At 49.3% G+C, this 57,671-nt stretch carries 45 protein-coding genes and 1 pseudogene; 23 read left to right on the forward strand and 23 right to left on the reverse strand.

Annotation, left to right across the window (positions count from 1 at the left end; translation table 11 throughout):
• The 6 genes from MUG06_RS21790 to MUG06_RS21815 all read left to right on the forward strand — a co-directional run.
• Positions 1–517: substrate-binding domain-containing protein (locus MUG06_RS21790; RefSeq protein WP_243080019.1), on the forward strand; the 517-nt coding region annotated here is incomplete at its 5' end.
• Positions 518–574: 57 nt separating this feature from the next.
• Complete coding sequence (locus MUG06_RS21795) at positions 575–2,101, forward strand: xylose ABC transporter ATP-binding protein (RefSeq protein ID WP_215845073.1); 1,527 nt, start codon at positions 575–577, stop codon at positions 2,099–2,101.
• A complete protein-coding gene (gene xylH / locus MUG06_RS21800) occupies positions 2,094–3,269 on the forward strand; it encodes a xylose ABC transporter permease XylH (RefSeq protein WP_215845074.1) in 1,176 nt (391 codons plus the stop codon). The genes MUG06_RS21795 and xylH overlap by 8 nt, the downstream gene beginning before the upstream one ends.
• Before the next feature lie 83 nt (positions 3,270–3,352).
• Complete coding sequence (gene xylR, locus MUG06_RS21805) at positions 3,353–4,531, forward strand: D-xylose utilization transcriptional activator XylR (RefSeq protein ID WP_215845198.1); 1,179 nt, start codon at positions 3,353–3,355, stop codon at positions 4,529–4,531.
• 451 nt (positions 4,532–4,982) lie between these two features.
• Positions 4,983–6,665 carry a methyl-accepting chemotaxis protein gene (locus MUG06_RS21810; RefSeq protein WP_243080020.1) on the forward strand — a complete coding sequence of 561 codons (1,683 nt, stop codon included), beginning with the start codon at positions 4,983–4,985 and terminating at the stop codon, positions 6,663–6,665.
• Positions 6,666–7,261: 596 nt separating this feature from the next.
• Positions 7,262–8,305 carry a substrate-binding domain-containing protein gene (locus tag MUG06_RS21815; RefSeq protein ID WP_243080021.1) on the forward strand — a complete coding sequence of 348 codons (1,044 nt, stop codon included), beginning with the start codon at positions 7,262–7,264 and terminating at the stop codon, positions 8,303–8,305.
• Here the strand turns inward: MUG06_RS21815 and MUG06_RS21820 are convergent.
• Genes MUG06_RS21820 through MUG06_RS21830 form a run of 3 tightly spaced genes read right to left on the reverse strand, consistent with a single transcriptional unit; the run spans position 8,298 to position 11,988 of the window.
• The gene (locus MUG06_RS21820; RefSeq protein WP_243080022.1) at positions 8,298–9,182 is read right to left on the reverse strand and encodes an NAD(P)-dependent oxidoreductase; all 885 of its coding nucleotides are present in this window, start codon (positions 9,180–9,182) and stop codon (positions 8,298–8,300) included. The two genes, MUG06_RS21815 and MUG06_RS21820, sit on opposite strands and share 8 nt — an antisense overlap.
• 57 nt (positions 9,183–9,239) lie before the next feature.
• Positions 9,240–10,595 carry a Gfo/Idh/MocA family oxidoreductase gene (locus tag MUG06_RS21825; RefSeq protein WP_243080023.1) on the reverse strand — a complete coding sequence of 452 codons (1,356 nt, stop codon included), beginning with the start codon at positions 10,593–10,595 and terminating at the stop codon, positions 9,240–9,242.
• Positions 10,596–10,629: 34 nt separating this feature from the next.
• Complete coding sequence (locus tag MUG06_RS21830) at positions 10,630–11,988, reverse strand: MFS transporter (protein WP_243080024.1); 1,359 nt, start codon at positions 11,986–11,988, stop codon at positions 10,630–10,632.
• A 432-nt stretch (positions 11,989–12,420) separates the two neighbouring features.
• Here MUG06_RS21830 and uxuA point away from each other — a divergent pair, with 432 nt between their 5' ends.
• From uxuA to MUG06_RS21875, 9 genes are all read left to right on the forward strand, one after another.
• Positions 12,421–13,485 carry a mannonate dehydratase gene (gene uxuA / locus MUG06_RS21835; protein WP_243080025.1) on the forward strand — a complete coding sequence of 355 codons (1,065 nt, stop codon included), beginning with the start codon at positions 12,421–12,423 and terminating at the stop codon, positions 13,483–13,485.
• Between the two features lie 78 nt (positions 13,486–13,563).
• The gene (gene gntP / locus MUG06_RS21840; RefSeq protein ID WP_279234077.1) at positions 13,564–14,895 is read left to right on the forward strand and encodes a gluconate permease GntP; all 1,332 of its coding nucleotides are present in this window, start codon (positions 13,564–13,566) and stop codon (positions 14,893–14,895) included.
• Positions 14,896–15,425: 530 nt separating this feature from the next.
• Positions 15,426–16,208: an SDR family oxidoreductase gene (locus MUG06_RS21845; protein ID WP_243080026.1), complete on the forward strand. Its 783-nt coding sequence runs from the start codon at positions 15,426–15,428 to the stop codon at positions 16,206–16,208.
• A gap of 17 nt (positions 16,209–16,225) precedes the next feature.
• Positions 16,226–16,603, forward strand: a complete 378-nt coding sequence (locus tag MUG06_RS21850) for a nuclear transport factor 2 family protein (RefSeq protein ID WP_243080027.1) — start codon at positions 16,226–16,228, stop codon at positions 16,601–16,603.
• A 29-nt stretch (positions 16,604–16,632) separates the two neighbouring features.
• Entirely contained in the window at positions 16,633–17,490 is an 858-nt protein-coding gene (locus MUG06_RS21855) for a fumarylacetoacetate hydrolase family protein (RefSeq protein ID WP_243080028.1), read from the forward strand.
• Between the two features lie 15 nt (positions 17,491–17,505).
• Entirely contained in the window at positions 17,506–18,732 is a 1,227-nt protein-coding gene (locus MUG06_RS21860; protein ID WP_243080029.1) for a DUF3500 domain-containing protein, read from the forward strand.
• 163 nt (positions 18,733–18,895) lie between these two features.
• On the forward strand, positions 18,896–20,227 hold the full coding sequence (locus MUG06_RS21865; RefSeq protein ID WP_243080030.1) for a hypothetical protein: 1,332 nt from the start codon (positions 18,896–18,898) through the stop codon (positions 20,225–20,227).
• Between the two features lie 25 nt (positions 20,228–20,252).
• On the forward strand, positions 20,253–20,639 hold the full coding sequence (locus MUG06_RS21870) for a RidA family protein (RefSeq protein WP_215845100.1): 387 nt from the start codon (positions 20,253–20,255) through the stop codon (positions 20,637–20,639).
• A 206-nt stretch (positions 20,640–20,845) separates the two neighbouring features.
• On the forward strand, positions 20,846–21,703 hold the full coding sequence (locus MUG06_RS21875) for a DUF2218 domain-containing protein (protein WP_215845101.1): 858 nt from the start codon (positions 20,846–20,848) through the stop codon (positions 21,701–21,703).
• A gap of 51 nt (positions 21,704–21,754) precedes the next feature.
• Here MUG06_RS21875 and hpaI read toward each other — a convergent pair whose 3' ends face one another.
• The 15 genes from hpaI to galB all read right to left on the reverse strand — a co-directional run bounded on the left by hpaI (position 21,755) and on the right by galB (position 39,485).
• The gene (hpaI, locus tag MUG06_RS21880) at positions 21,755–22,534 is read right to left on the reverse strand and encodes a 4-hydroxy-2-oxoheptanedioate aldolase (RefSeq protein WP_243080031.1); all 780 of its coding nucleotides are present in this window, start codon (positions 22,532–22,534) and stop codon (positions 21,755–21,757) included.
• Between the two features lie 7 nt (positions 22,535–22,541).
• Complete coding sequence (hpaH, locus tag MUG06_RS21885) at positions 22,542–23,345, reverse strand: 2-oxo-hept-4-ene-1,7-dioate hydratase (protein WP_243080032.1); 804 nt, start codon at positions 23,343–23,345, stop codon at positions 22,542–22,544.
• A 3-nt stretch (positions 23,346–23,348) separates the two neighbouring features.
• Positions 23,349–24,224, reverse strand: a complete 876-nt coding sequence (locus tag MUG06_RS21890) for a fumarylacetoacetate hydrolase family protein (protein WP_243080033.1) — start codon at positions 24,222–24,224, stop codon at positions 23,349–23,351.
• A gap of 130 nt (positions 24,225–24,354) precedes the next feature.
• The gene (locus tag MUG06_RS21895) at positions 24,355–25,401 is read right to left on the reverse strand and encodes an amidohydrolase family protein (RefSeq protein WP_243080034.1); all 1,047 of its coding nucleotides are present in this window, start codon (positions 25,399–25,401) and stop codon (positions 24,355–24,357) included.
• Between the two features lie 38 nt (positions 25,402–25,439).
• Positions 25,440–26,726 (reverse strand): FAD-dependent monooxygenase, encoded by a 1,287-nt coding sequence (locus MUG06_RS21900; protein ID WP_243080035.1) that lies wholly within the window; start codon positions 26,724–26,726, stop codon positions 25,440–25,442.
• A 48-nt stretch (positions 26,727–26,774) separates the two neighbouring features.
• On the reverse strand, positions 26,775–28,010 hold the full coding sequence (locus MUG06_RS21905) for an MFS transporter (RefSeq protein WP_215845105.1): 1,236 nt from the start codon (positions 28,008–28,010) through the stop codon (positions 26,775–26,777).
• A gap of 99 nt (positions 28,011–28,109) precedes the next feature.
• Positions 28,110–29,129, reverse strand: a complete 1,020-nt coding sequence (gene hpaD / locus MUG06_RS21910) for a 3,4-dihydroxyphenylacetate 2,3-dioxygenase (protein ID WP_243080036.1) — start codon at positions 29,127–29,129, stop codon at positions 28,110–28,112.
• A gap of 350 nt (positions 29,130–29,479) precedes the next feature.
• Positions 29,480–30,217 (reverse strand): PadR family transcriptional regulator, encoded by a 738-nt coding sequence (locus MUG06_RS21915; protein ID WP_243080037.1) that lies wholly within the window; start codon positions 30,215–30,217, stop codon positions 29,480–29,482.
• Between the two features lie 576 nt (positions 30,218–30,793).
• The gene (locus tag MUG06_RS21920) at positions 30,794–31,774 is read right to left on the reverse strand and encodes a VOC family protein (RefSeq protein WP_243080038.1); all 981 of its coding nucleotides are present in this window, start codon (positions 31,772–31,774) and stop codon (positions 30,794–30,796) included.
• 414 nt (positions 31,775–32,188) lie between these two features.
• A complete protein-coding gene (locus tag MUG06_RS21925) occupies positions 32,189–33,421 on the reverse strand; it encodes an MFS transporter (protein ID WP_243080039.1) in 1,233 nt (410 codons plus the stop codon).
• 462 nt (positions 33,422–33,883) lie between these two features.
• Positions 33,884–35,629 carry a tannase/feruloyl esterase family alpha/beta hydrolase gene (locus MUG06_RS21930; protein ID WP_243080040.1) on the reverse strand — a complete coding sequence of 582 codons (1,746 nt, stop codon included), beginning with the start codon at positions 35,627–35,629 and terminating at the stop codon, positions 33,884–33,886.
• 435 nt (positions 35,630–36,064) lie between these two features.
• A complete protein-coding gene (locus MUG06_RS21935; RefSeq protein WP_243080041.1) occupies positions 36,065–36,937 on the reverse strand; it encodes a DUF1932 domain-containing protein in 873 nt (290 codons plus the stop codon).
• 9 nt (positions 36,938–36,946) lie between these two features.
• Entirely contained in the window at positions 36,947–38,029 is a 1,083-nt protein-coding gene (locus MUG06_RS21940; protein WP_243080042.1) for a 4-oxalomesaconate tautomerase, read from the reverse strand.
• A gap of 2 nt (positions 38,030–38,031) precedes the next feature.
• On the reverse strand, positions 38,032–38,748 hold the full coding sequence (locus MUG06_RS21945; RefSeq protein ID WP_243080043.1) for a 4-carboxy-4-hydroxy-2-oxoadipate aldolase/oxaloacetate decarboxylase: 717 nt from the start codon (positions 38,746–38,748) through the stop codon (positions 38,032–38,034).
• Positions 38,745–39,485: a 4-oxalmesaconate hydratase gene (gene galB, locus MUG06_RS21950; protein ID WP_243080044.1), complete on the reverse strand. Its 741-nt coding sequence runs from the start codon at positions 39,483–39,485 to the stop codon at positions 38,745–38,747. Before galB ends, MUG06_RS21945 begins: the two co-directional genes overlap by 4 nt.
• 127 nt (positions 39,486–39,612) lie before the next feature.
• Here galB and MUG06_RS21955 point away from each other — a divergent pair, with 127 nt between their 5' ends.
• From MUG06_RS21955 to MUG06_RS21985, 7 genes and pseudogenes are all read left to right on the forward strand, one after another.
• Positions 39,613–40,839, forward strand: coding sequence for a LysR substrate-binding domain-containing protein (locus MUG06_RS21955; protein WP_243080045.1), 1,227 nt, complete (start codon positions 39,613–39,615; stop codon positions 40,837–40,839).
• 240 nt (positions 40,840–41,079) lie between these two features.
• The gene (locus MUG06_RS21960; RefSeq protein ID WP_215845114.1) at positions 41,080–42,459 is read left to right on the forward strand and encodes an aromatic acid/H+ symport family MFS transporter; all 1,380 of its coding nucleotides are present in this window, start codon (positions 41,080–41,082) and stop codon (positions 42,457–42,459) included.
• Between the two features lie 178 nt (positions 42,460–42,637).
• On the forward strand, positions 42,638–44,269 hold the full coding sequence (gene pckA / locus MUG06_RS21965) for a phosphoenolpyruvate carboxykinase (ATP) (RefSeq protein ID WP_243080046.1): 1,632 nt from the start codon (positions 42,638–42,640) through the stop codon (positions 44,267–44,269).
• A gap of 1,066 nt (positions 44,270–45,335) precedes the next feature.
• Positions 45,336–45,500, forward strand: a pseudogene (locus MUG06_RS21970) (transcriptional regulator); the annotation flags it as partial.
• Positions 45,501–46,060: 560 nt separating this feature from the next.
• A complete protein-coding gene (locus tag MUG06_RS21975) occupies positions 46,061–47,521 on the forward strand; it encodes a sugar porter family MFS transporter (protein WP_215845120.1) in 1,461 nt (486 codons plus the stop codon).
• A 136-nt stretch (positions 47,522–47,657) separates the two neighbouring features.
• Positions 47,658–48,479, forward strand: a complete 822-nt coding sequence (locus MUG06_RS21980) for a TIM barrel protein (protein ID WP_279234078.1) — start codon at positions 47,658–47,660, stop codon at positions 48,477–48,479.
• Positions 48,480–48,509: 30 nt separating this feature from the next.
• Positions 48,510–49,520 (forward strand): Gfo/Idh/MocA family oxidoreductase, encoded by a 1,011-nt coding sequence (locus MUG06_RS21985; protein ID WP_243080047.1) that lies wholly within the window; start codon positions 48,510–48,512, stop codon positions 49,518–49,520.
• A 202-nt stretch (positions 49,521–49,722) separates the two neighbouring features.
• Here the strand turns inward: MUG06_RS21985 and MUG06_RS21990 are convergent, their stop codons facing one another.
• From MUG06_RS21990 to MUG06_RS22000, 3 genes are read right to left on the reverse strand one after another with little or no spacing between them, the layout of a single operon-like run.
• Complete coding sequence (locus MUG06_RS21990) at positions 49,723–51,033, reverse strand: c-type cytochrome (protein WP_243080048.1); 1,311 nt, start codon at positions 51,031–51,033, stop codon at positions 49,723–49,725.
• A 1-nt stretch (position 51,034) separates the two neighbouring features.
• Complete coding sequence (locus MUG06_RS21995; protein WP_243080049.1) at positions 51,035–52,807, reverse strand: GMC family oxidoreductase; 1,773 nt, start codon at positions 52,805–52,807, stop codon at positions 51,035–51,037.
• Between the two features lie 38 nt (positions 52,808–52,845).
• The gene (locus MUG06_RS22000) at positions 52,846–53,565 is read right to left on the reverse strand and encodes a gluconate 2-dehydrogenase subunit 3 family protein (RefSeq protein ID WP_243080050.1); all 720 of its coding nucleotides are present in this window, start codon (positions 53,563–53,565) and stop codon (positions 52,846–52,848) included.
• 400 nt (positions 53,566–53,965) lie between these two features.
• Between MUG06_RS22000 and MUG06_RS22005 the strand changes: the two genes are divergently transcribed.
• A complete protein-coding gene (locus tag MUG06_RS22005) occupies positions 53,966–54,985 on the forward strand; it encodes a LacI family DNA-binding transcriptional regulator (protein ID WP_243080051.1) in 1,020 nt (339 codons plus the stop codon).
• A 324-nt stretch (positions 54,986–55,309) separates the two neighbouring features.
• On the opposite strand, the gene MUG06_RS22010 is transcribed toward MUG06_RS22005, so the two are convergent.
• Positions 55,310–56,290 carry a ParB/RepB/Spo0J family partition protein gene (locus MUG06_RS22010; protein WP_243080052.1) on the reverse strand — a complete coding sequence of 327 codons (981 nt, stop codon included), beginning with the start codon at positions 56,288–56,290 and terminating at the stop codon, positions 55,310–55,312.
• A complete protein-coding gene (locus MUG06_RS22015) occupies positions 56,287–57,495 on the reverse strand; it encodes an AAA family ATPase (protein WP_243080053.1) in 1,209 nt (402 codons plus the stop codon). Before MUG06_RS22015 ends, MUG06_RS22010 begins: the two co-directional genes overlap by 4 nt.
• Positions 57,496–57,671: the final 176 nt, after the last annotated feature.

Below are 57,671 nucleotides of genomic sequence, written 5' to 3' on the forward strand. Positions count from 1 at the left end.
TAACGCACGTCTGTTCCGTGATGGGCAAATGAAGGTGCTGAAACCACTGATTGATAGCAAAAAAATCAAGGTTGTGGGTGATCAATGGGTTGATGCCTGGCTGCCAGAAAACGCGTTGAAAATCATGGAAAATGCCCTGACCGCCAACGGCAATAAAATAGATGCTGTGGTCGCTTCAAATGACGCCACCGCAGGCGGTGCAATACAGGCACTAAGCGCGCAAGGGCTGGCCGGTAAAGTCGCGATTTCTGGTCAGGATGCCGATCTCGCCGCCATCAAGCGTATTAATAACGGCACGCAAACCATGACGGTTTATAAACCGATCAGCAAACTCGCTGATAATGCGGCGAATATCGCTGTGGAGTTGGGAGAAGGGAAACAACCAAAGTCCAATGCAACGCTGAACAACGGCACCAAAGAGGTTCCTGCCTGGCTACTTGAGCCAATTGCCGTTGATAAAGCCAATATTGAAAGCACGGTGGTCGCAGACGGCTTCCATAAAAAGAGCGAGCTCTGATCCTGTTAACCGCCGTAAACACGGCGGATTTTCCTCAGGGCAGCCTGGAGAGATGTCATGACCAAACTGCTTGAAATGAAAAACATCACCAAACTTTTCGGCGCTGTGAAGGCCGTTGATAACATTTCGCTGACGCTGGAGCCAGGCGAAGTGATTTCGCTATGTGGTGAAAATGGCTCTGGCAAATCAACCTTAATGAAGGTGCTGTGTGGCCTTTATCCCGCCGGTGAATATCAGGGTCATATCTTTTTTGCCGGCGAAGAACTGCGCGCGACTAATATCCGCGACACCGAACGCAAAGGCATTGTCATCATTCATCAGGAGTTGGCGTTGGTGCGGCAGATGACGGTAATGGAGAACATCTTTCTCGGCAGCGAACTGACACAACGCGGCGTTTTAGATGTAGACAGCATGACGCTGCGCTGCCAGACCCTGTTGCAACAGGTGCGGCTCAACGTTTCGCCAGAGACACGCGTGGGTGAACTGGGGCTGGGTCAGCAACAGTTAGTTGAGATAGCCCGGGCGCTAAACAAGCAGGTTCGACTGCTGATTCTGGATGAACCTACCTCTTCGTTAACCGAACAGGAAACGGAGGTTCTGCTGGATATTATCCGTAATCTGCGCAATCACGGTATCGCCTGCGTCTACATCTCGCACAAGCTCAACGAAGTAAAGGATATCTCTGACACCATCTGCGTGATCCGTGACGGGCAGCATATTGGCACACGCCGCGCAGATGCGATGAGTGAGGATGACATCATTACCATGATGGTAGGCCGCGAGTTGACCTCGCTTTATCCCGTCGAACCGCACCCGGTCGGCGACGAGATCTTACGGGTAGAGAACCTGACAGCCTGGCATCCGATCAATCGCAGCATCAAACGGGTGGATAACCTTTCTTTTAGCCTGCGGCGCGGGGAAATTCTTGGCATTGCTGGCTTAGTCGGTGCCGGGCGCACCGAAGCGGTTCAGTGTCTGTTTGGTGTCTGGCCAGGCCGCTGGGAAGGTAAAGTCTGGATTGATGGAAAACCCGTCAGCCTCAATGACTGCCAGCAGGCCATTGCGCACGGTATTGCGATGGTACCGGAAGATCGTAAAAGGGATGGTATCGTGCCGGTGATGGGCGTTGGAAAAAACATCACTCTCGCGTCGCTGGCTCAATTCAGTAGCGTGTTTTCAGTGCTGGATGAAGCGCAAGAGCAACAGGTCATTAAGGATGCGCTGGCTCGCCTTAAGGTCAAAACCGCCTCACCCGAGTTGGCCATTGGTCGGCTAAGTGGCGGTAACCAGCAAAAGGCTGTACTGGCAAAATGTCTGTTGCTCAACCCACGCATTCTCATCCTTGATGAACCAACGCGCGGTATTGATATCGGCGCAAAATATGAAATCTACAAGCTGATCAATCAACTGGCGCAACAAGGGATTGCCATCATTGTGATCTCATCCGAACTTCCCGAAGTGTTAGGCCTTAGCGATCGCGTTCTGGTGATGCATCAGGGGCAGATTAAAGCTGACCTTTTAAACCAGGACCTGACCCAGGAAAAAATTATGGAAGCGGCACTCAGGAGTGAACATCATGCTTAAAACCGATTCAACACAACCCGCTACGCCGTTGCCTACGCGAAAATGGGCGGGTGCGCGGCTTAATCTACAAGTTGGCGTGATGATTCTCGCCATCGTGTTAATTGTGGCTTTTTTCACCTGGACCACTGACGGCTCTTACCTTAGCGCACGCAATATTTCAAACCTGCTGAGACAAACAGCAATTACCGGCATCCTGGCGGTGGGCATGGTGTTTGTCATTATCTCTGCGGAGATCGATCTTTCCGTTGGTTCCATGATGGGGCTGTTGGGCGGCGCGGCGGCTATTTTTGATGTCTGGTTCGGCTGGCCTTTGCCCTTGACCATTGCGGTAACGCTGGTGATGGGGCTGTTACTGGGTGCATGGAATGGCTGGTGGGTCGCCTATCGTAAGGTTCCCTCTTTTATTGTTACTCTGGCCGGAATGCTGGCCTTCCGCGGCATTCTGGTCGGCATCACTAATGGTACAACGGTGTCACCTATCAGTCCGGGAATGTCGCAAATTGGGCAAAGCTATTTGCCATCAGGCATCGGCTTCGGTTTTGGTGTGGTAGGGCTGGTGCTGTTCGTTCTTTGGCAATGGCGACTTCGTCAGCGCCGGCAAAAACTTGGCTTATCGCTTCCTGCTGCTTCCGGCACGCTGATACGCCAGGCGTTGACCGCTGTCATTGTGCTCGGTGCCATCTGGATGCTCAACGATTACCGTGGCGTGCCTACGCCAGTATTGATTTTGACATTACTGATGCTGGGCGGGCTGTTTATTGCCACACGTACTGCTTTCGGTCGCCGCATTTACGCTATCGGCGGCAACATTGATGCCGCAAGGCTTTCCGGCATTAACGTGGCGCGAACCAAGCTAGCGGTCTTTGCGATTAACGGATTAATGGTAGCCATTGCCGGGTTAATTCTCAGTTCACGGTTGGGTGCAGGTTCGCCATCGGCGGGTAATATTGCAGAACTGGATGCTATCGCTGCATGCGTTATCGGGGGAACCAGTCTCGCGGGTGGAATAGGGAGTGTGGCCGGTGCGGTAATGGGCGCCTTTATTATGGCTTCGCTGGATAACGGTATGAGCATGATGGATGTCCCCACCTTTTGGCAGTACATCGTTAAAGGCACGATACTGCTGTTGGCAGTCTGGATGGACTCTGCCACCAAGCGTCGCGTGTAGAGGATCACATGTCCGACGAATTTATTCCTGGTGACAAGCGCACTGTGCTATTCAAAAAGCAGAATAAACAGTGGGAAACAGCCATGTTTGAGAAACGTTATCGGATCACTCTGCTCTTCAATGCGAATAAGGTTTATGACCGACAGGTCGTCGAAGGCGTGGGCGAATATTTGCAGGCTTCGCAAAGCGACTGGGATATTTTTATCGAAGAAGATTTTCGTTGCCGTATCGACAATATCAAAGAGTGGCTGGGCGATGGTGTGATTGCTGATTTTGACGACAGGGAGATCGAACAGTTACTGAAAAATGTTGAAGTACCTATCGTCGGTGTCGGCGGCTCGTATCACCGGGAAGAAGATTATCCGGCAGTGCATTACATCGCTACCGACAACCACGCGCTGGTTAAAAGTGCCTTCTTACACTTGAAAGAAAAAGGTGTGCACCGTTTTGCCTTTTACGGCTTGCCCGTTTCCAGCGGCAAACGTTGGGCACAGGAACGCGAGTACGCTTTTCGACAATTGGTCGCTGAAGAGCGTTATCAGGGCGTGGTTTATCAGGGAATGGAAACTGCGCCAGATAACTGGCAGCACGCACAAAATCGGCTGGCCGATTGGGTACAAACATTACCACCACAAACCGGGATTATTGCCGTTACTGATGCCCGAGCGCGCCATCTGTTACAGGTATGTGAACACCTCAATATTCCGGTGCCGGAAAAGCTCTGCGTGATCGGTATAGATAATGAAGAGCTGACGCGCTTTCTTTCGCGGGTAGCGTTGTCATCCGTGGCTCAAGGCTCGCGTCAGATGGGATATCAGGCGGCTAAACTGCTGCATCGCCTGCTGGGCCAACGCCAACTTCCTCTTCAGCGCGTGCTGGTTCCGCCTGTGAAGGTTATTGAACGACGCTCAACAGATTATCGTTCTCTACTTGATCCGGCGGTAATCCAGGCGATGCACTTTATTCGCTACAATGCCTGCAAAGGAATCAAGGTAGAGCAAGTGCTGGATGCAGTGGGTATGTCGCGTTCTAACCTGGAGAAACGCTTTAAGGATGAAACAGGAGAAACCATCCACGCGGTAATTCATACAGAAAAGCTAGAAAAAGCACGATCGCTGCTGGTTTCAACATCGCTTTCGATCAATGAAATATCGCAGGTGTGCGGCTATCCCTCTTTGCAGTACTTTTATTCGGTATTTAAAAAAGTCTACGCTTTTACACCGAAAGAGTACCGGGAGCGTTATAGCGAAATGGCCGTTTAACCTCGATATTTTCTATTATTATTGACAGGTGTTACCTGTCAATAATTTGAACATTTTCAACTGCGCTTATGTTAATGCACATAGTTGCTCCGCCATCGCTAAAAGTTCCGTAACAGCGAACTGGCAATTAGCTTAATTCGTAATAGCGACATATTTTCGACTGCTTCGCTTATATCAGTGCGTCGTTTGCTGGCAGCTGACCAATCCCAATTCCTTTATTGAGAAGCCCTCTCTAATATTCAGCGCAACTCGAGCAAACCCCTGCTCAAAAGTGTCTATTTCTACTTCAACCATAAACTTATCCATGCATAAACCGATAACAATAATCGGACATAGCGTTATCAGACTTATTACAGAATGTCGTCCGGCGCTAAATGAGCCGCTGTGGCTACCTAAACTCTTTATGGCTATCAGCTTCATTATCACGAAACTGGCTTAGATGAGATAAATAATGAAAATAAATAACCTGGGAATAGGAACCCGTCTGGGTGCAGGGTTTTCACTGGTACTTATTCTGATGATTGCAATGGTCATTACTGGAGGATGGCATCTGCGCGGCATGATGCAGGCCACAAAAAGTGTTACGCATGATTATTTAGTGCGAGAGCGCTTATCGACCGAATGGTTATCCATCATTGACACTAACGCCGCTCTGGCCCTTGTCGTGATGACCTCACCCGCTGAAAGTATTAAACAATATGCTTCAGAGGAGATGAAGAAGAACTCTGAGCGAGCCAGCGCGGTACAAAAAAAGCTGGAAAATATGATCACGTCTGATCATGGCAAAGAATTAATGAAGGGAGTGGGTGAGGCACGTAAAGGGAATACCGCAGCACGCAATGTTGCTCTGAAACTCAGTGCTCAGGGAGATGTGAACGCGACCGCTGAATTTATTCGTAGCCAGTTGCTACCTGCTATGCGCGCTTATTCCGATGCTGTTCGTGCTGTGGCTAACAACCAGCAAAGGCTCATTAATGAGAATGGTGGTCATATCCAGAGTGCAGGTACATCTGCCGTTTGGACACTGGTGGCGGTAGGTATTGTTGCGTTAATTATGGGCTCGCTTCTTGCATTGCTTATCACGCGTAGCATTACGCGCCCACTGATATCTGCTGTGGGTATAGCGCGCGAAGTGGCAGCCGGTAATCTGACCGTGGATGTGCGGGTAGACTCTCATGATCAGTTAGGGCAGTTGATGGCCGCCCTGCGTGAAATGACTGAAAGTCTACGTAAGACTGTGCAAAAAGTGCGTGCAGGATCAGACAGCATAGCCTCGGCTGCTGATGAAATTGCCACCGGTAACGAGGATCTCTCATCCCGCACTGAAGAACAGGCGGCGAGCGTGGAAGAAACAGCGGCAACACTCGAGGAACTGACCGCCACCATCAGCAATACCGCAGCAAACACGGCGCAGGCACGTCAGTTTGTTTCTGAAACCGCTGGCATTGTAAAAGAGAATGGCGAGCTGATGAATGATGTGTCCACCCGGATGAAGGAGATTTATGAATCCTCCTCCAGAATGTCCAGTATTATTTCTGTCATCGATGGCATTGCTTTCCAAACCAACATACTGGCCCTCAATGCGGCTGTGGAAGCTGCTCGCGCGGGTGAATCTGGCCGGGGGTTTGCTGTGGTCGCCGGTGAAGTACGCACATTGGCCCAACGCAGTGCTTCCGCTGCACGTGAAATCAAAACGCTGATAGATGAATCTGTATCGCGCATTAACGCAGGCACCACATTAGTGGACAAGGCTGATAAGGGCATGACGAGCATCGTTAGAAACGTGCAGAGCATGGAACAACTGATTAACGAAATTGCTCAAGCCAGCCGGGAACAGAATGATGGCATTGAGCAAATCAACTGCGCCATGGAGCAAATCGATACGACTACTCAACAAAATGCTGCTCTGGTAGAACAGTCTGCAGCTGCTGCAGCCTCCATGCAGGAACAAACCCAAGTGTTGCAGGAGATTGTGAGCATGTTTCGCTTAAATGAAGGAAGCACTATAAACCGTACGCAAACGGTCAGCGTTCCTGTCTCGGTCGCCACTCAGCAGCAATTTAGCACTGTCCGTCAGGCACCACGACTACCTGGCAAAACGGCCGCTACAGAGGGAAGCTGGGAATCATTTTAATTGAACGATTTCGTAATAAAATGAAGTGAGCCAGACGGCGGGTTTTGAATGCTTTGTCTAAAAATCCTGCAACAAAAGCTGCCTGTCTAAAATTACTGGCTCTTTGTTACCTTCCTGTAAAAAAGGAGCATGCCAGACATGCTCCTTTTGACATTAATCATTCGTTCGTTCCACAGAAGCAATAATTTATGAGCGTCTTTTCTCTGCCGGTACCTGTTTAGGGATTTACCGCAAATCCTTCGCCGGGACGACCCGTTGTGTTTTTCACTGGGTCTTCGGCCAATTGCATGATCTTGTTGGATATTTAACATAAATTACATTATGCGTATTTTAGCTTATGGCGGCTAAAGTGAGATGTCCGCAATATCGTCCTTTTTCCAGGATTTCTTGGCTGAGGACGGCTTACTACCTCGCTTACATCACAGCGGCAAGATCTGACGGATATTTCAGTTTGGCTACAACCCGGACATCTCAAAACAGCCTTAACAACCACCTGCCAACACCACACCCCTCTAAAGCAGAGAAATGCAGCCTCACGCAGACTAAAGAAGGCCGATCACTGAAGAACGTTTATCTTGTGAAGTGATTAATCTAACATGAACTTAGCTAACCTGATGATGAGGCTGAGTGTTGCGTTGACAGATAAAAAGAAAAGTACCATCAAAGAGGTGGCGGCCTTAGCAGAGGTGTCGATCGGTGTGGTTTCTCGGGTATTGAACCCCGGTTCAGGTTCAGTATCTGAACGCACCCGTCAGCGTATTCTGGAGGCAATGCAAACGCTGAATTATACCCCTCAGAGTGCCGCTCGTGAGCTTAAAACCAGTATGAACAACACGATTGGCCTGGTTGTAGCAGACATCGCAAACGATTTTTTTTCTGAGATCTCCGATCTCATTGTCCGTCGCGCCAGAGAAATGGCCATGAACGTCATTTTGGTTACTACGCAGGAAGATCCGCTGCTGGAGCGGGAAAGCTTGAGCATGTTAATGCAAAAGCGGGTTAAAGCCATCATAGCAACGCCCACCAGCGCGAATAGCGATATGTGGCAATCCATTAGCGAAATGGGCATCGCTATTGTTTTCATCGATCGCTACCTTAGCGAGGTGACACATGCCAGTGTCATTGGCTTTAACAATGAAGCTTCCGCCTGCGAGGCTACCCGTTATCTTGCTCAGCAAGGCCATCGCCGTATTGGCTGGATAAGCGGGCCGCTGAATACTTCGACCTCTTTGCAAAGGCTGAAGGGTTATAAACAAGGATTGAAAGCCTATGGAATTGACTGGGAAAAACAGTATGCGGTAGTGAAGAACTTTCGTGATCCGCTAGCCAGCCAGGCGCTTGATGAGTTGTTATCGCTTCAGGAACCACCGACTGCAATCATTATTGGAAATACGTCGATTGCACCGATGATTATGTCGCGCATCCGGCAGTTGAAGCTCTCTGTTCCTGAAGACCTCTCGCTGATTGTTTACCATGACAGCCACTGGAGCCGACTCCTGAGCCCGTCAATTAGCGTTATCAAACACCCTCTTGAAGAGTTGGCCGATAAGGCACTCTTAAGTCTCTCCGGTGAGTGGCAGAAGCCCTGTGAACTAAACAGCACGTTAATCAAACGTGAGAGCGTGGCCCGGGTTAAATAGGCATACCGTTTAAACGCTGAATTTGCCTGATAATGGCGCAGTGATCTAAGTCGCCATCCCCAGCGTCAATCATTTGGCTGAAAAGCTGGTTCACCGTCTCAGTCAGCGGTAATGTCAGACCAAATTGCTCAGCCAGCGCCACACTGCTGCGCGTGTCTTTAAGCTGCCACTTTGCCGCGCCGCGGGCCTTAAAGTCTTCGTTTACCATACGTTCGCCTTGCTGTTGCAACAGGGTTGAGTCAGCAAAACCACCCAGCAATGCTTCACGCACTTTTGCCGGATCGGCTCCGCCGCGCTGGGCAAGGGTAAAGGCTTCCGACAACAAACTCAGCGTGCCTGCGACAATTATCTGATTGGCGAGTTTAGTCAGTTGGCCAGCGCCCACCTCTCCCACACGCGTGACTTTACCCAGGTGAGTCAGCAGCGGGCGTAACCGGTCAATAGTTTCTGCATTACCACCGGCCATCAATGACAATGTGCCGTTTTCTGCCCCCGTCGTGCCACCTGATACCGGCATATCGATATAGTCCGCCTGTGCTGCGTTCGCCTTGTGTTGCTGCTCAATCACAATCTGTGGCGAAAGGGTGCTCATCATAATGATGACGGCTTTTTTCCTGGTGTGCTTCAGCGCGTTATCATTAAAAAGGACATCGTTACAGGCTTGCGCATCACTCAATAAACAGATGATGACATCACTGCCGGCCATTAACTGGGCGGGAGTGTCTACAGCTGTAACACCGTACTTTTCCAGAGCATGCGCTTTATCTTTAGAACGATTCCACACCGCAACGGAATAACCGGCAGCGGCTAAGCGCCGTGCCACTGGCTGTCCCATTAATCCGGCGCCAGCCAATCCAATACGTGTTTCTGAAGCCATGTTGTTTCTCCAGACATTACCCGCTACTGCAACGGCAATAGCGGGTAATATCACTGTTTATAATCCCGCCAGACTGACCATCTGCTTACGCAACTCTACGATATCCAGATTGTTATCAAACTGAACATCAGAAAAACGTACCGCTTTGTCTTTAGCGACATCTTTAACCAGACGAACGTGATGCGCTAATCCCATGGGTAACAGATCCTGCGCCACGCTGATGTTGGCTGGCAGTGCATTGGCCCAGACGGTAAACCCACCTTCGCCATCCAACATTTCGCCCGCTTTGAGGTCTCGTTTAGCCGTTGCGACAGCATCACCCCGGAAGCTTAAAGCCGAACCGGTGGCTTCATTACGGAGTACCGCAGAGAGAATACTGATGCTGGTTTCAAGGCCGATGAGATGGAAAGGACGCCACATAGAGGCATACCAACCACTGGGATCGGTCAGCAGTCCGTACTGTTTAAAACAGGCGCGGCTGTATTCATCCCGGGCTTTAAACGTGACAAATACGCCATAGCGAATGTTGTTCAGCACCTCCCGTCCATCAGGCTCCTGGCTGGCAGCAATATCTACCAGACCGCTACGGCTCAGTCGTCCACCGTCAGACTCAGGTGAAAAGACCCGCGCCAGGTCATGCACACCGGCTGGAGGAAAAGCCAGTCCGTTATCAGGACAATCCAGTCCGGTCGCGTTGGCCACTGCCGCCATTTCAATTGCCGCTTTGGTGCCGTCAGTGAAGGAATTATACATCTTAGGATTGAAGTCTCCGGCCGCCACTTCTTCTTCGCTCCAGCCAAAAAAACCCCATACTGTATCCGGAGTAGAATAGCGATAGCGTGGTTCAAAGTTCATGCCTTTACCGGCCGCAACAATTTCAAATCCGCAAGCTTTGGCCCAATCCACCAGTTCACAAATAATGGCGGGTTGATCCCCGTACGCCATGCTGTAAATCACACCATTTTGACGCGCACGCTCAGCGATTAAGGGGCCGCACAGCACATCGGCCTCAACGTTTACCATCACCACATGCTTGCCATGTTCAACAGCATGGAGTGCATGACGGGTTCCCGCCAGCGGATGGCCTGTGGCTTCAACAATGCAATCGATCTGCTCGCAGCGGAACAATTTTTCCGCGTCCTCAACCACACAGGTTGACCCTTCGCGCAACGCAGCATCGATAGTTTGTGCCTGATACTGAGATTCAGGCCAGCCCACTCGCGCCAGGGCTGCACGGGCTTTACTCACGTCGAGATCGGCAATGGCCACCACCTGCAAACCGTCCAGATGGCGCAGTTGGGCAAGAACCATCGATCCAAATTTACCTGCGCCAATGATGCCAACTCGGACCGGTTGTGCAGTACCTGATTTCACGGCACAGGCACGCTCAGCTAACAGTGCTGCTAAGTTCATTTTCTACTCCTTGACAGGGTTTGATGCGTGGGGTTTAACGCCAGCCAGCGGCCTGACGGCGACTTTTACTCAGGAGATAAATCAGTAACGGCGAGAACAGCACCAGAATCGATAACAGATAAAGGCCGTTTTGTGATTTACCGGTAAGGGAAATAGTGAGACCCACCAGGAAAGGGCCAAAGAAACCGCCAACATTCCCAATAGAGTTGATGAGCGCCAGGCCACCCGCAGAACCCTGGCTGGTTAGGAAGGAGGCGGGCAGAGTATAAAACGTCGGAACACATGCCAGCATGCCAACAGTCGAAAGCGTCAGTCCCAGCATTGATATAACGGGAGAATCACTTATGGCTGCGACCACGAAACCAGCAGAAAACAACAGCGAAGGCAGAATGAAATGCCAGGTGCGCTCGTTCGTTTTGTCAGAATGATTTGACCACCAGCACATCACTACGGCACCAACGATATAGGGAATAGTGCCAAGCAGTCCTACCACAGTGTCTGAATAGTCAAAGCGTTTAATAAACTGCGGCATCCAGAAACCGAGACCGGTTAAGCCAATGACTGTAAAGAAGTAAGCCAGGCCTAAGATCCACACTCGGCGGTCTTTGAACATCGCTTTCAAACCCGAGTGCCCCACCGCTAATGTTGCTTGTTGCTCTTTTTCCATCAGCTCCTGATAGGCCTGACGTTCCTCAGGCTTAAGCCAGGAGGCTTTAGCCGGTTTATCCGTGAGGTAAAGAAAAACGATCACCGACAAAATCACCGGTGGACATCCTTCGATTAAAAACAGCCACTGCCAACTTTCCAGCCCACCTACATTATGGAAATTGTCGAGAATATATCCCGATAAAGGATTGGCAATAATAGCGGCCAGCGGAACACCTAAATAGTAAATGGAAAAAACCCTGGCCAGCTCTTTCTTGGGAAACCATGTGGTGAGATAAAAAACAATACCAGGTGCGAGGCCCGCTTCAGCTACACCTAATAAAAATCGTAGGATGCTGAGACTCACCACACCTTGTGCGAACGCCATCGCCATCGAAATAACACCCCAGGTGATCATGATCCTGGCTAACCAAAAGCGTGCGCCATAACGTTCCAGCAGAACATTACTGGGAATTTCAAACAGGATGTAGCCAAAGGAGAAGATGCCTACAGCGAAGCCAAAATGCTCAGGCGTTAACCCTAAAGACTGGTTCATGGTTAATGCCGCCATGCCAATATTAGAACGATCAATAAACGCCAGCAGATACATCATCAGGATCAGCGGCATTAAGCGCATCCGGGCTTTTTTAATCGCGCCACTCGCCAGTGATGATATTTCTGGCTGAGGATGATCCGGCACAACATCAATGCCGACCAGTGAATTATCGTACTCTTCTACGTGTTTCATGATGTATCCCAGTAGAGTTATAACCCCCGGAAATATCACGGAAAATGCATATATACCGCGACGCCTGAGTGGAAAAGTAAAACGTTTTACTTTTTACGAGTTTTACGACAGAGCGGTTAACAGTCAAGAGATGGAAGAGTGAAGTTAAAAAATTGTGACTGAGTTAACGCATGCGCTCGCCAGGGGAAAAACGCGTTGCTACGAGGACCAAAAGACTCACTTCCTTGAAAGCGATAAGCATCAGTATCCTCTTTACAGCCATACCAGCAGCGGCCGGGAGAGACTTGTCGCTGCTGGCATCTGTCTTAAAAACCGTCTCAAACTGCGTCCCAGCGTGTTCATAATGTGAGTGCGGTCAACTTAAAAAACATCTTCTTAACACATACTAGAATGGTAGATAGACACATACATTTTATACGGTGAGTAATTCATATGCAGATGACGATGCGTTGGTTTGGACCAGAAGAAGATAAAATTCCGCTGGAACATATACGGCAAGTACCAGGCGTGACAGGCGTAGTCGGTGCGCTTTATGATGTGCCCGTCGGTGAAGTCTGGCCCCAGGAAAAGATTAAGAAACTCGTTGAACAGGCTCATGCTGCGGGTCTGACAATGGAAGTCATCGAGAGTGTTAACATTCACGACGATATCAAGATTGGTTTACCTTCCCGCGATCGCTATATTTCCAACTACAAGCAAACTCTCCGTAACCTGGCCGGGTTCGGTGTAAAAGTTATTTGCTATAACTTCATGCCCGTCTTTGACTGGATGAAAACAGACATGAACTATGTTCTGCCTGATGGCTCGCTGACGATGGCATTTGAAAAAGCCGGTATCGATAAAAGTCTGGATGACGTTGTCAAAGAAGTTCTGGGAAATTCAAACGGCTTTGCCTTACCGGGATGGGAACCTGAACGCCTGGCAAAAGTGCAGGAGTTGTTTGCAAAATACAAAGACGTTGACGATGCGCTACTGCGGGAAAATCTGGCTTACTTTTTGAAAGAAATTATTCCTGTCTGTGAAGAAGTCGGCATCAAGATGGCAATCCATCCAGACGATCCGCCTTATTCAATTTTTGGCTTACCTCGCGTAGTCAAAAACCGTGACGATCTGGACTGGATTTGCAACGTTGTTGATTCAGAAGCCAATGGCCTGACGTTGTGCACCGGCTCCATCGCCGAAGATCCGGAAAATGATGTTTATGCCATTCTTGGCGAGTTTTCACGCCGCAAGCGCATTCACTTTGCCCATGTCAGAAACATTAAAATTATAAAAGATAAAGATTTTTACGAGTCAGCTCATCCGACGCAATATGGTTCATTAGATATGCTTCGCGTCATTAAATCCCTGCACGATAATGGTTTTGATGGATATATCAGGCCTGACCACGGACGTTTTATTTGGGGAGAAACAGGCAGACCCGGTTACGGTCTTTATGACCGTGCGCTGGGTGTGACTTATATTCTCGGATTATGGGAAGCCGTCAGTCAAAAATAACCCCTCACAGCGGGACATGCTCCCGCTGTCTTGTTTTACCTCATTATAAAAACGCCTACAAAATAGTTAAGGATCATCATGTCACCTTTCTTATCACTTTTTTGGGTGCTGGCAGGTATTGCGTTGCTGGTCGTGCTCAATATTAAATATAAATTTCATAATATTTTCTCGCTGCTTATTGCCGGGATATTTGTTGCTGTCGCAGTAGGCATTCCGTTAGACAAAATAGTCTCCACGGTACAGCAAGGTATTGGCAGTATTATGGGGCACCTGGCGCTGATCATTATATTTGGTGCGATCATCGGCAAGTTCATGACGGAGTCAGGGGCCAGTCAGCAGATAGCGGATACGGTTATCCGCCACTGCGGCACGCGTTTTCTTTCTGTTGGCCTGATCTTTATCGGTGTGATATTTGGCATCGCGATGTTTTATGAAGTCGCATTTCTTATCGCTATGCCGCTGGTTATGAATATTGCGAAGAAAGCCAACATTCCTTATATGAAACTGGTTATACCTACCGTAGTAGGTGCAACGATGGGGCACAGTCTATTTCCACCGCAGCCAGGCCCTGTTGCATTAATTAGTGCATTTGGGGCAGACATCGTTCAGGTTTATTTTTATGGTGTATTAGTGATTATTCCTGCTTTATTTTGTGCAGGAATTCTGTTGCCAAAGTTGCTGCCAGGCATTAATAACATCCCGCTTAATTCAATGATTAAGCCCATTGAAGAACTGGATACGCATAATTTACCCTCTTTTAGAACCAGTATCATGATTCCACTGATACCGGCGGTATTGATGATTCTGGCTTCAGTGATAAAACCGCTCGCGGGTAAGGATTCTGAACTCACACACATTTGTGAATTACTAGGCAGCGCAGAAATCAGCATGCTATTGGCGACTTGCGCAGCGATTTGGGTACTGGGCGTTAAGCGGGGATTAACATCAGAAGCGATCACGAAAAAAGTCAGTGTGGCGATCGCTCAGATTGCCAACGTGTTGTTTGTCATCAGCGCCGGTGGCATTCTCAAACAAGTGATTATTGATTCAGATGTAGGTGACAGCATCGTTCATGTTATGAGTCATGTTCCATTTTCACCTTTTATTATTGCGTGGTTAATTACCGCTGTTATTCGAATTCTTACCGGACAAGGTGCTGTTGCAGCAATTACATCAGCAGGCATCGTTGCACCGATGATTGGCGCGTTTAATCTTAATCCAGCGTTAATGGCTCTGGCTGTAGCTTGTGGCAGTAATACTATTACGTTGATGTATGACGGTGGCTTTCTGTTATTTAAAGAAACCTTTGGTATATCGATGAAAGACACATTTAAAACCTGGGGTTTACTGGAGCTGATAAATTCAGTTGTAGGCCTGAGCATGGTCATACTGATCAGTTATTTTTTATAAATGACATTACGCATACTTTGATTCTCAGCCCACAGCAATAATGTCGTGTTCGGAGATACGGATATCTTCCAGGGCTGAGAAGGTGCAGCCGGAGTCGCGACGCGAAAACATGGTCAGCCAGCTAACAACCGGCATCCTGAAGCTTTCCGTCTCCGTATTCTGACGCTGTCACGCGAAAGTTTCGCTGGTTCGTCCCCACGCTTACCGCTGAGAAGCGGTAGGCGCATCACACCCCCCGCAACGCTGATAACTTCACCCTACCTGTCTAAATAGCTGTTTTTGCTATCCAGACCCTTTTCCCCTGAGACTGCCTAACGCCCCTTCAAAACAACGTCTGATCACCCCTATTTTTCCTGTTAACGATCCGTGACCGACTTCTGAGTTTTCGCTCTCAGAGAGGCGCAATATCTAGACATATCGCAATAACAGATATATCTAATATCAAGTAACGCCAAGCTGAATAGGGCTGCACACCAAAAAGTTCAGTGATTGATATAACCCTGAAGAATTCGATAAATAACGGAGTAATCATGGACTTAGGCATAGAAAACAAGATCGCATTTGTCTGTGCTTCATCGCAGGGGCTGGGACTGGCCTGTGCTCAGGCATTAGCGGCAGAAAACGTACACATCATTTTAAACGGGCGTGATGAAAGCAAACTGCAAAGCGTTGTGCAACGGCTTCGCCTTAATAATCCAAAAACGGTCGTCAGTTATATAGCTGCGGATCTAACGACATCCTTGGGAAGGGAAAAAATCATTTTTTCGTTACAACAAGTAGACATTCTGGTCACGAATAATGCCGGGCCTCAGCCTGGTGCGTTATCTGACTGGAGCGAGGATGCCTTACGCAATGCAATGGAAGCCAATTTTATTCCCGCCGTTCAGCTGATACGTGCCTGGCTTCCGGGTATGCAGGCCCGGGGCTTTGGCCGCATCGTTAACATCACCTCCGCCATGGTGAAATCGCCACATTACATGATGGGGTTATCAACCTCAGCGCGCACCGCACTAACGGCAATATGTAAAGCCATCAGTCAGGACGTGGCGAAAGACAATGTCACGATTAACAACCTGTTACCTGAGCGGATTGATACGCCCCGGCAGGAATTTATGCTTCAGCGTTTAATCGCGAAAGAGGGTATCAGCCGTGAAGAGGCTCGCTTGCGCAATGTGCAATCTATTGCCGCAAGGCGTTATGGCTCGCCGCAAGAATTTGGTGCCGCCTGCGCTTTTTTATGCAGTCAGCAAGCCTCTTTTATCTCGGGCCAGAATCTGCAACTCGACGGTGGTTCTTACGACGGCCTGATTTAATGGAGGTGATGTAGATAATGAAACCGCAATTTAGCGAGCTGCTTGAATTCGAACAGCAGCGCCAGCAGGCCTTAACGCGGCCCGACCTGGTTTTACTGGAACGTTTACTGGCAGAGGATCTTGTCCACATTCACAGCACCGGCATGGTCCATAACAAGCAGCAACTTTTGACACATATTGAACGCATGGGTGGCTTTATCGCCATTTCACGCGCTACCCCTGAAATTCGTCTGGAGGGCAATATTGCCATCCTCACCGGCAATACACGTAACACCATTCGGCTGCTGGAAACGGGCGAGGAAAAAGTACGGTTTGGCTTCTCCACACTGGTACTGCGACGTATGCCGCAGGGCTGGCAGATCGTTCTCTCTCAACTGACCCCTTATCAGTCGTAAAGGCTACTTATTCAATAAAGGAGAACAGCATGAAACTGGTACGTTTTACGGAGCAGGGTTATACGCGTATTGGCAAAGTCATTAACGATCGGGTAATCGATCTCTCCGCTGTGTCGGGCGTGTCTGAATCAATGCGACAGCTGATTACTGATTTGCCGCAGCTGAGGAGAGTGCTTGAAGAAACCAGCGAACCGGCTTTTCCACTGTCAGAAGTTCAGTTAGAAGCGCCAGTACAGGATGCGCAGAAATTTCTCGGGATTGGCATGAATTACCGTAAACATGCGGATGAAGCCCGACTGGCTGGCATAACGATCCCTGAAAGTCAGATGTGGTTCAACAAGCAGGTATCCTGCATAAACGGTCCATTTTCGCCAGTCGTAAAGCCTGATGTCAGCGATAAAATGGATTATGAAATTGAGCTGGGCGTCGTGATTGGTAAACGCTGTCGTCACGTCAAAGCCAGCGATGCGGCTGCAGTCATTGCGGGTTACCTTATCGTGAATGATGTTTCAGCCCGAGACTGGTTACACAAATCACCCACCTTCACCTTGGGTAAATCCTTCGATACTCATGGCCCAACAGGCCCCTGGCTCACAACCGCAGACGAAATTCCCGATCCGCTTAATCTGGATATGAAACTCTATGTGAACGGAGAGCTGCGTCAGCATTCCGGCAGCGGCGACATGATTTACGACATCTATGCGCAAATAGAATACCTCTCAACGGTGATGACGCTTGAGCCGGGCGATATTCTTGCTACCGGCACACCTTCGGGCATTGGCGCACCAACAGGCCGCTTCCTGCAACCCGGCGATGTCATGCGGCTGGAGATAGAAGGCCTGGGCCATATAGAAAATCGTGTGGTGGCAGAAGCCGCTCACTCTTAATCGCCGGAGGATGTTATGACCAGCCGAAACTTTCGTGATTACTTAATGCCAGCGGATGCGCATCGTATTGGTCTTGCTCGTGGCGTCGACGTGCATACTTATGGCGAACGCATGCTTGCAACCGATAAAGCGCAAAAATTGAAAGCACACTGGCAGGCGATGCTGGATGAAACCTTTCGCGGCATTACCAGCAACGGTGAAATCCAACCCGATCTTTATCGCCTGCAGGATGAGGGCTTTGCCGTTGAAAATGCTGTTGCCGCCGCCCAGGCTCTTTTACAAACCCTGGCGCCTGAGGTGCAAATAGAGGCATGTTACCCTATAGAGGCCAAACAGTGGCGCGGCTGGTACAATCCTGAAATCCCGTTTAATGATTACGGCGTACGGCTTGAAGAAACGTCAACAGCAACCCGTGAAGCCTTCCTGAAGCTGTTACGCAGTTGCACCAGTGAACGGGGTTTTACCAAAGTGCAGCAGCTAATGGATGCTAATCATTTTCTGGGCGAACTTTACGACCTCACCAATATCATGAACCGCTGGAGTTTTCACTTCATGCTCTTCGGGGAGCCATCTGCTACGCAGCCCTGGGGCTGGAGTATCTATGGCCATCATGTGGCGTTTTGCTGCTTTATCATAGGGCGGCAACTGGTTATCGCCCCCACATTTATGGGTGTAGAGCCAAACGTCATTGCGCGCGGTGATGATACTGACTGCGTGCTGTTCACCGAAGAGGAGCAGCGTGGTCTGGCATTGATGCAATCCCTCAACCCGGATCAGCAGGCGCGAGCAACCCTTTATCAGCAGATGGAAGATCCGCTGATGCCTCCAGAGCGTTTCAACTTTGCCGATCAGCGACACTTGGGCGGCGCATTCCAGGATAATCGCGTTATACCGCTGGAGGGCATTTGCGCAGCAGAATTTAACGCATCACAGCGCGCCAGTTTGATGGAAACCATTCGCGTTTTTCTCGATTTTTTACCTGACGGACCGCGTGAGGCTCGTCTCAAACAGATTGAGCAGCACCTGGAGTCAACCTGGTGGAGCTGGATCGGCGGTTGCGGCAATGACGACGTGTTTTATTACCGCATTCAAAGCCCAGTGGTATTACTGGAATTCGATCATCACAGCGGCATGTGGCTTACCAATGAAGAGCCAGCACGCTTTCATATTCATACCATCACCCGCATCCCGAACGGTAACGATTACGGCAAGGCCTTGCTGATGCAATATCAGAAGCAATAACAGGCTGCAAAGCCTGAATTTCCGTCGTACCGGGTGACGTCGTTTTGCCCGGGTAATCCACAGCGTTTGTTGACTGCTTCCTGATGAAGCGGAAGGCTTCGCTGCGCCTAAAAACCCTAATAGACATTAACCCTACATATTTATAAAACGAGGTTATCAGGCAATGCGTGTCCAAAAATTTAAAACAACTGCTTTAACCGTCGTGCCTCTGGCACTGTTTTGCAGTGCGTGTTACGCCGAAGCATTACCGGCTACTGAATCAGACAGCTTCAACGACTGGCTCGCTCAGGGAAATATATCTGGCGAGCTGAAGACCATGACTTTTTTCAAAGAGTTCAGCGGTACGTTACCGAACAAGCGCACCAGTTCGCTGGGCGGTGATATTCAGTATCGCAGTCCGGAAATAGGTGGATTCAGCGTTGGGCTGGGCGCTTATGGTGCTTATAACCTGGGAGTGAATCCTTCTGACGTTGAGAAAACTGAAATCTATCTGCCATCCGATAACACGACGGTGCTCGGAAAAGCTTTTCTGCGCTATCAGGGATATGGGCTTGATCTTCAGGCTGGTCGTTTTGGCATCGATACCCCTTTTGCGAACGAGGGCGAAGGCTGGACAATGGTCCCTGCCCTATATCAGGGCTTTGGCGGTACATACGCACTAAATCAGAAAGGCGATTTCAAACTCAATGCTTACCGTATCTATCGTTTCAAACCGCTGAGTTCAGAGCATTTTGAAAAGGGTGATGCGGGCAATCCGGAAATAGAAGATACCAGCGTTCCCTCGGTTGACAGCGATGGTTTTACCACGTTGGGTTTACGTTATGGCCGGCGCTGGAACACCACCGCAGAAGCCTGGTATTACAATTTTGATAAACGCGCACAACTCGCTTATGGTGGCGCGGAAATTCCTGTCGCTGGGCTAAAGTTCGGCAACTGGACGCCTTACTGGGGCGCACAATATCTGCATGAGTGGGATGCCAGTGATCAAGCCTCGCCGTATCGCAACGTTGATACTGATCTCTATTCAGGACGCATCGGCATGCGTTCGCGCAATCACGACATCTATTTTGCTGCCACCTATGTGCCGTCCAAAGAGGATGCTTTCCTGAGCGGTGGCTTCTTTGCACCTTACAGTTATGGCATTTATGACCATACGCCGCTGGAGAGCGGACAGCCGCTGGTTTCTATGGTCACCACCAACCAACCTGGTAACGCGTTTGCACTGCGCTACGCCTATCATGATGAAACTTGGTTAGGCGTATTAGGCGTAACGCGTCTGGAGTTGAAAGACTCTACCGGCATCTATTATCCGCTGCCTGCTGAGAACATCAACGCAGCCTTTATGATCCTTGGTTATAACGTCACTCCGCGCCTGCATCTGGAATTTGAGTTGGATTACGTGCATTCCCCTTCAGAAGTCACCGGTAATTATCACGCCGAACGCTTGCGGTTGGTGTATCGCTTTGGCGCAAAGATGGCGGATGACGACTATTAATTCTGACTGACTTCAGGAGAAGGTTATGGCTAAACGGCAAAGTATTTATATTGATGGTTTTCCCCATGCTAATCCCATTCCGGCAGCCTGCCGCATCGGGCCAATGCTCTGTTCTGGCGTTATCTATGGTCGCGATCCGCATACGCAGCAGGTACCCGAAGATTTGGAACAACAGTGTGAACTGATGTTTATGCATGTGCGCAGCATTGTAGAAGCCGCAGGGGGAACGCTTGAGGATGTGATTAAAATGACGTTGTGGATGCAGGATAAATCTCAACGCGAAACGGTGAATCGTCACTGGGAGAAAGCCTTTCCTGACGCCAACGCCCGCCCTGCCCGTCATGCATTAGAGGGTAATTTCACCGGCAATACGCTCATTCAGTGCGATTTTACTGCTGTGCTGGGAGAATGAAAATTGCGGGCAGCATTTGTGTCTGCCCGCCTGTTTATCTATATTGCCTGTGCATCTGACAGTAAAAAATTAAGCGCATTTTTGCGACTCAGACCAACGAACCTGATTGGAAAATCTTATCAAGTCGCGTGTTGGCTTGGTCAGTTACAACATTTCCGATATATTTAAAATCCAGTTATATAGTGTGGTTATTGAACGGGGTAATAATGGTCCAGAATCGCCGTTCGGATGAGATTGCAGATAATCTCAGCACCGGGCAAGCCGACAGTGCTGTAACACAGGTCGGCGGTAAACCAGGCCGGCGCACGCGCGCCTTCGACTATGGTGAACTGCGCCTGCTGTTATTGGCAATGATCGCCAAACAACCCAGCCACGGCTACGAACTGATCCACGAAGTAAAAGAGCGCCTGGGCGGCACGTATAAGCCCAGCCCGGGTGTCATCTATCCGGCTTTAACCTGGCTTTACGATCGCGGCTACACTGAAATCGATTTAGAAAAGGGCGGGCGTAAACGCTACAGTATTACCGATGAAGGTAAAGCATTTCTCAGTGCGAATAAAAGCGTGACCGATATGCTGATGGCACGTGTCGTGCCGAAAGCGCATGGCAAATCGCCACAGGCAATCGTAGAGGCGATGGATCACCTGAAACGCGCACTAAGTTTGCGCATTAAAATGGAGCCGGTTGCCGACGAAGTGATTGCGCGTATAGGCGATATTATTCATGTCGCAGCAAATCAAATTGAAGCGTTGTTCAACCTGCCGGTGTTAAGCGAGGGCGCAGAAAAATGCGTTGCTGATATCGCAACCCCAAATGGCGAACGTTATTTACGCCGCCTTTGTAGCCATTTTCAACACCGAACACCCGTTGTGACCGATGAGAGCAGCGGCCATTTTCGCATGAGTATGGGCGAAGTGCGCATGGAGGCACTGGAAGGCATTTTCCGCGTGAGCTTAACCGCGCTTAACGCAGAAAATCTTCAGGAGATGCAGCACATTTTAGTGCGTCATCTGGAAGAAGCGGCAGTACGTGAAAAGCTGGATGTAACCTGGCAGTCTGTTTAATGTAATGAAGTAAAATGCAGACAGGATCCGTTTCGTCTGCATTTTTATGGCTTACTCTTTTAACCTGGCATGGAAATCTGCTGCCAGCACGCTGGTGGATTTCACCAGCAATCCCACATCGCTGCCTACCGCAACAAACGTCGCGCCCAGCTCAAGATATCGGGCGCAAAGTAAGGGATCGGCGCTTAAAATACCTGCCGCTTTGCCATGTGACTGAATTCGTATTAATGCTTGCTCAACAGCTTGCTGGACTTCTTCTGCGGCTGGCTGGCCAAGATATCCCATATCCGCAGCGAGATCGGCGGGACCAATAAACACCCCGTCTACACCTTCAGTGGCGGCTATTGCATCCAACTGCTCCAGACCGGCGCGACTTTCAATCTGTACCAGCAAGCAGATTTGTTCATTCGCTGACGTCAGATAATCTGCGATACGATTAAAAGCGGATGCACGGGCCAGTGCTGCGCCGACTCCACGAATGCCCTGCGGTGGATAGCGAACGGCTTTCACCAGAGCCTGTGCCTGTTCTGCGTTCTCGACCATGGGAATTAATAATGTCTGGGCGCCAATATCTAACAGTTGCTTTATCAGCCACGGTGCGTCCATCGGCGCGCGAACAACGGCATGTCCCGACGCAACAGAGACTGCCTGAAGCTGGCTCATCAACAGCGGCACATCATTCGGCGCATGTTCACCATCAAGCAGCAACCAGTCGAACCCGGCACCGGCGCAGATCTCTGCTGCATAAGGACTGGCAAGCGCCAGCCAGAGACCAATTTGCGGCTCTTTTCTGAGTAGCGCTTGTTTAAAGTGATTTACGGGTGCAGGCATTTTGACCTCACTCAAAATAGCAGCTGACTGAACCCTGTGGCCCAAAATCAGCATGAATAGTGTCCCCATGACGGGCTTCAACCGGGCGAATAAAAGAGCCCGCCAGCACGATCTGCCCGGCTTCAATGTAATCGCCATATTGTGACAGCCGGTTTGCCAACCAGGCGATGCCACGTGCCGGATGATTAAGCACCCCCGCACCTAAACCGGTTTCTTCCACCGTTGCATTGCGCGACACAATGGCCCCTGTCCAGCGCAAATCAATCTGATCAGGCGCAAAAAGCTGGCTGCCCAATACAATGCCGGCATTAGCGGCATTATCAGAAACGGTATCAATAATGGTGCGCGATTTACCGCTGGCGGGATCGCTTCGCACAATGCGCGTATCCAGTATTTCCAGTGCAGGCACGATATACGCAGTGGCGTTTAAAACATCGCTGACGCTAACATTCTCGCCATTGAGCGGCGCTTTCATAATAAATGCCAGTTCAGCTTCAATACGCGGCTGAATAAAGCGATCTGCCGTGATCGTGTCGCCATCTTCAAACAGCATGTCATCAAACAGCACGCCTGAATCTGGTGTGGAAATATTGAGTGCATACTGCATCGCTTTTGATGTCAGACCAATCTTCCAGCCAATAACCTTACGCCCCGCCTCGTTTTTTTGTTTCACCCAGGCACGTTGAACGGCATAGGCCTCATCCAGCGTCATGGTGGGATGTAGAAGGGAGACTAATCCAATTTGCTGACGTGATTTTTCTGCGTTATCGAGTGCTTCAGCCACACTCAAAATATCTGACTGGCTAAGCATGATTCACCCCTCATCGCGAACAACGTTGCGCAGCGTCCCAATCCCTTCCGCCTGTACTTCGATCACATCACCAGGCTTGAGCCAGACGGGAGGCTCAAAGCGCGCACCCGCACCGGTAGGCGTACCGGTAAAAATGATATCGCCGGGATTCAGCGGAATAAAAGTCGAAACGTAAGCGATGATCCAGGCGAAAGAGAAGGTCATATTACTGGTGCGGTCGTTTTGGCGAAGCTCACCGTTCACGTAAGTAGCCAGATGGATATCATTCAGCTGAGCGGCATGGGTAAAGGGCACCAGCCAGGGACCGATCGCGCCGGAATGATAAAAATTTTTACCCTGAGTGACGTTGAATTTGCTGTGGCGGACCCAGTCACGCACCGTGCCTTCGTTGCCCAGCGTAATGGCCGCAATATGATCCATTGCGTCGTTCTGGGCAATGCGGCGGCCCGCTTTACCTATAACGATCACAATCTCGCCTTCATAATCAAGCTGTTCACTTTCGGCAGGACGCAGCAAAGGCTGAAGATGTCCGGTGAGTGACTCGGGAAAACGGACAAACAGAGAAGGGTAATCAGCCGCGACCTGATTATCTTTGTACTCGGCATTACGGTTGGGATAATTAACCCCCACACATAAAATCTTACCGGGATGAGTGAGCGGCACTTCAAACTGAATCTCACTTAGCGCATAGTCAACGGGCAGGTTTTCCGCGTCGGCGGTCAATGTTTGCAGGGCATTATCAGCAATGATCGCATCAAGTGTTGGCCAGCGATCGCCAACGCGTTTACTGAGGTCAATCACACCCTGCCCCTTTATCAGACCATAACCTTTAACCCGTCCATCAAGCGTGGAGAAACTGACAAATCTGATCGGTTCCAATGGAAATCTCCTTTATTTCGTCCTGCCGGACAAAAAAGCGGCGAACAGAAGCCCGCCGCTCCCAGCATGGTGGCTGAGCAGTAAATAAGACACAGAGGGTTTTACGGCGTTGACGCAGCGCCGAAACGCGTTACTCCAGTTTGAAAATACGCGCGGCATTCCCGCCCAGGATACTGGCTTTATCCTCTTCGCTGATGTCCAGACTCCGAATAGTTTCAATGCCCTTGAAGAACCAGTCTTTACGGATCGGATATGAGCTGCCGTAGAGAATATTTTTGCCTCCAATGACTTTCACAGCCGCTTCGAGCTGCGCTTTACCCCACTGCGGTGCGCCTGACGTGTCGAAGAAAATGTTATTGCTCAGTTGCGCGCGCAGGTTTCCGGTTCCGGTCTGGAAACGGTCGACCGCATCGTTAAACTGATGTTGTGGTGGCACCAGCATGTCGGCGAATGCATAAAATGCACCCCCCAGCATTGAATGGATAAAACGCAGGTTCGGCAGCTCATCGAACATGCCGCTGAACAGTTCACGTCCTACTGCAGTAGCCTGATCAACGCAGCGTCCAAACTGACGACGCTGATTGGTATAAGGCAGTACCGAATTGAAATCGACCGGCAGCGGTGTGTGATGCACCACAACCGGCACATTCAGGTCATTGAGGAATTTTAGGTAGGGGCGAAACGCCGCATCATCAAGATAGATCTGACCATAGTGCGCCACGATCTGTGCACCCCGAAAACCGAGCTGATTCAGGCAGCGATCCACTTCACGCAGGCAATCATCGGTACCCCATGGCGGCACCACTGCCAACGCCGACATCCGGCCCTCGCTGCGGTTCACATACTCTGCCATGCGGGTGTTGACCTCTTTACAGGTCTCTAAATCGAGCCATTCCTGCCACACTGGCAGACGGAAAATAGCGTGATCCACGCCAGCTTTTTCCATGTCGGCGAGCTGGCTTTCCAGCGTGTACTGACCCTCGGCATAGTTGAGATTCACATAGCCTTTAGGTTGCTCAATGATCAACTGGCTCAGCGCCGTTCCTTCAATTTTTTCCACCCGCGTATGCACACCGTATTGTTTGGGTACGCAGTCGAGGAAAGAGTTAAGAAGTTTCTTGTCGGAGAAAAGTTCACCCGGCAGCCAGTGCATGTTGGAATCAATAATCTTGCTCATAATCCGTTCCTTTCTGTCTACGTTAAGATTGCTTCACGTTATTTTTGTGTGGCAAAGACCGACTTGTATTTAGCCGGCTGGTCTGTCTCTTTCTCTGTTGGTATACGCATACCCGCTTTGGCGTGGTATTCGCTGAAAATCGACAAGGCTTCTTCGTGGGGGAAGATAGCTTCTATATCTTCAAACGGTTTGCCCCCACTGCGTTCTTCTACAATACGGCGCACGACTTCCGGCCCTTCACCCCGTGAGGCAACAACCAGCCAGTTCACCTTCTCGCGACGCTCATTTTCATAAGCGCTGAGTGCTTCCACCGGATCGGCAACAGACGCCAGTTTTTCGGCGATCACTCGCGCATCCACAAACGCCTGGCACACGCTGTTACCGCCGCGGGGATACATGGCATGCGCGGCATCGCCCAGCAACGTAATACGACCAAACGACCATTGCGGTAACGGATCGTGGTCGATAAGCGGAAACAGGTAGCATTCGCTGGCATTACGGATCATTTCGCTGACATCAAGAAAATCGAGCTTGCAGTCGTCAAATACATGTTCAATTTCTTTCACACCGGTTTTCTGATTCCAGTCTTCTTCGCTCTGCGGCTTTTCGTTCTGCTCGATAACCCAGTTGACCAACTGGTTACCGTTGCCATCTACGTTGTCCTGTATCGGGTAAACGATCAGCGTGCCCTGACGAATCGGATCGCCGATATGCAAAATGCTGCCACCGGTTTTGAATGGCGGCATCACTGTGACACCGCGGTAAAGCGTCAAACCGGAGAAATGACTGCGCGCCGATTCGGGCAGCAGTTTGCTGCGGATCACAGAACGAATCCCGTCTACGCCAATGACCACATCGGCGTGGACGCTCTGTGGCGCATCGGGATTCAGATGGTTATCGAAATGTACGGTAACGCCGTTTTCATCCTGTTCAATTCCGCTGCAACGACAGCCCAGCGTAATGGCATCCTGACCCAACCTTTCCTGTACCGCTTTGTAGAGCATCATTTGCAGACGACCCCGATGAACAAATCGCTGGTCATGGTCGTAGCCCATATGACGGCCGCACTGTTCTGCAAAAATTTGCTGTCCGTAGCCGGTGTAAAAGATCGATTCTTTCGCTTCAACCGAAATGTCGACAAACGCGTCGTATAAACCCAGCTCGGTAATTTCCCTGACTGCATAGGGTTTGATGTCAACGCCGACGCCCAGCGGTTTTATCTCTGCAACGGCTTCAAACAGCCGCGGGCGAAAACCCTGTTGATGCAGGCGCAGGGCAGCGGCAAGGCCAGCCGGGCCCGCACCGATGATGACGATATCCAACATAGTGACGTCCTCTTGTTTATGAATTTTTAAGCTCAGCGTTCAGGAAATTCAGATATGGCTTTTCAGGGTGCTACGGTCTCCAGCATGGGCGTCGCGTCCGGGCTGATGATTGACATCGCGCAGCCAGATCGGTACGCCTGCCAGACAAACAACCAGCCCACCGATGACCAACACTGCCAGCGACTGCATGCTTCCACTGTGTTGTGCCGCGATAAACAGTGGAGGCCCCAAGAACACGCCAACCAGCGTCAGTTGTGTGATTAAGCCGCTGGTGGCGCCAATGCTTTCACGTGCTGGCGCGACGACCGGTGCGAGTGCCCACATGCCCACCAACAGGCCGCTGCCAAACATAAACAGCCATGACGCGCCCACCGAGAGCATGAAACCGAGTGGCAACATGTAAATTGCGAGGGCTGGAATGCCGGTAAGGATAAGCCCAACGAATCCAATCGCGGCGGCCTTTACTCCCCGGTTAAGCATTGCGCCTACCATCAGGCAGCCAATGCCGTTACATATCATCGCCACCACATTCCAGTGCGCCACTTCCACCAGCGGTACGCTGTAGCGTTTCGATAAATAGGGTGCAAGTGTGGAAATAATGCCGGTTTGCAAAAAGGCGTCGGCACCAAATGAAATACCGAGCAGATAGATCAGCGGGCTTCTCAGAACAGCGCGCAGACCACGCGTGCGTGAAAACTGCGCTTTCTCTTCTGCACTCCGACGCGGCAGGCTAATCATGGCGATGAATGCCAGCAGCAGCGTCAGTAGCGAATGCGCAATAAACGCAGCGCGCCAGTTACTGAAGTGGTCCGCAAGACCGGCAGAGAGAAAGGGCAGCAGAAAACTGGCGGGAACAAAGGTTGACCATAATGCCATCGCCATATTGCGTTGTTTGCCGGTCGTAATACGAATTAACAGCGTTACAGCGGCAACGGCCGTCATGACGTAACCTATGCCTGTCACGATTCGCCCGGCTAAAAGTAAGTTGAATGTGGGGGCGGCAACGACACAAACATCACCAATGACAATAACGACGGCACCGACTAACAGAACAATACGGTCACCGGCACGATCGACAATGTATCCGGCCAACAGTGCACCTAACGCAACCATCAGCGAAGGCAGGGACATAATGAGGCCCATCTGGCTGTGGTCGAATACGTGAAACTCTTTAGCAATAGAACCTAATTCAGTTACGGCTTCGCTAACGGTCATTGCAGCCATTACGCCGAGGGCGTAGGCAACGAGAATTCTGACAAGTGGATTTTGAATGAATGTACTCACGATCCTGTCTCCCTAAAGCTGATATCACAGTCTGCTGATGCAGAAACAGTGGGATAGCGGGCTTTGCGCCACGCGTATTACAGCGTTACTGCAGAACGGTTAACCATCGTTAGCCAAGGCAAGAAAACGTTCCAGCGTAGGAGGATCGACACGGATTTCCGGTTGAGTGAGAACAGTGTCAGTAAAGGACGTGGCTTCGGTAAACCACTTGTTCTGGGCGGGAAGTCCCCACTGATCGGCGCGTTTAGGATCAGCTAAATCCCAGCCGAGCGCGGGTTCCAGATCGATGTGCTGATAATGCGTATTGAACAATTCGATGCGATGCCCGTCAGGATCGCGGAAATAAGTAAACAGTGCACCACTGATACCGTGCCGGCCAGGGCCACGCTCCAGATTGGGCGCATAACCTAACGCACCGGCAACATCACAGGCGCGGATCATGTCGTTGGAATCTGGCAGGGTATAAGCAAAGTGATGCAGGCGCGGGCCTGGCCCTTGGGTGAAAACGATATCGTGCGGATTGCCTTTCCGTTGCAGCCAGACGCCCCATAAATGTTGCATCTCACTAATATTCGAATAGGTATATTCACTGACGCGAAATCCGAGCGCCTGATAAAAACCCCACGTCTGGCGAACATCGCTGACCTGCAGCTGATAGTGATCAAGTCGCTGCGCGCTGGCCCCGCGATAATGCTGATACTGTTTCAGCATCCGTTCACGCGGTTCCATTGATGCGCAAAATTCGAGTGGCACACCCACATTGTCTCTGACGCGCAGCGTGAGCCCCTGATAAGGCACATCAGCCAGCGTCGCCGTTTTGCCCTGTTCGGCAAAATAGTCCTGTGCTTTATAGATATCGTCTTCATTACGTACGCGCATTCCGATACATGCACATGTCGCTTCAGATGATTTACGCAGCACTAAACTATGGTGCCCGCGCTCTTCGAGGCCGCGTAAATAGACAGCCGAATCATCTTCATCACTCACCACTAGCCCGACCAGCTCGGTATAGAAATGCCGACTGGCATTAAGGTCGCGGACGTTAAGCACGACGTGGCTGGCACGCGTTACATTAAAGGGGGGATCCAAAACCAACTCATCAATCTGTGGCATGGGCATGTTCTCTCTTTCAGACGAAGCGATTGTCAGTATTGTTATGTGAGCCAGCAATGACATAACCGGCCCGCTTTTTGCCCCCGCCACTACGACTGACTTCAGTAACGAGGAAGCGATAATTTAGATATATCGTGTTAATAGATATATCTCATTGTTTGCGATGAATTGGAGATCAAGCGCACAATTCAGGATGAAGGTTAAAAAACGTTGAAGTTGCAGCGCTCAGCAAAGCGAAAAAGGTATTAAGTGAGGGATCACTCAATACCTTTTTTATGATGCTGTCCGTACTGGCAGGATCAGCATGTGAAGGAAAGTTATTATTTTATAATGCGTTAGTGCGAGATTGATACAAATTAAGATTCTACAGATTTAAGCTGTGCAAGCGTTTGTTGCAAAATGGCGGCAACCTGTCGCTGCGTCTCTTCATCACTGCCATGATAGCTATGTAACTGGCTTCGTAGTTCATGAAGCGCCTGCATTAATGACGGTTCAAACGGCTGACGCTGCTCTGACATTGCCTGATTCACGGTTTCGCTCTGCTGAGCGAACAACGCCAGTTTAGCAAGCAACGCATCCGCCATTGCCTGATTGTCGGTCAGCCAGCTTTCTCCCTGCTCATTGATCGCATAGCGTTTGCGGTTACCTTCCTGGTGCACAGTGACATGACCCACATCTTCAAGGTAAGTCAGGGCTGGATAAATCACGCCCGGGCTTGGTTTATAAAAACCGCCGCTTTTCTCTGACAGAGTTTTGATCAGCTCATAGCCGTAGCTGGCCTGCTCTTTCAACAACGTCAGTAATAAAATCTGTAACTCATCCGCACCAAATTTACGGCCACGAAGGAAAGAGGGACGATCGCGATGACCGGAATCATCACCACCACGGCGATGCCCGCGATGACCCCCGTCACGTCCGCCATGTGGACCGGCAAAACGTCTATGATGACGTTCACCGCGCATCGCCTGATGCCACTGGTTAACGTTTGTTTCTGGCTTCTCTGTACGGCTTTCAACCTGATCAGCAAATTCATTGCGGTGCGTGTGTTTTCGACCACAGCCGCCACGGCGTTCATTAAACATATCTCTAAACATAGGTCTCTCCTGATTAAATGTGTCTTACGACTGTGTCGTAAGATACAAACTTATATATCTTACGATAGTAAAATGCAACAGGCTTTAACCAAAACGCGTAACACAGCACATTTTCCTGAACAAAATGAGCTTGAACAAAAAGAGATAGAGATCAGTTTGGAGCAGAGAGGCGCGTGTTCTAGGGTTGTTTCATTACGTTTGAAAAAGGACTAAATAAGATTGAAAGAGAGTGCGCCGCCGGATCGGCATGGCTTTGACGTAGTTAAGTCTGGCCATACATGTAGGAATTCCGTAAAGCCAGAATAGCTAAGGAAAAAAGGATAAAATCTACCGTTAGTAGGCTTAAAAGTGCTTAACATACATTGTGAGGAGCTAAGCTGACATTGCCGCTTCGGGTGTTCGGGTGAGGAGCTTGTGATGCGGCCTTTGCTGCGGTTTTTTACCTTGAACGAAGTTAACCGGCTGAATGTTATTTAGCACATTACCGGCCAGCGGCTGGTCACGCACCTTGCCGCTGAACGCTTACTAAGATAATCAAGCCTTATATTCTTTTTAAAAAAGTCTTTGGTTATGAAATTACTCTTTCATTTCCTTTGGCATCGGTGGTGTGCCGTGCGTATGGAAAGTCTCAATAGTCTTTAATCCCCACGCCTGCCCTTTTTTACGCTCGGTCTCTGTCCATACCACAGTCTGCCAGTCCGGGGCGAGTATCAGGCGAGCGCCGGAATTTGCCAGCTCAACGCGATTCCCCGCCGGCTCCCAGACGTAAAGGAAAAAGGTCCCCTGAATCGCATGCTTATGCGGGCCCGTCTCAATATGCACGCCGTTTTCGAGAAAGATATCGGCTGCGCGCAGAATATCCTCTCGGGTGTCTGTGGCATAAGTCACGTGGTGCAGACGTGCTCTGCCGCCGCCATGCTCTTCCGTGCATGCCAGGTCATAAGTTTTATTGTTGATGGTGAACCAGCAGCCACCAATCCGGCCATTATCAAGCTGAATCATTTCTGTAACCCGCGAGCCGAGGCAGGTTTCCATAAAGCGTTTAAACTCACTTACGTCCGCTGCAAGCAAATTAAGATGATCGAGGCGGCGAGGACAAGCACCACGTCCATGGTAACGCTGCGCAAGATTTTTCAGTGACGGGCTCTCACCTACTTCAGCCTGATAGCGTACGGTTTCATAATAAATTTCAAAAACATGACCGAAAGGATCGGCAAAGCGGAAGGCGCGACCGTGTCCCTGATCGTCATTCACCCAGCCAATTATTTCATAATCGCTGGCCTCAATGACGGCCACACGTCGCATCAGCGCTGCTTCCGAGCTGGCACGATAAGCGATGTGCCCTACTCCAGTCGTATGATGACGCGTCAGCTTCAGGGTATGAAATTCATAGTCATCCCAGGCACGCAGCCATGCATGCTTTTCATCCTGCGCCGAGACGGTAAGGCCATAGACGTTGACGAAGAAATTAAGGCTCTCTTCAAATTTGTCAGTGTAAATCTCGACATGTGCCAGATGGGCAATATCATGACAGGGCTCCGTCATTTGATTTGTCATAAGGACCTCCTTTCTTGTGTAGGCGTACCAATGTTCTCTGTTTAATTAAGAGGTAAGTTATCCGCCTTTCACCCAACAAGAGAGTTGGTTTTACCTTTGCAGGTATGAGTTTCTTTTATAATGTGACAGCGGTAACACGACAGGCTGGGTAAAGAAGCGGCAACCCCACGTTTATATACGCAAACAGGTTGCATGATCACAGGGATCAGTCGAAAGGAATTTTACATAACCGAAACAGATTAACGTGCAATAGCCGCTGCGGTTCCCCTGCTGGTCACGCGACTGATGGTTGCGTCTCAACATCACCGACCGCCCCTGTCAGTTTACAGGTGTAGTGCGCTGTATAAGCCGCATCCGTTTCACCATTCACTGCGCTAAAAATGTTTTGCTGACGAGAATTAAAAAGAATTCGCTTTAATTAACTTCAGCGAGATTAACGCCCGTTGCATTTGGCAGGCACAGAGCGGCAATGATCCCTATACAATAAGAAGCAATCGCCAGACTTCCCATTGCATATCCTAAATGAACCTGACTCGAGACAATACCTACCAGGGCAGGCATTAGCGAACCGAAGCCGCGTCCAAAACTGGCGCAAAATCCTGCCCCACTACCGCGAATGTGTGTAGGATATAATTCAGAAAAGGCGGGGGTTAAACCTGAAGCCAAACCACCCTGTAATGCCCCAAGAAAAAAACCCAATCCAAGCGTCATATTCAGACTGACGTTAGCGAACATATAAATACTGACAACAATCATTTGACACAACAGAAACAGAATAATGGTTTTCCATCGGCCAAACTTATCGCTTAAACGGCCATAGAGAAAGGGACCTATCAGCGAACCCAAAATATTTATCGCTAAATAGCCTGACATTGATACTACCGGCAATCCCAGTTCCATACGCAGATAGGTTGGCAACCAGGTAATCATTATATAAGCACCACCAAATATTCCGCTGGCCAATAAAGTTGCGGTCACGGTAATACGCCGGTGCTTTGCCTGAAAGATCTCCGTTATCTTTTTAGGTTGTTTATTTTGCGGCGTATTTGAAAAAACGGGTGACTCCGGCACTAAGCGACGAATAAACCACACCAGAACAGCCGGAACAATGCCGATAAGGAAAAATAATTTCCAGGCAATTTCCTGCGGGAAAAAATTCAGTAACACCGGCAGTACGGCCAATGAAATGGCATAACCGAGTGCGTATCCGCTCTGAATTGATGCTCCAACACGACCACGATAACTCGCCCGGATCACTTCGCTGATTAAGACACCACCAACGACAACTTCGCCGCCGTAGCCAAGGCCCTGTAAAAAACGTACGATCAGAAACTGCCAGAACTCGCCACACAGTGCAGTCAGTGCTGTAAAGCAGGCCACCCATAAAACCGTTAACTGCATGACGCGAATACGCCCCCAGCGATCGGCCAGCATGCCAGCGCTCCAGCCCCCCAAAGCACTACCTATTAAGGATGCCGATCCTAATATTCCAGCTTCGGATTTAGTCAGTATTGCCAGACTTAATAATATTGGCATGACTAGCGAATAAATAGTGCTATCCATCGAGTCGAGAGTAAACCCGCCCAGACAGGCCCACCAGGTTTTCTTTTCATTTCTGGTGAGTTCACCGTACCATCCTGTTTTCATTTTCCACCCGCCGTTGGCTACAAAAATAAATAGCTCGCCACCTTTTCAGGTAAGGCTCATTATTATCGTTTAACGACATACAGAAGTAGGTTAAAATAAGGATTGATAACAGCACCTTTATAGTTTTTTGTGATCGCTGCCGCGGTAAAATTATAATATCAAAAACAACACTCAATCCATTATTAAAGCGCAAGAAAAAAGCTAATCACTAATATTTATCCATCCATGAGTTTTATTTATAAAAAAATCAACACACCTATTTACTCGCTATAGATACGCTCTTATTTTATCCTTATAAATATTAATTAAAAGTAGTTATTTTTTACAACCAACATGCTTATAAAGGCGTCAATTCAATAAATCAGAAACATCCTGAATTAATAGATACCATCAAACGTCTAACGCGCTAAAATAAAAAACGCCGCAATCGCGACGCTTTTTATATTTACATTTTAACTGATTTTAATGACTAAATTGATAAGGCTGATAAAAATGCGATCCTGCCCAATCGTAATGCTTGTTGATTACAGGTAACGTTTTCGGCACATAGGACGCCGCCTGCATTACATTATCTTTGCCGTTCCACACCGCATATTGCGGGTAAGGATAAACAGGACGCGATGCTGCGTTAGACGGGATGGTTTCCAGTTTCATATCTGGACGTTCCATCACTGGAGGTTTTCCTCCCTGCATCGGGCTGGCTTTCAAAGGCAGCTTTCCATCCGCGCCGACAGGCTGACCAAAGCTGTTTTTCTGCTGCGGTGAGGCCTGCCAGGCAGTGACAGCGTCAGGTGCCTGGCCCTTTTCCACCCAGTTCATCACGGGCGTCAGGAAATCGACCAGACTCGGGCCTTCTCCATTCGAACAATGGTAAACACCGGGCAGCAAATACAGACGTTCAAAGGCCTGGCGCTGTGATGCGCCTATCTCTTTGCCCAGCGCATTGTGGTATGCAATTGAATTGAGAGGAGAAATATGCGGATCGGCCCAGCCGTGCCAGATGATCAGCTTGCCGCCTGCCTTAGCGAACGCGCGCAAATCAGGATTGGTGGCATCATAGAGGCTGTGCAACTTACTGAGCTCATCGAAAGTTTTCTGATCAAATTTCAGCTCATTAAGTGTAAAAGACGGTGCCGGGTTAGTGACAAAATTAACGTAACGCAGCGAAGAGAGCGAAATCATTGAGCTCATCACTGGCTGGCTCTTTTCTTCAGGAATAAACACGCCCTGCCAGGCAAGTTCAGAGCCATACTGCGGCCCGCCGACAATCAATTTACGACCGGTTTTTGCATCGCGTGGCCCGTCGTAGAGTTTCTTCAGCGCGGTAAGTTGTACGTTGCTCAAGCATTTACCGTCCTGCTGACCCGCTTTACAGCGAAGCACATCCAGGTTGGGATGACAGGCTTCCGGCGCGGCAATCAGGCCATCTTTCTGTCCGTCGAGCGCATCACACTGATTCAGCACAGCCTGATGTATCAACGGCAGGTCTTTTGACGTCAGTAGTGCGTTGCCGTCTTTGTCCCGGTTGCTGACTACCTGCCAGGCATGATACATCGCGTTCTGCACCTGGAAATTCATGGCTGCCGCACCCGCAATGATGCCGTTGAAATCATGCGGGAAACGCTGCGCTTCCATCAGCGCTTCGCGCCCACCGTCGGAGCAGCCGTTGAAGTAAGCAAATGCTGCCGGTTTTTGATAGAACGCGGCGATGAGTTTTTTAGCGGCCAGCGCAGTCAAATGTTGTCCCCGCCATGCAAAATCGCTGCGTTTCTGGCTGTCATTTCCCCAGTCCGCTTCCTCTTCACGATGCCCCATATTTGTCGCCGCCACAGCAAAGCCGTTACTGTTGAGCGGTGCGCATCCTGCCGCTGCGCCGGGCTGCAGCGTAATGGAGCCACATAAGCCGCCACAGCCTACCTGCATATATCGTTGATTCCAGCTGTCTGCGGGTAATAAAAGACGAAAACTAATTTCCGGAGCCAGCGTCCCTTCTACTTTGCACCACTGAGCATTGTTCAGTTTGATAACCGAGGTGCTGTTAACCTGACTGCCTTTACCACCGATCTCTGTCAGGTCAGTAGATTTCAGGCTGTCACAGCTGACCGCGGGTTTCATCATTGCCAGATTGGCTGCATGTGCTTCCGGCAATATTAAAAAAACGGCCAGCAGTGACAGCAACTGCAGACCGTAAAAAAGCTTGTTCTTCATAAGGTTCCCTGAGGTAATACCGTGTGTGGCAAGTATAAATTTATTGCATATTTTCACTGCGAAATCTTTTCGTGGAGAAAGTCAGCATTTAGATAAGCAGCGTAAGGAAATATGTTTTACCTGGTTCAACGGTGAAGTAGTAGGCGCAGGCCGTATGGTGCGAATGATTGATTGCTGGCCGAGCTGGCGGCGGAAATAGCACCCCGTTACCGTGTTAATCACGCTACGCAAAGGTGCTAACTAAAGCCGGCACCTTTTTTACCGCCAGCTCTGCCACATTCTCAGCAAAAGCTCGGTTGTTATGGCCTTTAGCGCATGAGCAGACAGAAGAAGAGTTAATGAATAAAGCGGCTTTTATTCATCTTCTCTGCAATGAAAATCTGAGGCCGGGTTTTAAGCAACGACTCAGTAGCTTGTAGGCGCTCTCATGATCAATTACCTCAAACGATCTAACGCTTCCTGCCAGACGAATGGCGTAAAATCACTGTAGCGTACGCACTGCTCCGCCATTCTTGCCGGCAATCCGGCCTGCACCTGCTGTGTCGCCTGACTCATTACCCCCGCCACGCCGACATCCTGCAAGGTTTTCACCACTTCGCCCATCTCTTCCGCGCGCCTGACGCCATGTTCCGCAACCCGGCTGATAAGATAATGCGGCAATTGATCGTTCCATCCCAGCGACGGGAAACTGGCATGCAGAGAGGCTAAAACGGCTTCTTCTACACCATACTGCCGCGCCGCACTGAGACATTCGGTGGTTAAGGCTTCCAGACCTTTAATCATTACGCTGCGACACATCTTGATCGCCGACACGTCACCAATATGCTCACTGGCAGCGCGCGCGTTGCAACCCAGCGCACTTAACGTGTCCGCAGCGAGAGACGCTGCAAACCCGCCAATCAGCAGCGGTGTAGCAAGCCGCTTTGGCGGCACCGGTGCCATGACCGCAACATCCAGATACGCTCCTGCCCCTGTTGCTATTACCTCAGCGGCAGCACGCTTGGTTTCCGGTGCAACGGAATTAAAGTCCAGAAAAATCTGGCCGGCACGCAGCAGCGGCGCTGCCTGTTTTGCGACGTCCAGCGCGCTGGATGCTGTTACCAGGGAAAACACTAAATCTGCGCCGTCCAGCGCCTCATTCAGTGAACCTGCTGGTTGAACGGCGATTTGCCCCGCCAGCCCGCGCAAATGCTCAGCGTGCTGGCTGAGAAACTTTTTGTCCCAGACACGCACGTTTGCAATACCCGCTAAATCCTGAGCATAAACCTGTCCGGCTTCACCAAAACCGATAATCGCAATACCTGTCATGTGTACTCCTCAGTTGCCTGACCAGAGTGTTCCCGGAATGGCTACTCGACCCTCAAATAGCAGGCGTGCCGTGCGAATCAGTCCGCTATTAATAACGTTGCCCGCCGCATCACGTGTCAGTATTACGCTGAACTCGCCAGTGGGATGTTCAACAGCCAGTCTCTGTTCATGGGCAGTGCTGACCTCAGCAAGCCCTTCCGTAACAGAGCCGGGGATCAGACAGGCGGTTGCCACGCTCACCGCGCCTAATACGCCAATGGATGCATGACAGCGGTGCGGAATAAAGGTGCGTGTAGTCAGGGCACCGCCTTGTTCCGGAGCGGCAATCAGCGTCATTTTTGGCACCGTACGCTGTGCCACATCGCCAAGGTTCATTCGTGGGCCAGCCTGTAGGCGGATCGACTCCAGCCGCGCTTTCAGCTCGTCGTCATTGTCCAACTGTTCGCGCGTTTCCAGCCCGCTTCGTTGCAGATCGGCTGCGCGTAACAACACCACAGGCATGCCATTATCAATACAGGTCACATCAATTCCGTCAAAGCTGTCGCGTGCATTCCCCGTCGGCAGCAACGCACCACAGCTGGAGCCAGCAATATCCTGAAAATTCAGTATCTGCTCAGCTGCGTAACCCGGCACACCGTCAATCTGCGCATCGCCTTCATATTCCACAGCCCCCTCAGGCGTGGCGATACATGCTTCTGCGATTTGCCCGGTGTTCACCATAAAAATGCGCACCCGTGTGACCTCTCCCTGCGCCGCCACCAGCCCTTTTTCAATTGCGAACGGCCCGACCGCAGCGAGAATGTTGCCGCAGTTTTGCCCGTAATCTACTACGGCTTTATTCACGTTAACCTGCGCGAACAGGTAATCAACATCCGCGTCGGGACGCGTTGAGGCTGAAACAATCGCAACTTTGCTGGTCAGCGGATCGGCGCCGCCGATACCATCAATCTGGCGCGTGTCGGGTGAACCCATGACGGCCAGTAACACGCGATCGCGCGTGGCGTTATCTGCGGGCAGATCTGATGCCAGAAAGCAGGCCGCTTTAGAGGTGCCGCCACGCATCAGGACGCAAGGGAGTAAGGTCTGTTTCATCGTCAGCCCTTCTTCAGTTCATCAAGGGAATCCACATAGCGCAGCCCTTTCTCAGCTAACGCTGGCCGCATCTGATAAATATCCAGACCCAACTCACCGGCGGCGAGTCGCTGACGTTTGCCTTCTTCCGCATCAACGCGTTTTTGTGCCGCAGCACTAACTGCCTCAGCCTGCTCACGCGGCACAATGACCACGCCATCATCATCGGCCACCACGATGTCGCCCGGACTGACCAGTTGCCCGGCACAGACGACCGGCACATTTACCGAGCCTAATGTCTCTTTCACCGTACCCTGCGCATAAACAGCTCGCGACCAGACGGGAAAATTCATGTCACGCAGCGTCTGGCTGTCACGGATACCGATATCGCCAACCAGAGCGACCACGCCACGCGCCTGCAATGACGTTGCCAGCAAATCGCCAAAAAAACCGTCGTGGCAATCTGAGGTCGGCGCTACCAGTAATATGTCGCCCGGCTGACACTGTTCTACTGCAACGTGGAACATCCAGTTATCGCCAGGTGAGACCAGCACGGTCACGGCGCTACCCGCGACAGTGCGGTTTTGCTGAACCGGGCGCACACGAACATCAAGCAGGCCACTTCGTCCCTGCGCTTCATGCGTGGTCGCCACGCCATAGCGTGCAAATTGTGTGACCAGCTCGGACTCGGCGCGCTCAATATTTCTCACGACTACGCCTTTTTTATTCACCAGACTCATGACAAATCCTCCGTTACGCGCGGAAACAGGCTCTGATAGCCCTCGCCGTGGCTAATCACTTTAGATGAGGTGATCCCTACGTTACGCTTAGCCTGTACACCACGTTGTAATGCCACGCGCGTATAGTATTCCCAGAGGTGCTCCTGCCCCGCCATGCACTGGATGGCGGCATATTTTTTATCCCAGACCGACGTAATATCCAGGAGAACATCGGGTTTCCAGTTGCACTGCTCCGGCTGGTGTGGTTCAAAGCAGTAAACCGGAGGTGCACCGATAATGGTTTCACCCGGACGATAACCTTCGGCCTGCGCAATGATGCGGGCTTCCTGAGTCAGGTTAGCGGCCAGCGGATGATCGTAGTTATAGGGGTCATTCACTGAATGAGTCAGAACAAAGTGCGGTTGGACTTTACGGAACACGTCTGCAAGGCGGAACAGCGTTTCTTTATCTGTACGTAGTGGATAATCGCCAAGATCAAAGAATTCAATGCTTGCCCCGAGAATTTTGGCCGCAGCTTCGGCTTCTTCTTGTCGACTCTGCTTCACGATTGCTTCAGTCATATTGCCTTTGCGCCACAACTTTGCTGATTCGCCGCGCTCACCATAGGAAAGGCATACCACATGCACGTCGTAACCCTGAGAGGCATGCAACGCAATCGCGCCACCTGCACGCCAGACGAAATCAGCGGAGTGGGCACTGACGACTAAAGCACTCTTTTTTGCGATCTTTTCCATCATGTCATCCTGCATTTTGCTGTTTTTTTCATCCTGACATGCGGTCTGACGTGCGGGTAATGCCTTTCATTGCGTCAGTTATGACTTTTATTTATGTTGTGATTCAGACCTCAAACTCTCGGCGATAAAAATGAAAAAGGCTAATGAAGAAAATCAGTTAAAAATCATGCAAATACGCTCTTTTTGTATGATCGCTGAACGTGGAACTGTATCCGAGGCTGCGAACAAATTATTTCGTACCCAGTCGGCAATCACCCGATCAATTCGTGACCTTGAACACACTTTAAACACGCCGTTATTCGAGCGTCACGCAAGCGGCATGATGCTGACGGAAATGGGAAAATGTGTTCTGCCGAGAGCCAAGCGCGCTATACAGGAATTGCACCTGATCCCCTCGGTACTCAGCAAATTGAAACAGCGTGACAACGGTCGTGAAGAGGCTGAGCCGATCTGGCTATTCAATCTGAGACGGCTACAAATTTTTCTTGAACTGTTCAAGCTCCATCACACTCAGAGCGTGGCAACATCAATCGGTATCAGCCAGCCGGCTGTCAGCGCAGCATTGAAAGTACTGGAAAAAGGAGCAGGATTAACGCTGTTTCAGCGCACGCCCAAAGGCATGATGCCTACGCCCGCCGGACGAGAAATCGCCCCGTTTATCAGTCGCGCATTGAACGAGATGCGGCATATACCTGAAGATCTCGCTGCTCAGCAAGGGATCCTTACCGGCACAGTACATGTCGGCGCGCTGCCGCTTTGCCGCAGCAGCGTGTTGCCTCTGGCCATTACCCGACTAGTGACGCGCTATCCCGGTATCAAAATAGTGACCAATGAAAGCGCCTTTAGCGCGCTGATCACTGAATTACGCGCTGGCGATATTGATTTTATTCTTGGCGCACTGCGTCAGCACGACGCGGTGCCGGATATTCAAAATCAGCTTTTATTCGATGAAGAACTTATTTTACTGGCACGGCCGCAGCATCCGCTGGCTGGCCGACCGTTAACCCCAGATAATCTGAAGCTGACACAGTGGATCCTGCCGCGCGATAACTCACCCGCACGACATTTACTGGACCGTGCCTTTAAAACGTTAGGCATGTCTGCCCCACAACCGGTAGTGGAAAGCGGAGATTTGGCGATAGTGCGCGGGCTACTTCTTGATTCCGATATGGTGGCAGCCGTTTCTTCGCATCAGCTTGAGTATGAATTACGCGCTAAAATCCTTACCCCTCTGGCGCTTAATCTGCCTGACACACGCCGTGAAATTGGTCTGACTTTTCGTCGCGGGGCGTTGCATTCTCCTGCGGCAAAAGCGCTCTTAGACTGCATCGATGAGACGCTGACTCGCACAACCTAAACGAAACTCATACATCCACTAAACGTATCAGGCACAAGGCTTCACTATTTATGCCCATTTGCGCCATTTTAATGACCTAACAACAGTGTTAAACGCATCACAATATAAAGCTAACTCATATCTCTAAAAGCCTTTTTTGACAGACATGGCTGTTTACCCCGCTTAACGTGTTATTCGATTGTTGCCTTTCTCTCACCACAACGATAGCTGCCGTAGGTAGCACAGAAGAGAGCGTACCCGATGACAGCGAATAACCTGGTTAATGTAAAAGAGTGGATTGATGTACGTCCCATCTCGTCCTTTCAGTGGCGCGTACTGGTGCTGTGCCTGATTATCATTATGTTTGACGGCTATGACGCTGCCGTAATGGGCTTTATTGCCCCGGCGCTGATTGAACACTGGGGTATCAGTCGCTCAGCAATGGGGCCGATTCTCGGTGCGGCAATGTTTGGCGTGGCACTGGGTGCACTGATTGCCGGGCCAATGTCCGATCGCTATGGCCGGAAGCGGGTCATTTTACTGTCGGTGCTGATCTTCTCCGCTTTCAGCCTGGCCTGTGCGTATGCCGCTTCGCCCACACAAATGGCCCTGTTGCGCTTTATTGCCGGATTAGGATTAGGCGCAGTGATGCCGAATTGCGTGACTCTATTGTCGGAGTACATGCCCGAGCGTCGTAAAGGGATCATGATCACGTTGATGTTCAGCGGTTTTAATATTGGTTCGGGGCTGGGCGGATTTATCGCCGCCGGGTTACTGGCTCATTATCACTGGCCTGCCGTGCTGATTTTCGGTGGCGTGCTGCCGCTGATCATGCTGCCGGTTATTGCTTGGCTGTTACCGGAATCGGCGCTGAATCTGGTGGTACGCAAGGCTCCGCGTGCGCAAATTGCCGCGCTGCTGAACCGTATGGGCGGACATTTCACTGATGAGAGTGCCTTTATCCTTAACTCTCCCAGTATTAAGCGCAACAGCACCATTGCAGAGTTGTTTCGTCACGGCTTTGCGCGCGGCACCATCATTCTCTGGTTGACCTATTTTATGGGGCTGTTCGTTATTTATCTGCTGAATGGCTGGTTGCCAACCATCATGCGTTCCGGCGGTATTTCACTGGAGCAAGCCGCCATTATTGCCGGTTTGTTCCAGCTAGGTGGCCCGGTGGGAGGCATCATTGTTGGTGCGCTGATGGATAAACTGCGCGCGAAATGGGTTATTGGCGTGGTGTATTTAATCGGCTGTGTCTGTCTCATTACGCAAGGTCTTTTTGGACTGAGTGGCGTGGCGCTGGGTGTGATTATTTTTATCACCGGCATGTGCATTAACGGCGCGCAAAATGGGCTTCAGGTTTACTCGCCTGCATACTACCCAACCGAGATCCGTGCGACGGGCGTAAGCTGGATGCACGGGATAGGTCGTATTGGCGCTATCCTCAGCTCATCACTGGGTGGTCTGTTGATGGGGGCTTTCCCGGGCCAGTCAGCCATCTTTTTTATTCTTGCCCTGCCCGCGCTGCTTGCCGCGATCAGCATCGTTTTTCATCGCAATATTCAACTATCCATGAAGGTAAAAGGCGCAGGACTTGGTGAAATTCCGGCCCTGTCGCAAACGTTGAATAACCGATAAGTGAAGCCGCTCTTATGGCGCAGCTTATTCGTGGAATTAGGGTTTCTCATACTCTGGTCATCGGATTTCTCGTTAATCGAGCCAGTAGCAAGAAGATCGGCAAAGAATTGATAGGACGTGATTCTTCTGTTTAAAAAAATCTTAGTAAGACGTCATCTGTATATGGAACAGAAATTATATGAATATTCAGCAGGCTGTTGAAAAAACACTTTTGTCAGTTGGGATAAATGAAACAGCAGAAGTGATTTATAACCCTGATTATGATCTTCTTATAGAGCATGAGACTTCAGCAGAACTGGAGGGCTACGAGCGCGGAGTGATGACCACTTCCGGTGCAGTTGCTGTGGACACTGGCGAATTCACCGGACGCTCGCCTAAAGATAAATATATCGTCCTGGATGATACAACGCGCGATAGCCTGTGGTGGGCTAACTCTGGAACGGGACGTAATGACAATAAACCGCTGTCACCTGAAGTCTGGGCAGAACTCAAATCGCTCGTCGCCTCTCAACTTTCAGGCAAAAAACTGTATGTGATTGATGCGTGGTGCGGAGCGAGTGCTGCTACGCGACTGGCTGTGCGCTTTGTTACCGAAGTTGCCTGGCAGGCCCATTTCGTAAAAAATATGTTTATTACTCCTGATGCCGAAGAAATTGAGCAGTTTACCCCCGATTTCATGGTAATAAACGGTTCCAAATGTACCAATGCAAACTGGCAGGCTCAGGGCCTCAACTCCGAAAACTTTGTCGCTTTTAACCTGTCAGAGAAGATCCAGTTGATTGGCGGCACCTGGTACGGCGGAGAAATGAAAAAAGGCCTTTTCTCCGTTATGAATTACCTTCTTCCCCAACGTGGCATTGCATCAATGCACTGTTCTGCCAACCGAGGTGCCAATGGCGATGTGGCCCTTTTCTTTGGTCTGTCAGGAACGGGGAAAACGACGTTATCTACCGATCCCGAACGTCAGCTTATCGGTGATGATGAGCATGGTTGGGATGATGACGGAATCTTCAATTTCGAAGGTGGCTGCTATGCAAAAACGATTAATTTAAGCGAGCAAGCTGAGCCTGAAATTTATAAAGCCATTCGTCACGAAGCATTACTGGAAAATGTTGTTGTAAGAGAAGACGGCAGCGTGGACTACGCTGATGGTCGTAAAACGGAAAATACGCGCGTTTCCTATCCACTTTCGCACATTGACAATATTGTCCGTCCGGTTTCACGCGCAGGCCACCCGGCGCACATCATATTTTTGACGGCCGATGCGTTCGGCGTATTACCCCCGGTATCGCGTCTGAACCGCGAGCAAATGCAGTACCATTTCCTTTCCGGCTTTACCTCAAAATTGGCGGGTACAGAAAGAGGTATTACGCATCCTACTCCAACGTTCTCAGCCTGTTATGGCGCCGCCTTTCTGCTGCTTCATCCGACACAATATGCCAGCGTGCTTGAAGCCAGAATGGCTGACACCAGCGCACAAGCCTGGCTGGTTAACACGGGCTGGAACAGCAAAGGCGAGCGTTTATCTCTCACCAACACTCGCAACATTATCAGCGCCATCCTTAACGGTTCTGTCAGCAATACTCTTTATAAAGAACTTCCTGTCTTTAATCTTTCTGTACCAGACAACATACCGGGCGTTGATAATAACCTGCTCGATCCGCGAAATAACTGGGACTCGGAAAAGGAATGGCTGGAAGCAGCCAACAAGCTGGCGCAGCTTTTTGTTGATAACTTTAAGCAATACAGTGACACAGAAGCAGGCAAACAGCTGGCTCTTGCAGGACCAGATTTACGTGAAGAAAGTTAAAAGCCTACTATGTGGCATTCAGCCATAAAGAGTGGCAGGTGGAAACGCTCGCTGGCGCAGCAGATTTGCCAGTTTAGACATCATCGATAATGCAAATAAAGATGGTTTTAGAGGTTCGATTAAATCACTGGCCTGATGCGAACAGCGATTTCTGTCCATTGCTCCTGCCGACAAAATACACGAGTAACACATGCTCTATTTCCGGTTACAAGCGTGTTCCCTGTTTTATGGCATGCGTGTGATGTTGGTACATACAATGCTTCAGTAAAACGCTTGCATCAACGTCGGCTTTTTACCCCCTTATTTTATATAGGGGGGTCATCAACAAATGAACGCAGCTTGCCTTCTGATAATGAACCTGAAATAAGTTACCAATGCTGCCGCACCCGCCAACGCAGATATTCTGTTCATTCCGTTACGCTCGCTTTGCCTACTGCCATGAGCACACAGAGTCATCGGGTCGCTTGATGTCGCGTAACTCATCTCAGTCCTGCTTATTTTGCAGGGATATTTTCCGCTTCGCGCTGTCGATGCAGCTTCTCCAGCCACTGCGCAGTCTGTATGTAGTCGCGGGGAGTCTTAAGAACATCATTGCCATGCATTTTTTTTTGCAAGAATAACCCGGCATGAACTTACAGTTTCCAGACCCGTTTTTCTGTTGCACTAACGCCCGTCAAAATGGGAAGTGTCGCTGCCTGACTGCATCGATTTCAGCATCAGTAACTTATTGTAAAACAATAGTATGGTGATGCAGGTTTCGCCTGGCATTGAGAGCCTCCGAAGATACGCTGTTGTCTTGCGCCAATGAAATGGTTAAATACTGTGCGACGCTGATCGTATATCTGATTTCAGCATTAACTTGGTGGAAAGCCGCACGTGGTGCCGTTATTGCAACACCACAGCCAATGGTTGTATCAAGCGCACGCGCACTAAACAGATCGCTGATCTCAAATTGCGTACTGAAGTACAACGCATAATTCAATGATTAGCTGCAGTGGAGCAGCCTCTGTTCAGGAGGCCGGGATCCAGCGAGATTGCGTTGCTCCTGCGTCATACTGAATTTTTGATGGCTCAGCAAAGTATCGCGCTAACACTGGATCAAAATACCCGGCAACATGCTCCACTGGCACTAGAGCTCATGCTGCGTCATCAGGAAGGAGGCGAAAAACCGGATACCTACGCGGAGGGCAAAGTAGATTTTGTGATTTATACCTCCGAGAACAGTGCTTAACGTAAATTTAAAGAATGATAGTTGTTATCGCGTTATGAATGCGCAGATTTACATATTATTGCCAATTATAAGATCTCAATGAGCATTACTTTCTTTCGGCAACGCAGTAGAATTAACCGAACCTTATAAAATTAAGACACTATATTTAACACTCTTGCATTCACATAAAATTGGTATCAAATATCTTTGTCGGAAGATCGTTAAATCAAGACAATCAAGCGTGTATAGATGATTTTTTAGAGGACTTTTTAAATTAATCAAAAATGCATGATCGCATCACTCTTTATCTGAATATTTTAAGTAGCTTCTATCTGGCTCATTAAAACCTGATACCTCTTAAAAACTCGGCAAACCTATATCAATAATAAGTGAAAGGTAACAATTCACGGACAACACTTGTGATTGATGTGAACCCATCAAAATAAAGTATATGAAATGCTTGAGCTCACAAAATGAAAGTAAAATTTCATATAATATTTAACTCGGAATATAAATACCGGTAGGGTGAGCGCTACTTAACATTCTTAAATGTTTCTTAGCCGTTTTTACCAGGAGGTTTCATGGATAAAGAACTCTACATCTCGTCGAATCCTGCATCTGGCCCTAACAGCGCTACCCGTACTGAGCCGTTTGTTAAGATCATCGCTATCGTCGCCACGTTGGGCGGACTGCTATTTGGTTACGATACCGGTGTTGTTTCCGGCGCTCTACTTTTCATGCGTGGTGATTTAGAACTCACCCCCTTCACAACTGGCCTGGTTACGAGCTCCCTGTTATTTGGAGCCGCGTTTGGCGCGCTGGCTGCGGGTCATTTTTCCGACAGCGTAGGAAGAAGACGCATCATCATCATTCTTGCGATTATTTTTGCGGTGGGTGCAGTCGGTTCAGCCTTTGCGCCAGACGTGCAATGGATGATTGCCTCAAGACTATTTTTAGGCTTCGCTGTGGGTGGTGCTGCCGCCACCGTGCCTGTCTACATCGCTGAAATTGCCCCGGCAAATAAACGCGGCCAGCTTGTTACCCTTCAGGAGTTGATGATCGTTTCAGGGCAGTTGCTCGCCTACATCTCAAACGCAACATTCAATGATATATGGGGTGGGGAAAATACCTGGCGTTGGATGCTCGCCCTTTCTACCGTACCGGCCGTTCTGTTATGGCTCGGCATGATTTTTATGCCCGAGAGTCCACGCTGGCACGTAATGAAAGGGAACTCAAATGAAGCACGCAAGGTACTTGAAAAAACGCGTGCTGCTGAAGATGTTGAGTGGGAACTGGAAGAAATAGAAGAGACTATCGAGGAAAACCGACAACAGGGTAAAGGTCGTCTTCGTGATTTAGCCACGCCATGGTTGATGAAGATATTCTTTCTCGGCGTCGGTATTGCCGCCATACAGCAGCTTACTGGTGTGAACACCATTATGTATTACGCTCCAACCATGCTTACCGCGGCTGGGCTGAGTAATGATGCCGCTCTGTTTGCTACGATCTCCAATGGTGTCATATCGGTTGTTATGACGCTGGTGGGTATCTGGCTAATTGGAAAGGTTGGGCGGCGTCCCCTCGTGCTGATTGGTCAGATTGGCTGTACCTGTAGCCTGTTCTTCATCGGTGCCATTTGCTTCTTTATGCCTGAATATCATCTTGGCGAGGTTAACTTACTTCGTGCTTATCTGGTGCTCACTGGCATGCTAATTTTTCTCTGCTTCCAGCAGGGTGCGCTTTCACCCGTTACCTGGTTACTTCTTTCAGAGATATTCCCAGCCAGAATGCGTGGAATATGCATGGGAGGCGCAGTGTTCTCACTCTGGATCGCCAACTTTGCTATTTCGATGGCGTTTCCTTTGCTGCTAGCCGCATTCGGCCTTGCCGGCGCGTTTTTAATTTTCGCTGTTATTGGGATTGCAGGTAGCGTTTTCGTCATACGATTTATTCCAGAAACAAAAGGAAGAAGTCTTGAGCAAGTGGAGCATTATTTCTATGAGCTTTATAACCATAAAAAGCCTGCTCTGAATAAAATATAACCCTGCGTTAAGCATATATTTTTTAATTAGCCTCAAGCCTGCGAAATGCTGATAAAAAAACACACCTTAGCGTTTTAAATTATTGATAAATACAAAATCAGCCATCTATTGATGAATTATCATTCAGGAATACCTTATGTCTATCAATATCACTAATGACCGTTTCTGCATTAACCGAAAAATAGCACCGTCCGTCAGTATTGAACGTTTTTTCGAGCTGGTGAAAGAGCTTGGTTTGAATAAAGTTGAACTTCGCAACGATATGAACGGCGGAAGCGTGACTGACGGTAAAGGTGGCGATGCGGTAAGGAACATGGCCGACAAAACTGCAATAAAAATCATCACGATCAACGCAGTGTATCCCTTTAATCAGTTGAATGATGACGTTCTGAGTCGGACTCGTCAGTTATTGAGTGATGCACGTGACGTGGGTGCCGAATCCCTGGTGCTGTGCCCGCTTAATGACGGTACCCAGATCTCAGATGACGAAACGATTTCCGCATTGAAAACGCTCGCGCCTTTGTTTGCGGAATATGGCATTCAGGGATTGGTTGAGCCGCTGGGCTTTCCTCAAAGCTCTTTACGATCTGCCACTGTTGCCCAGTCCCTGATTAAACAAGCCGGTGTACCCTTTAAACTCGTTTTAGATACCTTCCATCATCATCTCTTCGAAGATGCTGAGAATGACTTCGAGCAGGATATTGATATTACCCAAATTGGCCTGGTGCATCTGTCTGGCGTGACTGACACGCGTGCGACTCACCTCCTGACTGATGAAGAACGCATCATGCTTAGTGAAGGCGATCTTCTTAAATCCAAAGAGCAGGTAAACAGGCTTGAGCAGATGGGCTATCGCGGTATTTACGCATTTGAACCGTTCTCATCTGTTATGGACTCATGGACTGAAGAAGATATTGCTCGTGAAATTAAGAACAGCATTCTTTTCTTGAATCAATAAATTGATATAGCAACGACAGGAAATAAACTTATGACGATTAATATTGGTGTTATCGGAACCGGCGCAATTGGACGTGAACATATCCGTCGTTGCAGTCAGGTTCTTCAAAACTCGCGCGTAGTGGCATTAAACGATATAAACCGCAGCAACTGCGAACAGGTGATTAATGAATTAGGGCTTGATGCGCAAATTTACGACAACGCGCATGATCTCATTAACGATACTGCTGTCCAGGCTATCTTGGTGACATCCTGGGGGCCCACCCATGAAGAGTTTGTGCTGGCCTGTATCAAAGCAGGTAAGCCAGTATTCTGTGAAAAGCCACTTGCTGTTACGGCACAGGGTTGTCTGAACATCGTTGAAGCTGAAATTAATGCAGGTAAAAAGTTGGTACAGGTGGGCTTCATGCGCCCCTATGACAGCGGATACCGTGCCCTGAAAGAGGTAATCACCCGTGGAGATATTGGTGAGCCATTAATGCTGCATTGTGCGCATCGTAATCCCAGCGTTGGTGACGCTTACACCACGGACATGGCCATTACTGATACCTTAATCCATGAGCTTGACGTCCTGCGTTGGCTACTGAATGACGATTACGTCAGTGCGCAGGTTATTTTCCCGCGTAAAACACGCAATGCTTCATCACACTTACGCGATCCACAAATCGTGCTGCTTGAAACAACCCGGGGAACCCGCATAGATGTCGAAATCTTTGTGAACTGCGATTATGGCTATGATATCCAGTGTGAAGTTGTTGGCGAATTAGGTATCGCACGTCTGCCAGAACCCGTCTCCGTTCAAACGCGTAGCGCAGCAAAATTGTCTACAGCCATTCTCACTGACTGGAAAAAACGCTTTATTGATGCCTACGATGTAGAGTTGCAGGACTTCATTGATAACGTGGCTTCAGGTGAAATGACCGGACCCTCGGCATGGGATGGTTATGCCGCAGCTGTTGCTGCAGATGCCTGTGTCGCAGCCCAGAACTCAGGTGAAATTCTGCCTGTTAAGATGCCGCCGAAACCTGCTTTTTATGCCTGATTAGAGTATGACTCCGCTTTACGGCGTGGCCGCGGTTATCGTGGTCTCGCCATATCATTTTTAATGCTCATTGGAACAGGGTCCGCACTTAAATTTGCGTATTAAAAAAGGGTTCATGAACAGAATGAACCCTTTAAAATCCTCAGCCTATCAAACCAGTCAGGCTTTATCCGTCGTCCTGATCTGAGGACATCATGTCATCTTAATGCGCTGCCATCTGCGGTTTTAACTTCAGTAACTTCCGGCTTTCGGTAACATCTTCTACCGGGACAGCCGTTGCCGCATTACCCCAACTGTTTCTCAGATAGGTTGCGACAGCTGCAACCTGCTCATCTGATAATTTCCAGTCAAAGGCTGGCATAGCACCGCTGGTAGGATTGCCGACAGTCACCGCGCCACGCCCACCCTGTAGAATCGTTGTGATAATGGAAGATGCATCTTCAGCCATCAACCCTGAGTTACCTGCCAGGCTCGCTGCAAGGTTTGGAATGCCTTTACCATCACTATTATGGCAGGCAGTACAGTTAGCTGAATAAACGTTTTCACCCATTTTCATTTGGGCATTACTGACTGATAACGCCGCTGGCGCTTTATTCTTTGAAGCTGGAACAGCTTTCAAATAGACAGCAATCGCACGCAGGTCTTCATCTGTCAGGTGTTGGGTGGAATTTGTTACCGCTTCAGCCATAGGACCAGAGGCTACCGCAACGTGGTTACTGCCAAGCTTCAGGTAATCGATGATTTGATCCTGGCTCCAGCGGCCAATGCCTGTATACGTGTTAGGGGTGATGTCGGGAGCATGCCACTCGGCCAGGTTACTTCCTTGTAGATAGTCGCTGGTATCACCACCAATGATATTTTTGGCTGTATGGCATGCAGCACAGTGCTCCAGACCTTCAACTAAATAGGCGCCTCGGTTCCAGATCTGGGACTTTGCAGTATCAATTTGAAAACCCTGATTTTTGAAGAACAGCAGGTTCCACCCCATCATTGCCAGACGGATGTTATAAGGAAAACTCAGGTTAGTCTCTGGCACTTTATAATTCACTGGCTTGACTGACCGCATGTACATCCAGAGATCGTGCATATCTTTATCACTGATTTTTACATACGCATTATAAGGCATGGCTGGATAGAGGTTTTCCCCTTCCTTACCTTTGCCATGACGAACGGCACGGTAGAAATCGCGTTCGGTCCACTTGCCAATGCCGGTCTCTGCATCAGGGGTGATGTTGCTGGCATAGATACCGCCAAAGGGTGTACTGATTGAGTAACCACCGGAAAATGGCTGCTTGCTTTCGGGCGCGGTGTGGCAGGCGATACAATCTCCCGCAACAGCCACATAGCGACCACGCGCCACTGACTCGCCATCAGAGGCGGATGGAGGCTGGCTGGTTAAAACGTCAGTGCTGGCAACATTATCTGATGACGTATCACCATTTTCCCACAATAGAGCAGCAGCAACGGTGGCAGCTACAACAGCAACCCCAGCGACAATCGTTGTCTTTTTCATATCACACCTTTACCAACGGGCCGGGATTCTTCATGTACTGTTCGATAATGGCTTTCGCCGTCCACAGGCTCAGTGCGCCAATCGTGCCCGTCGGGTTATATCCGGCATTGTTTGGAAAAGAAGAGGCACCCAGAACAAACAGGTTGTGCATATCCCAGCTTTGCTGATAGCGGTTGAGTACGCTGGTTTCAGGATCAACGCCCATTACTGCACCGCCGATAGTGTGGTCACTTGCGAAGTTATACGGTGAGTAATGGCCTGACGCGGAATTGGTACCAATAACAATTTTTGCGCCCATCGCTTTACCAATTTCGACACTCTTCTCTTCGATAAACTTTGCGGAAAGACGATCATTATCGTTGTAGTCAAAAGTGACGCGCAGCAGCGGATTGCCGTTATCATCTTTGTATTCTGGGTCGAGATCGAGGTAGTAATCCTCATGAGAGAAACTGGTGCCCTGTCCAAAGATGAACGTGCCATTCTGGAACGCGTGGGTATAAGCCTTTTTCCACTCTTTACCCCAACGCGGCGTACCCGGAGGAAGAACATCAGCATTGCCTATGGGCCTGGCACCACGTGCAACAACCAAAATGCCGGCACCACCAATGAAGTCCATCCCGGTGTGATCGAAATTATCGCCGTTCCAGTCATCAACTTGCTGTGAAAGTGCCCCAGCACCGATGTACTGATTTAAGTTTTCATCTTCGAAGAATAAGCTGGCACCAGATACCGTCTGGAAGCTGTACGCTCGCCCTACTACACCCGTTTTGCTTACAGGGTCGTAAGGTTTACCAATTTTAGAAAGAAGCAACAGGCGGACGTTCTGCATCTGGAAGGCAGAAAGGATGACGATGTCAGCGGGTTGATCCCACTCTTTTTTATTTTTATCAAGATAAGTCACGCCAGTAGCAGTCTTGCCGTCAGCAGATTTATTAACACGCACTACAGCGGAATCAGTCAGTACGGTGAAGTTTTCACGCTGCATTAAAGCCGGAATAACACAGGCATTAGGGCTGGATTTTGAGAAGTTACCGCAGCCATAGTAGAGGCAATAACCGCAATAGGTACAAGGTCCCATCCTGACACCCAACGGGTTCACATAAGCGCGTGAAGCCTGGCCTGCAGGAACCATAAAGGGATTCAGGCCCAGAGATTTTGACGCGTCACGAAAAATATCGGTTAAGCGCATGCCTTCAAGCGGCGGCAAAGGATATTCAGTGCTACGGTTGCCCTCAAATGGGTTGCCGTCTGGAACAATTTCACCGTTGAGTTTTCCCGCTTTACCTGAAACGCCTGCGATACGTTCAAAGCGATCATAGAATGGTTCAAGCTCGTCATAGGTCACTCCCCAGTCCTGAAGAATGATGCCTTTAGCAATCTGCTTTTTACCGTAGCGCTTTACAGTTTGGCTGTAGGGCTCAAAGTCGAAAGGCGTAAAGCGCCATGCCATGCCCGCCCAGTGTGTTCCAGAACCGCCAACGTTATATCCCAGCTCATTCAGGTTCCAGTCACGGGAAGGCAGTGCGGTTTGCGTTGTGTTATTGCGAAACGTTGTGGTTTCAACTGCGGGTGGCAGTAGCATGCTGCGGCGGGTATCCCAGCGCAGTTCGTCAGTATCAATCGAAGGGGGAAAATCAGTTGCGGTTTCAAACCATGGGCCGCGCTCAATAGCGACGACATTTAAACCAGCACGTGTTAACTCTTCGGCGATTAAAGAGCCACACCATCCCAGGCCGACGATGGCAACGTCAGCTTTTGGTCGAATATTTTTCATTTTAAAACTCGTACTTGCGCAACAATAGCGTCGGTGAATTAAAGGGTGTTATCAATCAGGCTGGTTGGGATGATTTTGAGCTTTTGCCCTTTCTTAGCGAGCAAGTCGCGGAAGTCATAACGCGCGCCGGGAAAACCAATCATTTTCCAGCTAGCCATATCTTTATTTCCGCCATAAATAGGATCGGACAGGAACCCTTCGCGGACGTTTTGAAGCAGTAATTCGAAAAATACCTTGGTCTCAACTTCCTCACCCAAATTGATATGATTCGTTTCCATTGCTGTTAAAACGTTGTCCTGTTGATCACCCGATAAATCAACAAAGGCTTTGCCGTATTGTTTTTGGGTAGCCTGATCCAATGCGGCAATGCCAAGTCGGTAGCGCTGAGCAGGCGTCAGCGCAGACTGCGGCCCCTGCTCTGGTGTGCCTTTCACAAACTTCCCTAGACGGTACACGGCTACGGCATTGCCATAATCGCCTGCAAGTTGTCTATCAATGAAGATCGCACAGCCCGCATCCTTACCACTGATACTCATTTCATCAGCAGGAATAAAGCGCTCAGAAATAGCACCAACGGTTGCAAATTCATGGGGTGTTAAATATTGCAATCCTCCTTGTCTTGGAGGTGGAGGCGGGGTATTTACTTGACCTGGCTGCCAGGGCTGGCCGCCATTAATCACATCAGCTTTAGCAACTGTAGGTATAGAAGAGGCCACTCCCAGCGCCGTCATGGAAGTGAGAAATTCTCTGCGTTTCATATTATCCCTGCTATTGAATTGGCCACATCAAAATGGACTAATTAAAAGAACAAACACAAATTGCCAAAATTGATTAGGGAACCGCTGAAAGCGGAACATTTCCATGAGGTATTTTTAATTCTAAACTTCCGACTTATATATTTTTATTGTTTACATTTTCGAAAGTTTTCTTAAAGAAAATTTAACAGCGGCGCAATGCTAAGGACTTCCCCTTAAGTTTCAAAGGAGTTTCTTGATGGTTTTCCATCATGAGTAATATATGAACGCTCTGAAAAAATACTCGGTGTCTTGGCGGCATCTATTCACTTATTTGAGTGTTTGTGCTTAGGATAATAATAAGCTTTGCTCTGTACATTTAAAAATCAATTCCTGATTCCTTTTGCACCGTTGTGGAGAAAAAATGAAAAAAGTGACCCTGGAAATGCTGGCTGAAAAAGCGGGTGTTGGAATCGCCACGGTTGACAGGGTGTTAAATGAGCGCGGCGGAGTAAAACCTGAAACTGTTCGTAAAGTGTTAATAGCGGCTCGTGCTGCCGGCCTTCAGCGCTTATTACCTGAAGAAAACAGTCATCCCTGGCAAATTGAAGTGTTTTTGAGCAGCCTTGAATCCTTTTTCTTTCGCCAGTTAGCAAAAGAATTTGCTTTGGTCGCGAATAACCTTGGCTATCGTAAAATAACACTTCATCGTACCTTAGTCCCAGAATCTGAGCCCGATAAGCTTGCCAAAAAAATCAAACAAAGCAGTCACATCCGTGATGGAATAATCGTTTTTGGACATAACTATCCGATAATTTACGAAGCGCTCACATACTGCATGGAAAAAGGTGTGCCGGTGATTACACTCGCGACCGATCTACCCAATGCCAACAGGCTTTGCCATGTAGGTATCAATCAATACCAGGCCGGTCGAACTGCGGGATTATTGATGAGTAAGAGCCGCACCACGCCAGGTACCATAATCATGGTCAGCGGGCGTGTTGATTTTCATGCTCATATTCAGCGTGTTGCAGGCTTTCGAGATATGATTGAACAACGCGCTCCACATCTGGCACTTCATGAGGTGCTTGCTGGGCAGGATGAGCCTGACAAAATTCGATCACTTTTAAATACGGTTTTGAAACGGAACGATAATATTATTGGCTTATATAATACTGGTACGGGAAATAGTGATATAAGCAAAATACTACGCCATTATCACTTAGATAAATCATGCCTTTATATTACCCATGAACTTTCATCAGTAACGCGTCAATTATTAGAAAGTGATCAACTTGACTATACGCTTGATCAAAATGCTCATCATCATGCTACCTCAGCCATACATATTATGCTCAGGCATCTTGAACAAGGTTATAAACCTGATACCTATTCAGATGGCAATGTTGATTTGAGGATTGTTACGAGTGAAAACATGTCCTGATACCGTTTCTTGGTAAAGCCGTGTTAATTCTATGAACGCCAATGAGTCAATCTCATATCAAACATGCGTTGATAAAGGTTGTTTTTATTGGCTTTCAATTAACATTAATCTGTTGCCGTCAGGTTCAATGCTTTTGAAATCCGAGGGAATTTCAGACTGAAATATGAACACTTTAATCTTCAAAAACATACTGTTAGATGAAAAAATCATTGGGAAATGCTTTCAGCGGATATGACTTTGCCACATGGTATAGAAAAAGGACCACTTCAACTGCAAGCGCAGCTTTGTGGCCCATCGTGTATGAGATTTAAAAGATTAAAGCTTTTATTTCTCCTGTAACTGCATTTTCTCAATCACTTTTTTAACAGCCACATCAAGCTCAGCCTGAAAAGCAGCCGGTAAGCGTGAGAACTCGTAGGTGACTAATCGCTTTTCAACATCAACTTTCTTACGGGCAAATTGCTTTTTATCAGCAAATTCTCCCATCTTCTCAGTGACAATCTTTTTATCTACTTTCGTGGCTTTCCTGCCAGCACTTGCCACGCGAAAATAGCCGATAATTTTGGTTTTATTTGTTGGATCGTCGAAATCGAGTGCGATCCCGTTTTCAATTCGGTTACGTACGCTGTCAACCAACTCCCCTATTTCAATATTTTGAACGCTAGCTTTGTCTGCAATATCGAGTAATGCCTGATAATCGGTAATGGAAAGCTCACTTACTGAGGGAAACACGGCAATCATTTCATCAGGCACCGCTGCAGCCTGAAAAGCGCGGGTTATTTTTGCAGCGGAAAGTCCTTCGACTTTGGCAATATCCGACTGATTCATACCTTCCGGATACATCAGTTGAAGGCGCTTTCCCAGCTCTCGCAGCGTGTGTTCTTTAGCTGTCTGGATATCTTTCGCTAACTGGCGCGCATCGGCTAAATCAAGATCATCTTTGGTTACCAGCACTTCAAAAGGAGTACCATTATAGAGACACGCTGCGCGACGGCGAGAACCGTCCAGTACCTCAATACGACCATTAATCTCCCGGCCAATTGCAGGAAAAAACTGTTGCAGCTTAATGGTACGGGCAATGTCACTAACGGATTCAGGCGTAAGTAACGACTGGTCCCGACCGTTAACTGAGGCATCTACATAGGTCTGGGCTTCAATATCATCATGCAATATTTTTGTGAGAACGAAGCGTGCTTCGGCACCTGATTTCAGTACGAATACCCGAGCGCCTTCCGTCTCACTCAGCATTTTCGAGAAATTTGAATTGCCCAGCGTACGGCCCATCTTTTTCATTACTTTTGTCATTTGATACCCCTTACGAACTCAATTCTCTTGAACACCGCTTGTGTAAACCGTTCAGCTTCACGTTTTGCATTTTTCAGTGCCTCCGCGCTCCCTGGGTAGGATTGCGGATCGGCGCTGACGATGGTGTCAAAAGTCTCTCCACAGCGCTCAAAGCCGTCTAAGCGGGGTAGTGTGGCGTCCAGAATATAAGAAGTGAAAACATCCCGAGCCAGGCCATGCGTCATTTCATGGTCGCGCTTGGAGGTCATCTTCGACATAAAGCCGATGTTGCCCTTAATCCGAGGATTAATGCCCTCCTCTTCCAGCTGCTCAAGCATCTCTGGCAAGCGAGTAAGATATTTAAGAGTGGAGTGGAAATCGACCTGAGCTGGTGGCGTCGGCGTTAAAAGCAGATCGCTGGCGGCAATAGCGTTTAGCATAAAGGCGTCGAGATGCGGCCCGGTATCGATAAAGATAAAATCATAATCTTTACCGACCCGATCAATGATATTACGTCGCAGAACCTCTGAGGGCAGCACGCCAGGAAGATGCTCATGAACAAGGTCGTTCCATTGGCTGGCCACAAATCCATCATCAATGGAGGCGGGAATGATATCGACACCCGGAATGATAGTGGGCTGGATAATATCTTTATGAAGTTGTTCAGCATCCAGGTCATTAAGCATGGCCTGCGCTGCGGTCTCCATGATTGAACCGATGCTGTTGGTATGATTCAAAAACATCGTGCTGGATGCCTGTGGATCCAGGTCAATCACAAGGTTACGTAGGTCATACTGTAACAAATCTGGATGAACGCGAAGCCCGTGGGCAAGGGTTACCGTACTCACGGTTTTCGATACCCCGCCTTTCAGGTTAACTACGAAAATCACAAACGGGCCTTCCCCTTCATGCAGGTCACGATATTTCGGCACCTTACGATGCGCATAAATATCGACCACATCCTGAACGGTCAGCGCGTAATGCTTGGCATTGCCCGCATCCTTTTTTCCGAACAAATGCCCCTTCTCTTCCATCTCTTCAATCGCCTGCTCAACGGCTCGACGACTGAGCTTAGGCATATTTGCAACAGAGTTACGGGTGAAAGTCTGATAGTACCGATCAAGGCCAAATTCCTGGCGTTTATCGATAATGTCGTCGCTCATGCTGCGCAGCATGGCATTTGCCCTGCGAGCCGTCTCGTCTACGCCACCGTAATTGCTTTTCATCCCGCTACTCCATTGGCAAATTTTCCGTCAGTGTACACACAGTATTGTTATGTGCAATAAATTTCGATATTCAGGAAAAAGTTGTACATAGCAATAAGTTTTGTCATCGCCCGCTTAGGGTTTAGCCTGGCTTATCACCTGTACCGGGCTCCTAAGATTGATCTTTGTTGAGTTGC

Origin of the sequence: Pantoea sp. MQR6, assembly GCF_022761075.1 — a bacterium.
Lineage (GTDB): Bacteria > Pseudomonadota > Gammaproteobacteria > Enterobacterales > Enterobacteriaceae > Pantoea > Pantoea phytostimulans.

Coding starts and splice junctions, on each gene's coding strand:
- MUG06_RS21795 (WP_215845073.1), top strand. CDS start 575: ATGACCAAACTGCTTGAAATGAAAAACATCACCAAACTTTTCGGCGCT.
- xylH (WP_215845074.1), top strand. CDS start 2,094: ATGCTTAAAACCGATTCAACACAACCCGCTACGCCGTTGCCTACGCGA.
- xylR (WP_215845198.1), top strand. CDS start 3,353: ATGTTTGAGAAACGTTATCGGATCACTCTGCTCTTCAATGCGAATAAG.
- MUG06_RS21810 (WP_243080020.1), top strand. CDS start 4,983: ATGAAAATAAATAACCTGGGAATAGGAACCCGTCTGGGTGCAGGGTTT.
- MUG06_RS21815 (WP_243080021.1), top strand. CDS start 7,262: ATGAACTTAGCTAACCTGATGATGAGGCTGAGTGTTGCGTTGACAGAT.
- MUG06_RS21820 (WP_243080022.1), bottom strand. CDS start 9,182: ATGGCTTCAGAAACACGTATTGGATTGGCTGGCGCCGGATTAATGGGA.
- MUG06_RS21825 (WP_243080023.1), bottom strand. CDS start 10,595: ATGAACTTAGCAGCACTGTTAGCTGAGCGTGCCTGTGCCGTGAAATCA.
- MUG06_RS21830 (WP_243080024.1), bottom strand. CDS start 11,988: ATGAAACACGTAGAAGAGTACGATAATTCACTGGTCGGCATTGATGTT.
- uxuA (WP_243080025.1), top strand. CDS start 12,421: ATGCAGATGACGATGCGTTGGTTTGGACCAGAAGAAGATAAAATTCCG.
- gntP (WP_279234077.1), top strand. CDS start 13,564: ATGTCACCTTTCTTATCACTTTTTTGGGTGCTGGCAGGTATTGCGTTG.
- MUG06_RS21845 (WP_243080026.1), top strand. CDS start 15,426: ATGGACTTAGGCATAGAAAACAAGATCGCATTTGTCTGTGCTTCATCG.
- MUG06_RS21850 (WP_243080027.1), top strand. CDS start 16,226: ATGAAACCGCAATTTAGCGAGCTGCTTGAATTCGAACAGCAGCGCCAG.
- MUG06_RS21855 (WP_243080028.1), top strand. CDS start 16,633: ATGAAACTGGTACGTTTTACGGAGCAGGGTTATACGCGTATTGGCAAA.
- MUG06_RS21860 (WP_243080029.1), top strand. CDS start 17,506: ATGACCAGCCGAAACTTTCGTGATTACTTAATGCCAGCGGATGCGCAT.
- MUG06_RS21865 (WP_243080030.1), top strand. CDS start 18,896: ATGCGTGTCCAAAAATTTAAAACAACTGCTTTAACCGTCGTGCCTCTG.
- MUG06_RS21870 (WP_215845100.1), top strand. CDS start 20,253: ATGGCTAAACGGCAAAGTATTTATATTGATGGTTTTCCCCATGCTAAT.
- MUG06_RS21875 (WP_215845101.1), top strand. CDS start 20,846: ATGGTCCAGAATCGCCGTTCGGATGAGATTGCAGATAATCTCAGCACC.
- hpaI (WP_243080031.1), bottom strand. CDS start 22,534: ATGCCTGCACCCGTAAATCACTTTAAACAAGCGCTACTCAGAAAAGAG.
- hpaH (WP_243080032.1), bottom strand. CDS start 23,345: ATGCTTAGCCAGTCAGATATTTTGAGTGTGGCTGAAGCACTCGATAAC.
- MUG06_RS21895 (WP_243080034.1), bottom strand. CDS start 25,401: ATGAGCAAGATTATTGATTCCAACATGCACTGGCTGCCGGGTGAACTT.
- MUG06_RS21900 (WP_243080035.1), bottom strand. CDS start 26,726: ATGTTGGATATCGTCATCATCGGTGCGGGCCCGGCTGGCCTTGCCGCT.
- hpaD (WP_243080036.1), bottom strand. CDS start 29,129: ATGCCCATGCCACAGATTGATGAGTTGGTTTTGGATCCCCCCTTTAAT.
- MUG06_RS21915 (WP_243080037.1), bottom strand. CDS start 30,217: ATGTTTAGAGATATGTTTAATGAACGCCGTGGCGGCTGTGGTCGAAAA.
- MUG06_RS21920 (WP_243080038.1), bottom strand. CDS start 31,774: ATGACAAATCAAATGACGGAGCCCTGTCATGATATTGCCCATCTGGCA.
- MUG06_RS21925 (WP_243080039.1), bottom strand. CDS start 33,421: ATGAAAACAGGATGGTACGGTGAACTCACCAGAAATGAAAAGAAAACC.
- MUG06_RS21930 (WP_243080040.1), bottom strand. CDS start 35,629: ATGAAGAACAAGCTTTTTTACGGTCTGCAGTTGCTGTCACTGCTGGCC.
- MUG06_RS21935 (WP_243080041.1), bottom strand. CDS start 36,937: ATGACAGGTATTGCGATTATCGGTTTTGGTGAAGCCGGACAGGTTTAT.
- MUG06_RS21940 (WP_243080042.1), bottom strand. CDS start 38,029: ATGAAACAGACCTTACTCCCTTGCGTCCTGATGCGTGGCGGCACCTCT.
- MUG06_RS21945 (WP_243080043.1), bottom strand. CDS start 38,748: ATGAGTCTGGTGAATAAAAAAGGCGTAGTCGTGAGAAATATTGAGCGC.
- galB (WP_243080044.1), bottom strand. CDS start 39,485: ATGATGGAAAAGATCGCAAAAAAGAGTGCTTTAGTCGTCAGTGCCCAC.
- MUG06_RS21955 (WP_243080045.1), top strand. CDS start 39,613: ATGAAAAAGGCTAATGAAGAAAATCAGTTAAAAATCATGCAAATACGC.
- MUG06_RS21960 (WP_215845114.1), top strand. CDS start 41,080: ATGACAGCGAATAACCTGGTTAATGTAAAAGAGTGGATTGATGTACGT.
- pckA (WP_243080046.1), top strand. CDS start 42,638: ATGAATATTCAGCAGGCTGTTGAAAAAACACTTTTGTCAGTTGGGATA.
- MUG06_RS21975 (WP_215845120.1), top strand. CDS start 46,061: ATGGATAAAGAACTCTACATCTCGTCGAATCCTGCATCTGGCCCTAAC.
- MUG06_RS21980 (WP_279234078.1), top strand. CDS start 47,658: ATGTCTATCAATATCACTAATGACCGTTTCTGCATTAACCGAAAAATA.
- MUG06_RS21985 (WP_243080047.1), top strand. CDS start 48,510: ATGACGATTAATATTGGTGTTATCGGAACCGGCGCAATTGGACGTGAA.
- MUG06_RS21990 (WP_243080048.1), bottom strand. CDS start 51,033: ATGAAAAAGACAACGATTGTCGCTGGGGTTGCTGTTGTAGCTGCCACC.
- MUG06_RS21995 (WP_243080049.1), bottom strand. CDS start 52,807: ATGAAAAATATTCGACCAAAAGCTGACGTTGCCATCGTCGGCCTGGGA.
- MUG06_RS22000 (WP_243080050.1), bottom strand. CDS start 53,565: ATGAAACGCAGAGAATTTCTCACTTCCATGACGGCGCTGGGAGTGGCC.
- MUG06_RS22005 (WP_243080051.1), top strand. CDS start 53,966: ATGAAAAAAGTGACCCTGGAAATGCTGGCTGAAAAAGCGGGTGTTGGA.
- MUG06_RS22010 (WP_243080052.1), bottom strand. CDS start 56,290: ATGACAAAAGTAATGAAAAAGATGGGCCGTACGCTGGGCAATTCAAAT.
- MUG06_RS22015 (WP_243080053.1), bottom strand. CDS start 57,495: ATGAAAAGCAATTACGGTGGCGTAGACGAGACGGCTCGCAGGGCAAAT.